Genomic DNA, 57,218 nt, shown 5'->3' on the forward strand with positions numbered 1-57,218 from the left:
ACGCGTAATTTGTCTGAGGAAATAACTGAACGGTTTGAGTTTATTCTCGAATCTATTCTGCTGATCGAAAATCGATTCCTTAAAATCAAATTTCCGGATGATCTTATCAACTCTCAAGATGGAATTACAATCCTAGATTCAATCGCTATGCGATTACAAGCAATCGGAGACAATGTAAAGTCTGTAGTAAAATTAGACCGTCAATTTCTGAACAAATTCCCTGAAATCGAATGGGAAAAGATTATGAAAATGAGAGACGTTATTTCTCATCATTATGAAGGTCTCGACCACGAAATTGTTTTTAATATTTGTAAAAACAAAATACCGGAATTAAAGACTTCAATAGAATCCATCCTAAAACAACTCAACGGCGGTTAACAGCGGCTACTCACTGTGCTTCGGGACTTGCACCTCGCTTGGGCTGCGCCACATAGGCTTCTGGCACTCCCCTTTGCCTGCGCAAGTATCGTGGCCAGTCCCTAACGTCCCGTTCAGGGACTCAGGGCCAGCATACGTCGAGTAGCCTAGTTCGCTATATGAAATTGCAAAATGAATATGAACAAAACAATAATCTTTTTTTTTTGTTATCCTAAGCTTTTACTGCACACAAAATAGCTCTTTAAAAACTGATACATTAATTAGTCAGGCTGACGCAGATGCTGAATTCTCGCTCATTGTTTATGCGAAACAATTGGAATATTTCCCCACACACACATATTTTGATATGGCTGCTACTATTGATGGAGACTCCGGATGGTGTAATCGATCCATTCAGTATGACAAAAGCGATTTTAGATACTGCATGAGTAGAATTTCCGCAACATATTTCCCTCAAAAAAATCCTTTTGAAATATTTTTTGCAATAAAAGGTTTCGTAACTGATAATTGCAAACTCAGAAAAATTATACTATTTAAAGACTCTATGATTAAAGGCGAATTGAATACATGCAGTGTTCACAAATGGTAATCTTAAAAAATATTTTAAGTCACAAACTCCCAATACATATCATCATTCTTATTCGAATATAAAGTCAATATCAAACAATAGAACTATTTCAAGAAAATAAAATGACTAAACATAAATTTCTTTTATATATAATTTCCCTTTCTTTAATATTGAACTGCGATCGACAAATTGCAAATTTAACAGGAAAATGTGATAACGAGAAGAAAAAGTCAAACAAATGTTTACTCGCGACGACACTTGCCTGCGAAAACAGTTCCGATGCTGCTCGCTATAAAAAACAGGGCATTGGTATTTGCACAAATTCCGATGGATATCTTTTTATGATTACTGCATTTTGTGATACTCCTGTAGAATGCAAACCTACACCCAAAAGTAACAATTCAAAAAGAAAATAACTTTTAAGCCACAAAACAATCATAACTTGCGAATTCGTATAACAGCGCGGAACCACTTCGCTTCGGAACCTACACCCTCGCTTGGCCTGCGGCACATAGGCAAAGTTTGCTTATTCTCTCTCTACCTACAACATTCCTGATCTCATTCGTTCAGACAATAGGCCCCTGTTTGCACCGATGCATACAATCTCTTTAAGAACTCACTAAACTCTCTGTTTGGTGGCTCTCTCTTGGCATCAAGCTTTATGGTATCGGACTAGGCAAATCTTACCAAAATGGCTCTTGCGAAAGCATATATACAAACTAGTCATAAAAAGATTCCGCTTGCCAATGCATACGAGGTCTTCATAAATTGACCTTTAAATCAAGTCGCCGAAAAGTCCGTATAGAGTTTGGCGGTAGCTCCTGGGAGAGCCGAGATATGACAAAAACCGAAAGAATATATTGTGCTGGTCCGATGTTCAATCCATCCGAAATCAACGAATTAGCAACAATATCGAAGTATTTGGAATCCATAGGATATGCAACCTTCCTGCCTCCTCGGGATGGTTTGGAGATCGCCGAATTATTCAAGGAAATCCCAAAAGCTAGGGATATCGTACCGGAAGAAGAACAAGGCTGGGCCAAATACTATTTGAAATCAGCTATATTTGCTATCGATGTTTATAATATTCTGGAGCGATGCGACGGCGTAGTTTTGAATTTAAATGGCCGAGTGCCTGACGAGGGTGGAATCGTAGAGGCAACCCTTGCTTTTACGGCAGGAAAGCCGGTAGTATTCTATAAGACGGATTACCGGACCAAACTATTCGGCGAAGACAATTTGATGGTCACCGGCCTTGCGAGAAGTAATTCTTTAGAGAGTCCCGCGATTGTTGAGACTGCTATTCCCAATGAGGTAATTGAAGGTTTATACATTAGTGGTTTGCAAGCCTCCTTGAATAAAAATGAACTACGAAGGACCGGAATCACGCATATATTATCTTTGGGATCTTTTCTAGATGATCCGCATAAGGGAGAATTCAACCATAAATCCTTTCGAATCTTGGACAATAAATCGGAGTCATTATCCAGCATACTCCCCGAATGCTTAGAATTCATCCAAGAAGGGAGAAATAATGGAAAAGTTCTTGTCCATTGCCTTTCTGGTGTTTCCAGAAGTGCCGCAATCGTAACAGCATATCTTACAAAATCGAACGGAATGTCTGTTGATGAATCCATGCAATTTTTAAAAACGAAACGTAACGTTGTCAATATCAACGAAGGTTTCCAGGAACAATTACGTGCTTTAACATAATGTATATGCCACGGGTTATTTCTTGTTGTGGTCAAAGGCCTTGAGTGTTCTAATACATATTGCAAAAAAGCTTTATCCGTTAAATCTTGATTCAGAATTTGATCTTGGCAATTACCTTTCTAACTTGAAACAAATCAATGGTCAGTGGAGCCCATGAGACGACTTCTTGCATTTTTCATTCTGTCACTAGTGACGATTCTTTCCAAGATTCTTTACCGAGGCCACTTTCAATGGCTGGATCCGATCCCTGCTTATCCTTGGAAAAATATCCGGCTCATGGTGTTTTTGAATCATACGTCACTTTATGAGTTAATTTTTTCCAAGGTCCTTCCTTTCAGATATCTCTGGCATTTGGCAGGACATTTCAATATCCCTGGTGCTGACATCACCCTTAAACGTCCGTTTGTTGGGACCTTCTGGAAACTCATGATTCCAAATCTCGCTTCGATTTCTCGAAAAAAGGATGATACATGGAATCATTATCTTCGAAGTCTCCGGCCAACGGATGTGGTGATGATTGCACCCGAAGGAAGAATGAAGCGACCAAATGGACTTGATAAATATGGAAAACCGATGACAGTAAGGGCGGGTATAGCAGACATCATTGAAGTAATCGATGATGGAGTAATGCTCCTTTGCCTTTCTGGTGGACTGCATCATGTTCAGGCTCCAGGACAACTCTTCCCAAGGTTATTCAAAAAAATCCAGATGAACTTTTCATATATAGATATCAGATCCTATAAAGCACAGTTCCCGGAACAACTGCGAGACCGAAAATTTGCCATCGTGAAGGACTTGCAACGACGTTTGGAGACAGACTGCCCATCATAATGCTGACTAATCGATAATTGTGGAGAAAAAAGAATATGAGTAATAAAAAATTATCAGTAAAACAGTCGGAAAATCTAATCAAAGAATTAAAAGTTCGTTTCGAGAAAAACTTAGTCCGTCATAAAGATATAGAATGGACAAAAATACAAAAAAAACTAGAGTCAAATTTAGAAAAACTTTGGTCTCTAAATGAAATGGAAAGAACTGGCGGCGAACCCGACGTCGTTGGATATGATATAAAAACTGGTGAATACATTTTTTTTGACTGTTCTATGGAAACTCCGAAAGATCGACGAAGTCTCTGTTATGATCATAAAGCGTTGGACGCACGAAAAGAAAACAAACCAAAAAATTCCGCTATAGGCATGGCTTCAGAAATGAATATTGACCTGCTAACAGAAGAGCAATATAGAGAATTACAACGTTTAGGTAATTTTGATACCAAAACCTCCAGTTGGATATTAACACCCGCTAGTATCAGAGATTTAGGCGGGGCATTATTTGCAGATTTCCGCTACAATACAGTCTTTATATATCATAATGGTGCAGAGTCTTACTATGCAGTTCGAGGATTTCGAGGATCCCTCCGAGTATAATTAACGCATAAAAAGAGTATACCGGCCTTACTTCTACAAAAAACAAACCTGAGAAATCTTGTTTATTAAAAAGGCAATTTGTATCGCTAAATTAAATGGAATACTGTTCAACCAGACATAGGGTTGTTTTTATTTAACAGAATTCAGGACTTGTATGTCAAATCTATTCACAAACAGATTGGTCGCAGAAAAAGAATACAAAAATCGATGGGAAACTTTTTCCTTCTCTGACAACAGTTACGAAATAAAATATCAGGAACATAATAACAAGGGTTTAGCGGTCAAACCCAATGATCTTTGTTGGTTTATTAGAAACGTTGCTAACAAAATTTCGCTAACTTCTGGAACATGGGGAACCCAACAATCATTTGCAAATCGACTCATCACAACTACTCAATCAGAACACATTTTTTCTTCTTCTTTCTGGAAAAAATATTCAACCAACCGATGCCTAATTCCCGTTACATCATATTTTGAATGGCAAATGCAACGAAACGGAGAAAAACATAAATTCAAAATCGAATTTATAGATAAGGATTCTTTTTTTGGTGGAATTTGGGGTACAAACTCGAATGGTTCCACATGGGTAACCATCGTCACACAGGTTGCTAATGAAAAAACTGCAGAAATCCATAACTCTGGAGATAATAAACATAGACAACCAATTGTGATTCGAAGAGAAAACCAAGATGCCTGGCTTGATCCAAAAATTAATTCGGAACCACAAGTTAAAAAACTACTTACCCAATTTCAACCAGATGAAATTATTACTGAAGACCTTGATTATGAACAAACATTGTTTGACTAATCCTTCTACTATCTAATTATAAATGACCTGCTATTGAACACCTGGCATTGAGATATATCCTGGTAAACTTTCAATGCGGCGGAGCCATTTCCGAATATTAGAATATATCGATAGATCTATTTTACCTTGATTTCCAAGTGCAATGTACGGATACATCGCAATATCGGCTATAGTAATCGAATCTGTAGCTAGCCAATTATGACCCGCAAGTCTTTTTTCCAATATTGAAAGAAGGTTTTCTGTGACCGAAGTCGTTTCTTCTAAATTGATAGGTCTTCCGAGTAAATAATGTGCACGTAATGCACCGGGTCCGCGTGAAACTTCATTTGCCGCTGTAGAAAGCCATGCCACGATTTCACCAGCCTCTTTTGGCTCATTTGGAAACCAATGTGCCTCTCCATAAGCACGAGCTAGGTAAACCAAAATTCCTTGGCTATCTCTAAGGATTACATCTCCATCTTTAAGAACAGGCACCTGTCCAAACGGATTTTTCAATAAGAATGTTTCAGATTTATGTTCACGTTCGGGTCCGTTCACAAGACGACTTTCGTAATTTAGATTCAAAAGAGATAACATCAATCTAACTTTGTAGCAATTTCCCGACAAAGCAAATTCAAATAATTCGACCATAATCAATCTAATAACAAAAAAGCGATACTAGTGGCAATTATTTTTCAAAGAATAATAATTCGAATGAACCAGTGCTTCTTGAAAAAAAAGCAACTACAGCAATCTAAAAAATGAAGCTAACAAAGCTAATATATTGAAGGTGATTACTTCTTAATCTCATCACCAAGAATTTTTCGAAATTGTTTTAATAGAAGCAAAAACATCTTTCTGTTTTTCTCAGACATCGAATTTAATATGGGCTCAAAGTGGCCCAAAATTCTTTTTGGTAAAATTTTCTCTAACGATTTTCCCTCGGGAGAGAGGCTGATGATTGTAGATCTTTTGTCTAGTTTTGAAACTGTCACTTGGATTAAACCTGAAGTTTCCATTCGACTAATCATTTTAGAAGCAGAAGGTGCGTCTTGTAATGTCAATTCAATGATTTGTTTTTGAGTCAATTCGCCCTTATGCCATAACATCGCCATCACCTGCCACTGCTCTGGTGTTAGTTGAAATTCCCGAAGACAACGAATCAACTCTCTTCGAAACAAGAGAGCAACACGATTCAAATTAAATCCAATTTGATCATCTAATAAAAACATATAATTTATCTCATTTTACTTTGCGCCCATTTAGTTGTCCAGACAAATAAATATTGACTGAATTTCCCACCAACACATTACTTGTCCAGACAACTATTTTGGAGAAATTTATGAAACAAATTGATTTGGTTTTTCGCCTGCTACTGGGAGCTGTTTTTGTCCTTTTCGGGAGCAGTAAATTTCATGCTTTTATGCCCACTCCTCCCATGACTCCAAAAGCAGCAAACTTCATCGCTGCCATTATTAGCACAGGTTATTTATGGCAGACTGTTGGTATATTAGAGGTTTTAGGAGGCGTTCTCATTTTCTTTCGAAAGACGACACTGACTGGATTATTGATTTTAGCTCCAATCATAGTAAATATTATTTTATATTTGGGATTTTTGCAATCTAGTATTGGTCCGGCGCCATTTCTGATGATTTTCTTTCTGCTCTTAAGCTGCAGTATTTTAGCTTGGAAACGAAAGGGACAATGGAAGAATCTATTTCCTAAGTAATAGAGATTAGAAATCCAAGTTGGATTGGCATGGATTCTGTTTTTTAATTGGATAAAAATATGCGGTTTGTGTTCAACAGACAAACCGCGAAGTTGCCTATCAGTTGATTTTGTTTATTCTGAGGTTTACAGAGCAGGATAAACCTGGAAATCTATCCTTGGGAAGTGAGTATGAATTGGATTTTACTATTTATTGCCGGTCTGTTTGAAGTTATGTTTGCAACCTGTTTGGGAAAGGCAAAAGAAACTACTGGAAGTGAAGCCTATTTATGGTATTTTGGTTTTTTTATCTCACTATTAATCAGCATGTTGTTACTCATTAAAGTGACTCAGTCTTTGCCAATTGGTACAAGTTATGCGATTTGGACAGGAATCGGTGCAGTAGGAACCGTTCTCATCGGAATTTTTTTATTTAAAGAACCTGTAGATTTCTTGCGATTATTTTTTCTTGCCACACTGATCCTATCCATTGTTGGTTTAAAGTTTGTGTCACACTAATAACAAGGTTATCTGAATATTATGCCCCGCAATACAACCAACATGAAACCACTACCTCCCTTCCTGATGAATATAAAAGAGAGTTTATTCGATTTACTTGGTTTAGTAATCACAAATATACAACTTGAACCAGAAAGTGCTGAATATGACGCATGTTACTTTCAAACCCAAAAGCAAAATATAAGATTCCGAAAAGCAAAAATCACACCAACAAAAGTGGGACAATTTGTAACCTTATGGAAACGTAGTAAAGCCGGTCCCATTGAACCATTCAATATCAAGGATGATATCGACATTTATATTATTGCCACCAATAACAAAAATCGTATGGGAAATTTTCTATTCACTAAACAGATATTAAATGAAAAAGGAATCCTTTCAGGAAAACAGGAAGGCAAACGAGGATTTCGTGTTTATCCTTCCTGGGACAAACCAAACAACAAACAAGGACTAACAACTCAAAACTGGCAGTTACCCTATTTTGTAGAATACAAAGAAAACAAATATGATTTGGAGGTTCCCAGTAAACTTTTGGATGTGAGTCTTAAATAATAAATACAGGATTTGTCATCCAAATCTCAACTGAATTCTACTTTACCATTTGTTCGGAATGAAAAGAAAGGTGGAATGAGTCAAATTTTTCGTAAAACCTTAACCACACACCACTTTGATTTGGACTGGAATCGTCATGTCACAAGTAGAACGTATGAACGGTTTGGTTACGATGCAAGATGTGAAGTCCTAAAAGATTTTGGCTATCCCATAGAACAAATGTTAAGCACAAATATTAGCTATGTTCCTGGATCTACCTATGTCCGATTTTTAAGCCAACAATTTGTGAGCTCCACTATGACGGTGGAATCGCAAGTATTTCGAATGGACAATGGTAGCCTCTTTTGGAAACAAACCATTTGGGGTAACGATGGAAAAAAGGCCTGCGAATTAGAAACAACATCACGATTGGTTCAGGATGAAAAAAATATAATTATCTCATCTATTCCAGAAATCAATATTATACCTTATGAATTTACCATCCACCCAAAACCTACACTGCAAAATACTGTAGAACATGATTACTACATTCCCTTCAGCGATATGAATTGTTTTTGGAATTTGCCTTCGGATGCAATATGGAAAGTGTTTGAAGAAGGTCGTTTTTTATTTTTTAAGGAAATTGTAGACCTAAATTTAATCAAAGAAACAGACTCCACTACCTTTTTTATGGGTGGTGAAATCATAATCCATAAACAACCAGATCCCGGCTCCCATGTAAAATTATTAAGTTGGATCGAAAGTTTTGAAAAAATTCGATTTTATTTTAGACAAGACATTGTCGATCTCAATGGGAATTTGCTAGTAAGCATGAAAGACGAACAATTGTTTGTTTCTCTTTCTACCTCGAGACCAAGAAGAGCACCGGCAGCTTTCTTTGACAAAATAGAAAGGTTTATTGAATGATGGGAGATTTTTGTTTGAGGAGAATTTCCTCATCAGCTGTCAACTCCCTATAAGTTCCCAGGGCAAGCGTGGGGTCTAATTCTAAATTTCCCATCTTCATTCGTTTTAGGTAAGTCACTTCCTTACCTAAACTTTGGAACATTCTACGGATTTGCCTGTATTTACCTTCTTTTAACCATACTGTTACAATGTTTGGTTGGTTAAGATCTGGGATAGCCAATCTTGCAGGAAGGGTTTTATAGCCATCATCCAATACAATTCCGGTTTCAAAAGCAAGTATGTCCTCGTTTGTCACTGGGGCAGAAATTTCAGCATAGTATTCTTTTTCGACAAAGTGTTTAGGGGATGTATAATAATGGGCAAGTGGACCATCGGTTGTAAACAATAACAACCCTTCTGTTTCTTTATCCAACCGACCCACGGGAAACAAATTCATATTCTCGTGCCTTTCACTTAAGTAGTCCATTACTGTTTTTTCACGACTGTCTTCTGTAGCCGTGATACAATCAGGAGCTTTGTTCATCATAAAATAATAGAATTCTTTTCGAACTAGAGTTTCTTCATAGTAAGTCACTTCATCAGTGAGAGAGACCTTAAAACTAGGATCCTTCACCACCACACCATTCACTTTAACTAGTCCCTGGTGGATTTCTTTTTTGACATCCGAACGCGAACCCAGTCCAAAATTTCCGAGCACTTTATCTAAACGATCTTTTGTCATATTGTGTTATCATCTTCACAATCCTAAACGGATATGGCAATCAGGAATTATACGGAATCGTAATGAATCAAATTAAAAAAAGGTTTCGAAAACTTACGCCAAAAACAATCTAACTAGTATGTTTGATACCTTTTTAAGGATTTTTAAAACTTCACGAATCGCCTTTGATTTGGCTTACAAAAGCTCCCCAAGTTTAACTGCACTCATCTCCATCCTGACCATTGCAAATGGTTTGTTTCCTACTGCACTTGTTTGGATTGGAAAATTAATCATTGATGCGATCCTCCAAGGCCAAACAACATCCGACAAGTGGATGGATTTATTACAAACAGATGCAGTTTCGTTAGTGTATGTCGAAGCTGCTTTAACTATCCTCTATTTTGGATCACAAAAGTTATACAACATTGCTTATACATTACTTAGGATTCGATTAGGTCAGGAGGTAAACGAAAGGATTTTATCCAAAGCCATTCGTTTGGAACTCACTCAATTTGAAGATTCTGAAACCTACGATAAAATGACACAAGCTAGGACAGAGGCTTCTTCCAAACCTCTCTCAATGGTCACAAGGTTTTTTACTATTGCTCAATCATCGATTACTATCATCAGTTTTTTTGGACTTCTAATCAAACTCTCTCCACTGGCATCTTTTATTTTAGTCATCGCAGCCATTCCTTCTTTCATTGCTGAAACAAAGTTTTCTAATCATAGCTTTCGATTGTTTCGATGGAAGGCAAAAGAAACCAGAGAACAAGTATATCTTGAAACGCTTATGGCAAGAGAAGATAACGCCAAGGAAATTCTACTCTTTAACTTAGGAAAAGAATTTTTAAATAGATACAAAAACAACTTCCAAAGGATTTATGTCGAAGACAAAAAGCTAACAATCTATAAAGGGATTTTCAGTTTTCTCCTTGGATTACTCAGTCAATTTGCTTTTTATGGCTCTTACATTTGGATTGTATGTTTGGCATTGTTACATAAAATTTCATTAGGGGAAATGACAATGTATCTTGTCATCTTTAGACAAGGACAAAACACTTTCTCCAACGCACTTTCTGCGTTCGGTGGTATTTACGAAGATCATTTGTACATTGAAAATCTTATGGAATTTTTGGATCTAGCGATTCTAAAACAATATGGCAATGCAAAAGGTAACCACCAAAGGTTAGGTATTGTTTTTGATTCTGTTTCTTTTCAATATCCAGGTGCAAAAGAACCTTCGCTTTCCAATGTTAGTTTTGAATTAAAGCCAGAAGAAAAACTCGCTATCGTTGGAGAAAACGGATCAGGAAAAACAACTCTTATCAAACTCTTAACACGTTTGTATTCACCCACATCTGGTAAAATTTATTTAGATGGAATCAATTTGGAAGATTGGGATGAAGAAACTTTACGCCGAAGGTTTGGAGTTATCTTCCAAAATTTTGTCCAATACCAATTCAAAGTAGGAGAAAATATTGGAATGGGGGATGTTCAAAAAATCCAATCGGAAGATGAGTGGATCCCTGCCGCTAAACTAGGAATGGCTCATGATTTTGTAACACGTTTAGAACAAGGTTATTCTACAAGGCTTGGAAAGTGGTTTCAAGATGGTAGGGAATTGTCTGGTGGCCAATGGCAAAAGGTTGCGCTTGCACGTGCCTTTATGCGCACGAGTGCTGATATCCTTATCTTAGATGAGCCGACCTCTGCCATTGATGCAGAAGCAGAAATGAAAGTATTTGAACATTTTAGAGAACATACACAAGGGAAAACTGTGATTCTAATTTCACATAGGTTCTCCACAGTAAGAATGGCAGATCAAATATTAGTTCTTGAACAAGGCAAAAAAACAGAATGGGGAAGCCATGAAGAACTCCTCTTAAATAAAGGGAAATACGAAAAACTATTTCGATTACAACAAGCAGGATATCAATAGCGTAAGATAGAGATCCGATACTATAAATGTAGAGTTGAAACGAATCATATAGGATAAGACATGGAAGACAACTATTCTAATTTAGGAATGCGAAAGCTGAAAGATCTTATCGACTCGTTTGGAGAAAGATCCAAAGAAATTGGTTCGGTTGCCGCTTCCATCCAACAAGTGGCCAAACAGACGAACTTACTAGCATTAAATGCTTCGATTGAAGCAGCACGAGCCGGAGAACACGGACGCGGGTTTGAGGTTGTAGCAAATGAAGTGACAAAATTATCATTCCAAACATCCGAAGCTACAAAAAAAATATCTGAAATTTTATCTCGCATCAATTTAGAAAATTCTTCTGCGAACACGGAAGTCATGGAAATGGAAAAACAATCCATTTTAGACTATGCAGAACTTTGGGCAAGTAACATCGCCAAAGAACTCGAATCCAAATTTTATATCATGGCAACTTCCTTATATGGTTTGAAATTTTTAATCCAAAGTTTGGTCCATGCAAATATAGGAATGAAACGAGAACATTTACTTCTCATCCTACAAGAATACTTAATTCAAAATGAACAACAACTCGCTTATGCTGTCTGCTGTGAATCAAATGCTATCGATCTTATGGATTCAGAGTATAAATCCAAAGAAGGGCATGATTCCAACGGACGATTTGTTCCTTACTGTCACAGGCATTCTGGAAGAATTTCCATCGAACCATTATTAGGCTATGACACGGTAGGAGAAAATGAATGGTATACTCTTCCTCGCGATTTAGGTGAAGATATTATGATGGAACCTTATGATTATCCAATCGAAGGAAAAACAGTCAAAATGACGAGCCTCATGACCAACTTATTTTTACATTCAAAATTTGCCGGTATCCTTGGTGCAGACTTTTCATTAGAACAATTACAAGCGGAACTTTCACCTAAAAAAATATTTGGGATTGGTAAAACTTCTCTACTAACATACAATGGGAATTTTGCTTCTCACCCTGACATTGAATCATTAGGTGCTAGTGCCGAGATACTCACAGAGGAAGCCAAGAGAGCCATCCAAAGAGGAGAAAGTTTTACCTTTATCGATAAATCAAATACGGCAAGAATTCTAAAACCTGTGCGAATCGGACAAAGCGTAAGACCTTGGAGTATCCTTGTCGAATTCAATTTGCTTTCTGCCCTTAAAAAATAATCCGACTATTTACAATCGCTGATTAGATACTTGCTTACCCTTCCTTAAAAAAAACTCTGGTTCTATGGACATTGATTCATTGTTACAGGATTTAAAAGCTCTTTTGGATTCCCCCAAGGAACTTGTAACAATCTCCGAAGAAAAACGTCTTGAACTCATGATCCTTTGTGGGAAAATCTCTCGCCCCGACCGCAATGAGGTTCGTAAAAGGAACCGCACTGTCCGTGTTGAAAAAAAACAAACACTCAAAATACAAGAAAAACAGAAAACTGCTCTAACTGGTATCAGGCGAGCCAGAGAAACTGCTGTTTTTAAAGCGCCGTTACAAATTTCAAATTCAGCTGGATGGTCCTGGGACAAAGCGGAAGAACTTTCCAACCCTAAACCATGTTATATCTGTAAGACTCCGTTCACTAAGTTACATTTTTTTTATGACTCCATGTGCCCTAATTGTGCAGAACTCAATTACTCGAAAAGGTTCCAATCAACAGACCTACGCGGAACCGTAGCGGTTATCACTGGCTCTCGTCTAAAAATTGGATACCAGGCAACCTTACTTTTGTTACGTGCTGGTGCTCGAGTAATCGCTACCACAAGGTTTCCCAATGATTCCGCAATTCGTTTTGCTAAAGAAACTGATTTTCACTTATGGAAAGACCGTTTGCAGATCTTTGGATTGGATCTAAGACATACCCCCAGTGTGGAAATTTTCTGTAAGTTTTTAGAAAACCATTTAGAGAGATTAGACATTCTCATCAACAATGCGGCGCAAACAGTCAGGCGCCCTCCGGGTTTTTATAGCCACTTACTAGATACAGAAAAACTCACAATTCAAGAATTACCGCCAGAGGCACAAAAGTTACTTACTTTTTACCAACACTGCAAACAAGAGTTAGATTCTTATCGTTCAGATTCAGAGATGAAAGACACAGCAACAGCACTTGCAGTCAGTTGGAATCATAAAACACCTGGAGTTGGGATTCGGTCTTCGGCTGCTCTCTCTCAAATCCCCTATTCTCACGATAATTCCCATGAATTGGAAGCCGTATTTCCCGAAGGCCAACTAGATGCAGATTTGCAACAAGTTGACCTTCGTAAAACAAATAGTTGGCGACTAAGACTGGGAGAGATTAATACATCTGAAATGTTGGAAGTACAATTGGTAAATGCTGTAGCACCGTTTGTACTCTGTAACCGTCTTGTTAGTCTGATGCGAAAAGACAATACAGGAAAAAAACATATTATCAATGTTTCTGCCATGGAAGGAAAATTTCATAGGTTCAAAAAAGAAGACCGCCACCCCCATACAAATATGGCAAAAGCAGCACTCAATATGATGACCCATACTTCAGCAGAAGACTTTGCAAAAGATGGAATCTTTATGAATGCCGTAGATACCGGTTGGGTGACAGATGAAGATCCAGTGGAACTTGCCAAAAGAAAACAAGACCTACATGATTTCCAACCTCCACTCGATATTGTCGATGGCGCTGCCCGAGTCGTTGACCCCCTGTTTGACGGTGTCAATACAGGGAAACACTGGATTGGAAAATTTTTAAAAGACTACTTCCCTATTGATTGGTAAGCCGGAATCTGCGATGAGAGAATTTGTTCTTTGGGAGAAAACTTCTTCAAGAATTGAACAAAGGAGATCAGATTCCCTTTTTTGAATTTAAACTTAAGCACCGTTGTGGCTGGAGTTTTCAATCGAACCAGCATCTCTTTCCAATCTTGTGAATTTAGTTCCACAACCAAATGAGCATCCGTAAGTAAACCAGGAATGACTTCCGCCACGCCTTTTCGCAAATGGATGGTATAAGATTCTTTCGTATCAGAAAAAACAAATCCCACTTTTTCATCGGAATCGATACTTAAAGTCGGATCCAAATTGGTAACAAAGCTACTAAAGATAACTTTGACTGGATAACGTCGAAGTAATGCGGGACTTGGTCTTACTTTAATTTTAGCAACAAACTGCTTCCTTAATTCTAAAGCTTCCGTAAGATAATAGTGTTTGGCATTGGCATTTGATTCTGATTGGCCCAGTTTTTCTAAGGCCTCAATACGCAAGGAAACTACTTCAGTGAGTTTGGGATCATTCCGAAGGAGGTATCCAGACAAACTCAATACAGCTTGGTATTCTTTGGACTGTAACTTACTTTTTGTATATTTCAGTAGATTCTCTTTTCCTCCTGCCAGATCCACAATCAAATCAGCATAAGCCTTCCGATCCAGTGGTTGTAACTCCGCCGAGTCACCACTAAACCAACCCAAATTACCAGTAAATGCCGAACGAACCGACCAAGACACCTTTCCATACACTTCTTGCAAATAAGGAGATTTTTTCAAATGATCTGGAAGTTTTACAAACTCCACCAAATCATCCGGATGAAATCCAGCATTGATCCCACGAAGGGACTGGTCATGTACGAATTGTACGGCATCTCTATAATCAGTCACAACTTCCGATATGTATGTTTTGCCTGAGACTGGTTTTCCATGACTGGGGATGAGATACTCTGGTTTTAAGTTTCGAATGATATCCAAGGACTCGTACCAATGTTTCAAACTACGAAACCATATACCTCGAATTGTATATAAATTAGGAAATGCTTTATAAAAATTATCTCCAACAAATAAAACATTTTTTTCTGGATGATAAATATAAATTTGATCATCCGTTTCTCCAGGGGCATGGATTAATTTCAATTTTATACCTGCGACCTTAATTTCCAGGGTATCTCTAAATGTTTTTGTAGGCGGAACAAAATCTAATTTAGTATCTGCATTATAACCCTGGTAAGGTCCAATCCCGACATTAACTAAATCACTTTTCTCTAAATAATTTCCAAACATACGAGCACTTCTGGTTCCAATGATCGGAGTGGTTTCACTTGCCAATTTTTGTACTGTTGGAAGTAAACTCTCATGCGCATAAACCTCAGGAGACTGACCATCAGCAAATGTTTGCGAACCAAAAATATGATCCGGGTGACTATGGGTATAAATGATTGCTTTGATGGGTAAAGACGAAATCTTTCTAAAATCTTCTAACACTTGTTTAGATGCTTGTAATTCATCTAATGTATCAATGATAATCAGACCATCTTTTCCGACAAGTAACATCGAATTTGCGATTCCATATCCCACTGCAGAATAAACCCCAGGAACCACTTCGTAAATTTTTTTCTCAAATTCTGCATTAAAATTCTCTAGATGTACATCATGAGAATTCTTAGATACTTCTTTTGGTTTTGTTATCTGACAATGGAAGATTTGGAATAAAAAAATACTTAAGGTTAGGAAGTTAAGAGTCAATTTCATAGATGATTCTAAGAAACTAATAAAATGAGATAGATTGAAACTTAGTTTTGGAATGACTAGAAGGGAACTTTCCAATTCAACCTATTGCATTGTACGATTTGCGTAATTCAATAGATTCCTCTAAAGAAACAAATCCTTACGAACATCTAACAATGAAAAGTTGATAAATCTCACAAGTTAAGAGTTATGATTAAAAAAACATGCCATCTTAAAGCAGGAACTAGGCACAAATCACAATATATTGGAAATATATCTGCAATAACAGATTTCAATCTATTCTTTGCGTCTCTTCAGAGAACAGTGTCCAAAACACCTAGAGAGAGACCCAATGAAACAAGTTCTATGGAGCCTAGTCCTATTTCTATTCGCTATTCATTCCCTATTGGCGCAAACTACGATAAAAGAAACGGTAACCCCATCCAAAACCGGCGAACCAAAGGAAATGCCAACTGCCCAGGGAGAAGAGAAATCCGACAAAGAAAGGTGGAGGTTCCTATTCTATGCGGGTGCGGGCAAGGCAGAAATCCAAACCAATCCCAATATTCCTTTTGCCTATAGAGATCCGAATACTGGGCTCACCACCAATCCAGGAATTGCCAAACGAACGGGACTTACCAATGCTGGGACCACCAATTTTCCATCCGAAGGCTCAGGAACGAATCAAGGAACTGTATTTACCTTAGCGAACGACAAATGGTTGTTTGCTTATGGGTATACTTCAATCGATTTAAAAATGTCACCGTCAAATCAGGGAACCGTTCCTTTACGTTCCTTTGATTCATCTTCGGAACATGTTGTTCGCAACCTCAGAGTGGATTACACACAAAAAATCACAGATGTTTTCTCTACCGTATTCTCTGTTCGCCAATTCCTTCGAACAGGAAACTATCAGTGGGACAATGTATTAGAAACAACAAACGTAACAAACCATTATCTTGCCTTTCCCAAAATCCAAGTGAATGATAATATGCGAATTAATATCTTTGCTCTAGGTTTCAAATTCAATTATTTTAAAAACTGGGAAATTGAACCTTACTTTCAGTACCGTGATGCAAGATTTTATGCCAATGTGTTTTCTACAGTAGGGATCGCGCAAAGAGCTGACAATCTACTTTTACCATCAGACCCCAGTTCCATTGGAAATGCATGGTTGTATCAAGGTTTAGGGAGTGCGTATGCATTACCACTTTACAATTCCATACAAAAGGAATTTGGAAACGTAGGCCTTAGATTACAATACAATCCTTACAAATTTTTATTTCTCAGAACAGACGTTAGACGAAATCCAGTGCTTGCTGCATGGGAAGTTCGAGGATCGGTCACCATATTTTTTAATAAATATTTTGGTATTACAGCTGGTGGAGTGTATGCAGAAGCGGAAATCAACCCTTTGAGTTTACGTGGCTGGGAAATAGGTCCTACATTTACTTACCTTTTTTAAGTAAATCTAGAACCAAAAACAAACTTAATTTTTTACGGTAAAGGAATTTCGATTCTTTTGCCGTCTTCAGCAATAATCAAATCTCCATGGAATTCTTTTCTTACAGGATCTTTGTAAATCGATTTTGTTTGAATAAAACCTTTCACAAACGGAATCATATGAGTCAAAACTAAAGTTTTGACTTTTGCGTCTTCGGCTAACTTTGCTAATTCGGAAACATCAATATGATACAACTGAATATCTTTCATTATTTTAGTAAATTTTGGGTTACCAATAGATTCATAAGATTTTTCAATTTTTGCGATCATGGATTTATTCATCACTTCAGAGATTAAAAAATCTACACCGGAAGATTGTTTTTTAAGAACCTCCGAATCTGCCGTATCACCAGAGATCACGATTGATTTACCTTTATACTCAATTCGATAACCCACAGCCGGTTCGACAGGTACATGGTTCACAAAAAATGCATGAACCACAACCCCATCCTTTTCATAAACAATTTTGGAAGAACCATCAGATTTGGGATAAAATTCATTGGGCTTGGCACCACTCCACTCGGAAGGCATGGTCTGTTCTCCATGATGTTTAGTTCGGTAGTAGTATTCCAATTGATAACTCTTTAGAAATCCATTGACAAGGTCACTGATCCCTTTGGGTCCATATACTGGCAAAAACCTTTTTCTTCCGAGTAACCAACTGCGATCAATCACTTCTCCTAAATCGGCAAAATGATCTGAATGAAAATGGGTAATAAAAACTGCATTGATTTCTGTCACTGGTAGATGGAGTTTCTCCATCGCCATCGCAACACCATCCCCACAATCAAATACTAAGAACTGACCGTTCACAAAGACTGCAGTGGAATTCTGAATGCTTTCTGAAGGAAGCGGAGAACCAGTACCTGTAAGGACAATGGTGATTTTATCTTTGTCAAAAAGTTCTTTTGCCGCTTTGGCTTTTACATTTGTATTTTCGGTAACTCGATTCAAAACGAAGCGATCCCAAGAACAAGAAAGTGTCAGGAACAAAGTCAACAGAAGACTGGTCCTAATGAATTGAATCTGGTTTAATTTCATTTTTTTTCCTTAGTAAATTTTCTAATTTCATCGAAGTGCGTTCGTAATATGGTTCGAAAACCAATATGTCCTGTGGCTAGATGGTCTTCTTGTGGTTGTTTGGCAGCGGCACGGTAACGTTTGCAATAGTTTGGTGAACAAAGATAGGATCCACCTTTAATGGTATGGTATTTTGATTTGTCATTGGTTTCGACAAACTTCCAAGGATCTGCTGTATATTCCCAAACGTTTCCAATCATATCATAAAGACCGAACTTATTTTTCGCATAACAGCCAACAGGAGAAATACCCCAAAAACCGTCTTTTCCTTCATCTACAAAAGGGAATTCACCTTGCCATGTATTGGCTTCTATCGTGACCAAATCGTTGGGAGCTCCTCCTTCGACTCTACCACTCGCAGCCCACTCCCATTCAGTTTCGGTAGGTAACGAATGCCCTTTCCACTTGGCATACATTAAGGCATCTTCATAAGTCACTGCTACCACTGGATAAGAACCTTTACCTTCAATGTTGGACTGAGAACCTTCGGGATGACGCCAATTGGCGTAAGGAATATACCTCCACCATTCTAAGGGAGATTTATTTGTAGAATCGCCTGCAGGTTGTTGAAATACGATAGCCCCTGGTTCAAAGAATTCATTCTTTGTTTCCTTAGGGGAGCTGGGAGACCACTGCCTTTCCGCTTCTGTTTTATAGCCTGTCTCAAAAACAAACTTTGAAAATTCATCATTTGTAATTTCCGTTTCATCCATCCAAAAACCAGAGACAGATGTTTGATACACAGGAGATTCCTCTGGATAAATAGTATCACCTTTAAGGAATTTACCAGATGATATCCAAACCATTCCCGATAAACCGGTATTAGGATTTGATTTCGGATAAGTACAAAAAGTTTTTTTAGGTTCTAAATAACCGAGGACCAAAGAACATTGAATGAGCCCAAAACAAAGAGTTGAAATTGTCAGCTTTGGTACCAAAGAGAACAAACTAATTCACCCAATACGTATACTCGTCATCGGGTTCCTGTTTTTGATCTAAAGTTTTATCAATCGAAACCGGAAATTCGATAAACGAAGGCCAAAGAGGCTTTGGCATTTGACTATTATAATTTACTAATATTTTTTCCAACTTCGCAAGTGTATCAGGAAAAAGAGAAACCACGTTTTTCTTTTCCAAAGGATCTGTATCTAAATGAAATAACCATTTCTTTTTAGGTCGTTCTGTTTGGATCAATTTCCAACCCTCCGACTGAACAGTCTGGTAATAACCATCACTCCAAATGAGAGGTCTAGATTTTTGAATCTCCTTCCCTTTTAGAAAAGGCAAAAGATTAACCCCATCAATGGGTCTATCTTCGGGTAAACTGGCACCAGCTGCACTAGCAACTGTAGGGAGTATATCAATGTTAGTAATTGCATTTTGGTATTTGGTGCCAGGTTTGATATGACCGGGCCACTTTGCCAAATAAGGAACACGAATTCCCCCTTGAAAGAAAGTCAGTTTCCATCCTCTATATGGTGAGTTCACATCGGGAAGGCCAATGTAATTGGGAGCGCCGTTATCACTGGTAAAAATCACGATTGTATTTTCATCGAGCCCTTCTTTTTTTAAAGATGCCAAAACTTTTCCAACACTGCGATCGAGAGAACGAATCATACTCAAATATACACGTTTCCTGTGGTCTTTGATATGAGGTAAAGCATCGTAATCTTCCTTACTTGCTTGTAATGGAGTATGCACCGCCCAATGAGCCAAAAACAAAAAGAATGGCCTATGTTTATTGGTTTCAATTACCTTCACTGCTTCCTCTGTGAAATAATCAGTCAGATAACGACTTGGCTCAAACCACTTACCACCGTTATAACTCACGCCAAATCTCATATTGGGCCATAAAAATCGATCTATTGGATCAAAATCTTGTTTCGAATTATATACATTCGGATCATCAACAGGGAGATACAACCCACTCTCCATAAACAAGGTTTCATCAAATCCTTGTTTGTTGGGCCTCATTGCCTCCGTACTTCCTAAATGCCATTTCCCAATATGAACCGAATGGTATCCTCTGGACTTTAGGACTTCAGCAATCGTAATCTCCGATGTAGGCATTCCTAATTCATTAAAACTTTTAGTTTTTTCTGCCTTATCTTTATCGATGATCACTGGATACAATCGATTGGGATCAGAATACAAGTCAGCTCCCACTCGAGCGAGAGCCCCTGGAGTGGGAGTAAACTCTACTCCAAACCGAGAAGGATACCTACCAGTCATTAAAGCAGCACGAGAGACTGTACAAACTGCACTACCAGAATATCCAGAATCAAAACGTACCCCTTCTTTTGCTATGGAATCAATATTTGGAGTAGGAACACCTAAATCCGCATAACCACCACTATATGTGGTTACATCGTTAAAACCCAAATCATCTGCCATAATTACAATGATATTTGGAGGTCGATTTTTTAATTTCTCTTTAGGAAAGTCTAGTCCCACTTGCCAAGGTACTGGATGGTTCGGTTCTCTCGGATAACGAATGTCAGTAATCCAACCCAAAGAATAACGAAGCAGAATCAAACGGTTATAATAAAGGCATCCCAAAAGAAGGATAAGAACCAAAACAGAAGATAATAGAATTTTTAAAAGTTTCATCGCAGAACCAAAGTCTTTTGAATGAAAGGCTCTTTTTTTCGGCAGATACGCCAAGAGTTAAGTGTTCAGATAAGAGTTTAAAAGTGGAAAAAACATCGAATCCATCCAATCTAGTGACAAATCGAACAATGAATTCAACATCATCTAATTTAAGAGAGAAACTAAGAAATGAAGCTTCGTTTATTTTATTATCTGTCGATTACTTTTGCATACAAAGTAGCTGGAGAAAAACCAAACCCATTTGGCACAACTCCACCATCTAACTTAACTAATATGGAAATGATTGCATAATGATGAACCGTATGAGAAACAAGAAACATCAACTCCCGAGTCAGGTTACTTGTTACTATGGGAACAGGTTTCTTGGGATTATAATTTTGAGAAATGGTCAGTGGCTCTAAATAAAAAGTTTCTTCATTAAACTTGGATGCATAGCCCATCATAGATTCAATAGCGAACAACCGATTGACTTCGAGTTCTGGATTTCGCTTCCGGTTGTCATAATCAATATGACCTACCTTTATACCTTCCCAAAACAATTCGTAATGTTCCAAAATATGCCGAAAGTGCTCACCAATGGAAGCATCCATATTTTGTTGTCTTTGTGTATAACTTTCGTTCGAAATAGATTTCAGAAGATGAATCCCCTGCTCCAAAATTTGATGGTTCTCGGCAGATAAAGGGTTCATACAATGGAGTTTAGACTCCCGTTTTCGTGCCATTTCCAAAGAAAATTCAAGAATTTTGACCAAAAAATCCTTTGTTTTTCGCTTTAAACAACAAATCTCCTCTCAAAAAAATTCATACACTGTTTTCAATTTAAACACGTTGACTGACCAGTCAGTATCTTCGTTTATGGATAAAAGGGGTCGACATGTTTTTTGCTGTTCTTATCTTACTATCTGCAATTTTCGCGATGACTCTCGGTGTTCCCGATGCGGCCTTCCCACAGGGAGACGAAATCATGCACATTCGTTCTATTCGTGAAAGTTTGGATATTGGAAGTTATACCCTTCCTGTTTTATCGGGCCTACCGAATCCATACAAACCTCCACTTCTTTTTTGGATGGGAATGTTTTTTGATAAAATTTTTGGAGTGAGTTATTTTTCAGAACGATTGGTTTCCTTTTTATTTGGTCTAGGAACTTTGACTTTATTTTATAAACTCTACCAATCCATCAGTCAGTCGGTCAAAGAAACAAGGCTCGCAACCCTCACCTTTGCTTTTTCATTTTTATCCTTAAAATTTTTTGGGCTTCTTATGATGGAAGGGGCTATGGTGTTTTTTACACTGCTTTACGTTTTTTTATTCTATCGATCAAAAAAAACCAAAAGTGCCTCCTATGTTGCCTGGGGAAGTTTCTTTGTTGGTTTTGGATACTTACTCAAAGGTCCCATACTTCATATTTATATAATATTATTTTTACTTAGTTACCTCTATATCAGAATGGTTCGAGTCAGGCGAGGTCATTTTCAAGTTTCCTTCCGCCCTCTTCGAGAAGAAAGACAAACGCTTCTATTGTTTACTCTTTCCTTCTTAATTCCTATTCTTTGGATCTCCTATTTGTATGTTTTTACTAGTTCCGGAAAAGAATTGTTACGGTTCTTTTTTATCACCGAGAATATGGGAAAATTTTATGCTGCCAATCAATCTGGATTAAGAATTTGGGGAGGTTGGCTCCTCTACACCATCCCATTTACAATTCCTCTCCTCCACATTGGCTGGCTTATCATAAAAAAACCTTCGAATGGCAAAAACCGTTTATTTACGATGGTGTTACTTGTTTTTTTATTACTTGTTACTATCTTTCACCTAATGCCCAACAGAAAGGATCCGTATTATGTAACTCCATTCATTGTATTTCTATTTTTGTTGCCTGCTATGACAAAAGTAAATTGGAAAACACTAATACTTTCCAATTATAATCAATACTCCATTCCCATAGTTTACTTTTTATTCGTCGCTCTTGCGGTGGCTCTAAGACTACCATTATTATTTGCGATTTCTTTAGCGGGAATTGTATTATCACTTAGTGCCATCCTAGCATTCCAAAATGAAAAGATGAAGTTCTATGGAGTATTTTTCCCTCAACTATTACTTGTTCCCATTACGATGATGTTTTTTATCAGGCCGATGGCCGATCCAGATATCACCAAACATCTGATAAATTCGGAAGGACAGGAAATCTGTGTCATTGCTGAGAATCCTTGGACAGCGATGGACGTCCAAAACAAACTTATGAAGGCCAAGGTGAGGTTTGCACTCCCACTTACCTATCGGGATACTTGCCCCAATGCAGATATCATAGTGACATTCGCAGAGACCTCGTTATCTGAAGATTGGGTCAAAGACTCCTCTTGGTTCCAATGGAAACAACACTTAAACTTAGATTCAAATCAAATCTTACGATCTCTATTAAAAATGGATAAACGTTCCTTCCAATCAGAAGTAAACGTTTGGAGACGAGGAGAGAACAAATGAAAAAATACGGAATCCTTCTTTTTCTTTTAGTACTTGTTTCTTTTTGGGATTTTTCCAAAGACAATTCTTCGAAGTTCGGATTAAAAGCTAAATCAGACCAATCCTCAGAATGTAAACTACTTTGTGGAAAAGCAAGTCTCTGTTTAAAGGAGGATCAAAAGAAATTACAAGATCCCAAAATGTACCAGTTTGCATGTGAAATCCTTTGCACCAAACAATACCAATTGTTTGCCGGGTGTTCCAAGGCAATTGCACTTTCCTGTGAAAGTGGTGAGTTATGTATAAAAAATCAAACAAAGGGGCTTTTTTAAAAATAAAAAGTTAAATGACCAGTCATGCAAAATAAAACAAGTATTATACTCCCAACTTATAATGAAGCCGGTAATATCAAAAACTGTGCGGAAACAATCTCGAAGATCTTAGAAAAAGAATCCTTGGACTTTGAAATCGTCATCGTTGATGACAATTCCCCTGATGGTACCTTTGAAGTTGCCAAAGTTCTTGCAGAATATGACAAAAGAATCAAACCCTTTATCCGAACAACAGAAAGGGGTTTAAGTTCTGCAGTGACTTATGGTTATGGAAAAGCGGTGGGTGACAATTTGGTAGTAGTGGATGCTGATTTCCAACACGACTACACAAAAATTCCAGAGGTCATTCGCCTTCTGAAAGATAACGATATTGTTGTTGCGACACGAAGAAGTCCAGATGGTGGTTATGGAAATTTCCCCATCTTACGAAAGTTAGCAAGCCAGTTTGCCACAAAAATTTCTGAGTGGTTATTTCCTGTTCCTATATCCGACCCAATGAGTGGTTTTTTTGGAATCCGAAAGTCTGTATACCTTGAAACAAAAGGAAAACTCCATCCAAGAGGTTATAAAATTCTTTTTGAAATTTTAGGTTCGGTTCGAACAGAAAAGATTGCGGAAGTTGGTTATACCTTTGGACTTCGGACTTGGGGACAATCCAAACTGGACTCAGGTGTGATCTTTTATTTTATCTGGGACCTAATTTCGATTAAATGGAATCAGTGGAGGTCGTCTCACTCTTTCCAATTTAGATCCAAAAGGAGAAATTCCCATATCCATCCATAAATGAAACTTTAGGGTCAGAAAAAAAATTCGTTGGAAAATTTATAAAAATTCTCTAATCTTTTTTAAGCACTGCCCTAATGTATTTTTTCCTTTTACCGTTCATTGTTTTGTGAGGAACATTATGGTCACAAAGTCAGTAGAGGAAAATTGTTATCGAATTGAAGCGAATCGGCTGGATGTATACTCTGCCGCAGGTCTAGAGAAAGACATGACAAACATCTTCAGAAAAGGAGTCTCCTCTCTCTATTTAGATTTTTCCAATGTGGAGGAAGTATCCTCCGCTGTTCTTGGACTTCTTTTATACAAAAAAATGGCCTATCAAAAACAGGGAGTTACACTCCTACTCATCAATGTAAACCCACAGATCCAAAAGATCTTAAAAATTCTAAACCTAAACGGACATTTACTTCTTTAGTTTCGTTAAAAAAGCAGCCCCCGAGTGGGATCCCAATTGAAGGGCTCCTCCCAGTTCTTTGGTCCGACCAAACTGATACAATGGCTTACTTCCCTTGGGAATAACCTCTTGGGTTTCTGTTTCCCCAAAGTTTAAATACACGATCACAACTTTATCACCAAGAACCCTTTCAAAACACAATACATCTGGGTGAGTTGAAGATTTGGTTCGTACACTTCCCTCTTTCAAAACAACCGATCCTTTTCTTAAATGAAACAAAGCTTTGTAATGGTTCCAAAGGGAATCTTTGTTTGTTTTTTGGTGCAGAACGGTATCTTCTGGTTGGAATGTACCAACAGGCAACCAAGGATTTCCTTTAGAAAATCCAGCGTTTTGACTCATCTCCCATAACATGGGCAGGCGGCAATTGTCTCTGTTGATATAAATTCCAAGAAGATTGGATAAAAATAATGGAACCAAACGATTCATTTTTGCAATGGGGTCCTTTCCAAAAAAACTAGAAATCTTACCCTCCTTTCTTGCTATTTCTTCCCCATAATAGACAACAGGAATGCCCCTTGCTAAAAACTGAAATGCCGAAAGAACTTTTGCTTTACGAACATCACCACCTAACCTGTCAATATAACGCCTTTGGTCATGGTTTCCCAAAACATAAGTCGGAGTATAAGGAGCTGGAAATACTCTTTCATTTTTTTCCAAAAGCTCTTTAAAAAAATTAGCTTCGTAATCAAAGTGGATGAGTTCAAATTGAAAAACGAGATTCAGCCCGTCTGCTTTTTCCCCTAAAAAGGATTTTAAAACTTTGTCAGATCCACTCACCTCGCCAATGAGAAATGGTTTTTGTTTGTATTTGGAGATATGTTTACGGACTTCCTTGGCAAACTGGAAGGACTCTGGTAAATTCAAGTTATACAGTTTTTTTTGAAAGAACGCCTCATCATGGTTATCTGGTGTGGGGAAGTATCGTAAACTCGATGGGTTATCTCGAAAACTCTCATCTTTATAAATCGAATTAAAGATATCGAGTCGAAATCCATCCACTCCCTTACGAAGCCAAAAATCAAGAACATCAAACATTGCTTTTTTGACTTTGGGATTCCTATAGTTCAGATCTGGTTGGAAGGATAAAAAATTACTGTAGTAAGATTCATCGGTTGTTTTGTCATAATTCCAACCAGAAGTCCCCACCATGGAGATCCAATTGTTCGGTGTTCTTTTAGTTCCCTTTCTCCAAATATAGAAATCTCTTTTGGCATTTTCTTTCGAGGATTTGGATTCCAAAAACCAAGGATGTTGGTCTGAAGTATGGTTCATCACCATATCTAGAACTATGCGTATCTTTCGTTTGTGGATTTCTTTTATGAGTTTGTCACAGTCTTCCATCGTTCCAAACCTAGGATCAATGGCAGTATAGTCAGAAATATCGTAGCCAAAGTCTTCGCCTGGGCTTCTGTAGAAGGGAGAGAACCAAATGGTTTCCACACCCAAATCTTGGATTTGGTCCAAACGCCCAAGAATCCCTTTTAAATCGCCAATCCCATCCCCGTTAGAATCCTGAAAGGACCAAGGGTAAATTTGATAAATTGAAGTTTGTTTCCACCATTCCATTTTGTTTTCCATGACTTTTCTAAAACTTTCTCGTTATTTCAGTTGCCTCTCACCGAAAAGCCGAATTTCTGTTCTTTATACAAGCAGGTAGCAATGGATAAAGAAAAAATCAAACTTTCCGGTTTCAACAATCTGACAAAAGTTTTGAGTTTTAACCTCTACGATTTTTGCATCACTTTGGATGACGAACAAAAAGGTAGATACGTAAGTTATATCCACGACAAATACAACGCTAGCAAAATTACAGAAATTTCTAAAGAGATTGTCAAACGAATTGATGCCAATATCCTTTCTGTCTCCGCACAAGACTACGATCCTGTAGGTGCATCTGCTATGGTTCTTATGAGTGATGTCAAAGGTGGCGGCAATCCTATCCCTTCGGCTCAGGTAAGTATGCACCTAGACAAATCGCATATCACAGTCCACACCTATCCTGATGCCGCCGATCCCGATGGAATTTGTTCCTTTCGTGTAGACATTGATATTTCCACTTGTGGAGAGATCATCCCCTTGGACTCCATCAATTATTTATTTGAAGCTTTTGAATGTGATGTTGTTTATATCGATTACGTAGTTCGCGGATACACTCGTTTGGCAGATGGAAGAAAAATTTACAACGACCACCATTTCAATTCGATTTTGGATTTCGTAAAACCAGAACTAAAAAGAAACTATACATTTTTGTCTGACATCAACATGCCACAAGACAATACTTGGCAAACAAAAATGATGATCAAAGAACTTGGACCAGAAAATTATCTACTGAACCCAGAAGATATCTCCCATCCAGGCGTTCCAGACAAAATGAAACTTTTACGTGAGGAAATGAAAGAAGTTTACCACATGATCCATTAAGATCAATCCATGGATTTGGATTCAATTTCCTTTCGGATTTCGATCCATTCTTTTCCTCCCAATTTCGGTATTAAGTACATAAAATCGCGATTGGGTGGGATTAAAAAAAATTGAGTCCCATGTTCGTCTCTTTTTTTTAGAGAAGGATGGACAGGCAAATAAGCACCTAACTTTCGATAGAAGCTAATTTCTTCTTCTGTATTAGGACGAAGGGCTTGGATTTGCAAACTCTTCTGGTAATATGCCAAATAAGATTGGATCGCCTCTTCAGTTTCACTTGGATCGGTAACTAAAAAATAAAAGGAAGAGGGAATTTCTGGAAACCTTTCTTGGAACTGGCGAAAAGCCTCTAAAGCCAAAGGACATTTTTTTCCACAACCCACAAGTCCAGGATAGATCCAAATCCAAGTTCCTTTTGGTTCCAACGGGAACCTTTCCTTACAAAAAGAACATTCCACAAATCTAGACTTCTCGCCAAAGTAACCGATCCCCAAACTAAGAATGAATAGTAACGAAAACCCGAGGAAAAAAAGTCCAAAGTTTCTGAATATGATTCTACGATTTGTCATGTTCAATGGCAGCAGCCAAGGTTTCGAAAGATCCCTTCAAACCATTGAAAATTACATTTCCTTTTTCAATGAGGGCAATCATCTTGGAACTCGTTCCTAAGTTGGTTTGGGTTTTCACATTCAAATCCAAAACCGAAGCTGAAATTTCTTCCATACTTGTCGATTGTTCCTTACTAGAAAGTTGCATCTCTTGGGCAATTTGATCTAAGGTTTGAAGAGCTTCTTCTTGTTGTTCAAAAGCAGAAAGAGTTCCTGTAATTTTTACTGTGAGTTCCCTCATCCCTTCTTCTGATGAAAGAATGGATTTAACAAAACTTTGCACTGTTTGGTTGATTTGATTGGATTGTTTGAAACTGATTTGGATTGCTGATTTGATCTTTCCTGATATAGAAGATATGTTTTTAGTCGCTTCAGCTGTAGAGTCTGCAAGTTTCGAGATCTCAGAGGCTACTACGGCAAATCCGCGACCTGCATCTCCTGCCCGGGCTGCTTCGATAGATGCATTTAACGATAGTAAGTTGACCTTTTCTGCGATATCAGAAATTAGTTCCAAAATTTCTTCCATTTTTTCGGAATCATCTACTGCCACTTCCATGGACTGGTACAATCCAGAAAATTCTGTCTCGGTTTTTTTGACACTATCTGCAGACTCTTGAATTTTCGAGCGCATTACTTCCAGGGAAGTAACAAAACCTTCGTTTAAACTAAATAAATTTCGATTCAATTCCTCTACGGTTCTCACTTCTTTGATTTGCCTGTTGGATCCTTCCAAAATCAGCTGGCTAGAAGCCGCAGTCTCCTCGGTTGCTGCCGAAATTGCTTCAATAGAAGAAGATTGGGTTTGAAAAGAACTTTCAAATTCATGCACTTTTTGAGAGATTAAACTGGAATTTTCCACAAAAGTATTCGTTCCAGAAGATACTTCATTCATTGCAGCTGTAACACCCGCAATCACTGTTTCTAAATTGGATTGTACTTCGATTTGTTTCTTGAGTTCTAAAAAGGAACGTATGGAAAAATAAATTAGAATTCCAGTTTCAAAAACAACGAACAAAGCATGAGTAAAAACAATCTCTAGGCCAGTTCCATAACTGTAAACCATCACTTTGGTCCCAAAAATGACCGTACCAAATTCTTGAATGTAATTTCCAACTAAGTGGTGTATGGCGATCGTTAATGCTGCTACGAGTAAAACTCTCCAATCTTCATAGACAAATAGAATGGCAAGAGCACTGAATACATGAAAGTGCATTTCGATCCGACCAAATTGTGCCTGAATCAAAAGGGCACTGAACATCATGAGGGCAGCTCCATTCCAAGCTCTTAGGAAAAAAGTACCTCGTCCCAAACGATAAAATACAAACGAAACAAAGGAAAGCAAAACTGCCGATAAGGTGACCACTGTAGTCGCTCCGTATCCTAAAGAGAGAAAAAAAACAAGGGGGGTATGGGCCAAAATTGCCCAAAGAAAAAATGTATCAACTTTCTTTTGGCGTTCCAATAGAACTGTTGCCAATCTAATATCCATAGGTTTATAGACGAAATAAAGGGATAGAAGTCTAATCAATAAATAATTCGAATATGTTTTTTAAATTATTTTAATCACTTCCGAACTTTGTAGATTTAATTTGCATTCGAGAGACCTTATATAAGTACTTATACAAAGGAAGGATTCGTTCACCAAGACCTGGGCAAAAATTCTCGGCGCAAAAGAAGCTGAAAAAAGACTCAAAAGGCCTCCCCGAGAACCAAACTTTCTCTCTTGATTTGTCAAAAATAGTTTTTGATACTTGTTTACAGAAGGTATATTTTGGAACAATTCCCGGAACCCACAGATTCAGAAACACCACTTACTGGCGAAACGACGGATCCTTCATTTTTCATATCATTACCTAAAAATATTGCAAGTTACTCCATGACATCACAAGCAATTTTGGAAGAACTTCGTGTGCGTCATAGAAGATTGGAAATGCATGGCAGTGCCGAAATTACCCCATCTCTCCTTTTAACAGTAGATTCCATTCCTGAATTACTTGCAAAACAAGTCCAACTCACCGAAGTCCATAAATCGGGAGTTGCCATTGCGGAGGCCTTTAAAGAACTTGCGGGACTTACCGAACACAACAAAGAACCTGTCGTTTATTTTTATCCCTTTTTGTTACAGGTTGACCAAAAACTAATAATGCGAATCAGCATGATCGCACCACAAAACAGGGAAAAGACGGATATTGTTCCCTTTCGTAGAGCTTGTTTTAAATATAGTGTCGATTTGATTGACCAACTATTAAAAAACAGGGCCAATCGGGAATTACTTCTAGAAGAAGAAAATCCAGGATCAGGCCTCGTTCGCTCCGACCAAAAAGGAAATACTTATTTTTTCCCAACCAAACTCAGTTATGAAAGCGAATTAGAAGTGATGGTTCGTAAAACGATGGAGTCTTTTGGCTACATTCCCATGAAAGATTTTGTATTGGATGTAATATCGAGAGGAAAAGAAACAGCAAAACTTGTAGAAATCATTCCTGGTTATCATCTCATTTTACCTAATGGTTCGTATAATCCAGAATATGCGCGGCACCTTGCCGTACAACTCGATGGCCTTAGGACCTTTGCCTTTCCTTATCTTAAACGTTATGCGTCTGAAAATAAATACACTGGGTTTTTAGAAAAGCTGAGTGAACTAGAAACTACTCTTCCAAAACGATCAGAAGATCTTCTAAAAACAGGCGTTAGTTTTATACCAGGAATCACAAACCTCCTACAAGAATTTCCCTTTGATAAGATCACTAATGATGAGGGGAAAAGAGTAGGAAACTCTGTCAGAGAGAGTCTTCTCATTTTAGATAAACTAAGCAAACGTCTGAAAGAACAAAAAAAAGAAGATGCAGAGGAAGCCGTCACTTCGCTTATCAAACTCCTTGGCACAAAAATCGAAGACAATACGGCAAACACACTCACGCTCACAAAACTTGACTTAAATGCCGAAGTGAAGACACTCGGACTCAGAAATGAATTAGAAACCTCAAAAGTTATCTCAAGAATCGTAAATTCCCTTTCGGAAATTTATGGTTGTTTGGAAATGAAAGAGGACAACTTCCATATTCTATTTTGTTTAGATCAGAAAAAACTTTCTAAAGTAGAAGCCAATACCTTAACACTAGCAAAAACAGATTCTAACTATAGAAACGAACTTCCCATCCTAGACCAAATCCGAGTGATTCTAAAAAACAGATCGGATCAAAATATAGACCAAGAAGATATTCCAGAAAAAGAACTAGAAGAAGAAACAATTACAAACCAAACCTTATCGCATGAACCAAGGCTTTCTTTTTCGGCTCTCCAAGAAAAATTCCATGTCCCCATAGGTGTTTTTACTTTCTTAGCATTAGCATCGATTACAACTGTAGTATCCCTTTTACTCGGATCGTTGGAATACATCGCCAGTGGCTTTTTCTTAAGTTTTTTAGTCGGCCTTACCCTGGGATATCTTTATCGCTCTGATGGAAAACAGAAACCAACTCCGGAAAAACAAACACAATCCACTCCGAAAGAAAATAGGTCACTAAACATTGCCAAGGTGGCAGAGGGATTTATTTATCCAAAAAAATTCAACAGCATTGCCGAAAAGGTTTATGATTTCAAAAGATTACGAAACCATATCGAAGATTGTGTCGAGGATATCAAAGTCCAACTTTCTCCGATCGATCAAAAAAAAGAATCTAATAAAATTGTAGCAGAGATTGAACATGCCATCTTACAAATCTCTGTAGTGATGAAAATTCCTGAAGCCATTCAATTAAAAAATAGGCCAAAAGAACTCATCCTATCCAAAGCCGATTTTCGTACGATTTTATTTCGAACCCAACTGGCGGAATATTACAGAAAGGAAGCCAGTATCTATAAATCTGATCGTGACCAAATGGATTACATCCAGTTTATCATTCGAGAATTAGAATTTGGCTATAATAAATATTTGAAATGATAAAGTTGGTTGTATGAAGTCTTTTGTAAATACCACACTTGCGATTTTTTTTCTAACTTCCTTATTTTTACAATGCAGTAAGGATGTTGTCAATGCAGAGGAATGGTTCGAGAACCATAAAGAAGATCGAGTTCTAAACCTTTCCAACAAAGAAGTGGGAGTTCTTCCTACTTCCATCGGGAACTTAACCAAGGTAGAGGAACTCACCCTCCAATACGATTCCCTAAAGGAACTTCCTAAAGAAATCGGTAACCTCAAACAATTAAAAATTTTAAATCTCTTCGGAAACCCTATCAAAACCTTACCGGAAGAAATTGGGAATTTAGAAAACTTAGAAATTCTACTTCTAGGTAGAACGGAACTGAATGAAATTCCACCGGTGATCAGTCGTTTGCAAAAATTAAAAACATTGGCTCTTGACGAAACGAAAGTCCAACTAACAGAGGCTGATGTTGAGGTGATTGCAAGCCTTCCGAATTTAGAGATCCTTGACCTCACACTCATGCGGGAATACAAAACTCTCCCGAAAAACCTCTCCAAATTAAACTCCCTCAAACATCTCGTTTTACAAAAGACCCTACTCGAAAAATCTGATGTGGCAAGGCTTCGAGACGAACTCCCCAAGGTTCGCGTCAAACTCTAAGAACTAAGGAATATTTTTTTTCCGTTTTCTCTTTGGCCTAGACCCCAAAAATTGGTCTTAATATGGCCAAACCAGAAACGGAAAATCCTTATTCTAAAACGGTTCTCCTCCCAGAGACCTCCTTCCCCATGAAAGCCGACTTGGCAAATCGTGAGCCTGGTCAAATTAAGATTTGGAAAGAGAAAAAAGTCTTCCAAACCATGAAGGAGATTCGTAAATCCAAACCTTCGTTTGTATTACACGATGGGCCTCCTTATGCCAATGGTAATTTCCATGTAGGCCACTCTCTCAATAAAATTTTAAAAGATATCATTGTTAAATCCAAATCACTTGCGGGCTTTCACGCCGACATGATTCCTGGATGGGATTGTCATGGCCTTCCTATCGAAGTACAGGTGTTAAAGAACCTTGGCAAAGAAGCAAGAAACACAAGTCCGAGTGATCTTAGAAAAAAATGCAGAGAGTATGCTACAGAATTTGTAGGCAAACAAGGTGATGACTTAAGTCGCTTTTTATGTTTTTGGGAAGAAGATCGCAAGTATCTCACTATGGCTCCAGAATTTGAAGCAAGGATTGTGGAAGTTTTTGGATCTCTATTCGAAAAAGGATATATCTACAAAGGAAAAAAACCTGTGTATTGGTGTATTGATCTAGCGACGGCTCACGCGGAAGCAGAGATCGAATACCAAAACCATGTCTCGCCTTCCATCTATGTAAAATTTGCAGTCAAAGGCGAAAAAGATACCTATTGCCTCATTTGGACGACCACTCCTTGGACACTTCCTGCAAACCTTGCCATTTGTTTTAATCAAGATTTGGACTACTCACTTTTCCAATCCGATACCCATGGAAGGCTTATCCTTGCTGATGGATTAAAAGAAGCTGTAGAACAAAAAACAGGAATCACACTCACAAAGATTCATTCTTTAACGAGTGAAGATCTGGGAAAGATGACCTTCTTACATCCGTTTATCGAAAGAGATTCTATTCCACTATTTGGAAACCATGTCACACTGGATGCGGGAACAGGTTGTGTCCACACAGCCCCAGGACACGGAACAGACGACTATCGTGTGGGAACTGCTGCCGGCCTTCCTCCACTATCCCCAGTTGATGATTACGGCCGTTATACGGACGAATTTGAAATGATGAAGGGAATCAAAATCTGGGATGCCAATCCTAAAATCGTGGATCTCCTCCGGGAAAAAAATGCTCTCGTCCACTACTCCGAATTCACTCACTCCTATCCTCATAGTTGGAGGAGTAAAAAACCTCTCATCTTCAGAGCCACTCCACAATGGTTTTTTTCCATCGACCATGCAGGACTTCGTGAAGATTCACTGAAGGCCATTGACAAAGTCCAATGGATTCCTGATTGGGGGATCACTCGGATCCGTTCGATGGTGGAATCTAGACCTGACTGGTGTTTGTCGAGACAAAGGAATTGGGGAGTTCCGATTCCCTCATTTACTTGTAAGTCCTGTGGGTTCACCCATTTAGATGACAAAACCATCCAACATTTCATCCAAATTGTCAAAAAAGAAGGAATCGAAGTTTGGTATGAAAGAGAAGCCAAAGACTTACTTCCTGAAGGAAGCAAATGTTCTAAATGCGGGTCGGAAGATCTAAAACAAGACAAAGATATTTTGGATGTTTGGTTTGACTCCGGAGTTTCCAGCTTTGCTGTGTTTGGTGACTCTCTCGACCGCGAACCTGCCGATTTGTATCTGGAAGGTTCTGACCAACATAGAGGTTGGTTCCAATCTTCTCTTTGGCCATCAATGGCGATCCGAAAAAAACCACCCTATAAATCGGTTCTTACTCACGGTTATGTGTTAGATGAAAAAGGACATGCCATGTCCAAATCCCTGGGCAACGTGATCAATCCCACAACGGACATCATCAACCAATACGGGGCTGATATCCTAAGACTTTGGGTTTCGACACAAGACTTCCGAGATGATGTCAAAATAGGAAAAGACTCCATCAAAACGGTGGCTGAAGCCTATCGCAAAATTCGAAACACATTCCGGTATCTTTTAGGAAATACCAAAGCAGAAACCCTTACTTGGAATCTAAAAAAAGATGATTTAGAAGAAATCGATAGATACTATCTGCATAAGTTAGCAAAACTCAATGAGGATGTCAAAAAACTCTTTGAGAACTACCACTTCCACCAAGTGTATCATCGTGTTTTGGTATTTTGTACAGTGGATCTTTCTCAGGATTATTTTGAAATCATTCGGGACAGAATGTATTGTGATTCCAAACAATCCAAAACAAGAAAGTCTTCTGAATATACACTGGCGTTAATTTTAGAAACTCTAACGAAAATCTTAGCACCTATCTTATCTTTCACAACGGAAGAAGTATGGAATGAATTTGGTGCCAAAGACTCTGTTTTCTATTCTGATTTTTCTGACCTAACCTCTTGGCTAGATGCCGATTTAGAAACCAAATTCGCACCTGTGTTTCAAACCAAAGAACTGGTACAAAAAGCCTTAGAAGAAGCAAGGAAACTAGGAAAACTCGGAAAGTCTTTGGAAGCAGAAGTTCTAATCTCCGGTGAAACTTTGAAAGACACAAAGTTTTCTAAAGATGATTTAAGTCTCTTCTTTGTGGTATCAGAAGTATCACAAGGTAAAAATGAAATCGGTGAAGTTTTCTCGGAATGGAAAGGAGAAAAGGATTCCATCCAAATCCGTAAACCTCGCCACCATGAATGCCCACGCTGCTGGCGCCATGTTTCGGAAACAGAAGGAAAACTTTGTGGGCGCTGCGAAGGAGTAGTCTCTAAACTTTCACCGAAATAAAGAAAAACCAAAATTTAATCGGTTTGGTTCTCCGTGTAAAGTAAAGAAAGGTCTAGCGCTGTTTGTTTGGAACGAACATGCATAGGCATTTTTTTTATTGAATCAGATAGTTCTTCCTTCACGGAAGAACTACTATACCACACCGTCTACACACCAGTGAACATGCGATTGGTGGACGAAATTTTATAAAATTATTTTCGAAACTTGCGAAGGAACCTCCCTAAAATGATTTCCGATTCCGGAAGTCTCGTTAGGCTTGCCACGGCAAAGTAAATGACTACTGCAGGAAGGATGGATACAACGAGACAAATCCGACTTACATTCGCAAAACCAAGATCCCAACCTTCAGAAAGGTAAGAGACTAAAATGGGTTTTCCTACCCACTCCGACAAAACAAGCCAAAAGAGGAGCCCAAAGAGAGCTGGCACCATTTTCAAAATCCGCAACCAAACAGTAAGGAAGGGAATTTTCACTTGGTGCGATTTTAAATAAAACAGCAGAAGTGAAGAAGTCACAGAAGCACTGAGGGCCGAGGCCAAAGCAATGGCCGAGTGTTTTAAAAAATACATTAAGCCAATACTCACAACTACACTTAAGAAAAAAGAAATCAGTTGGATTCGCAGAGGGGTTTTTGTATCCGAAAATGCATAATAAGAAGAAACCAGAACTTTATTGATGCTATAAAACGGAATGGCAAAAGAATAAAACACCAAAGGATAAAGAGCTGTAAGCGTAGCCAGATGGTCCCAACGCCCTCCGTAATAAATGGAATCCAGAACCGTTTCCCCAAGAACCGCCAAACCAATGCTTGCTGGTAAAGTCAAAAAGAAAGCAAAGGACAAAACATCCGCAATTTCTTTTGGCACATTTTCTTCGCGTCCTTCCCGAAGGTCTTTCAAAAGAGAAGGAAGGATAGTCGTCGCAAGTGCCACTCCGATGATTCCTGTCGGAAGTTGGACAAGCCTTTGGGAATAATCCAAACTTACTACAGCCCCGAGCCCTGGGTTTTGGTTTTGGATGTAGTTAGCAAGAAAGATGTCCACAAGAAGTCCAATTTGATAAAAACTTCCCCCGAGAGCCGCCGGTAACATGAGTTTAAAGATTTTGCGAATGGCCGGATGACGAAAGTTCAAACGGAATATGGGACCATACCCATTTTTATAAACATACCACGCTTGTACAAGAAGTTGCAAAACTCCTCCCGTAACAATACCATAAGCCAATACAAATACTTTGTCTCGGATCTCATGGTAAAATGGAAAAACAAAAATAAATACGATCAAATAACTGAAGTTAAGGATGATAGGAGAAAGAGAAGGAACAAAATAATTGTGATGGGAGTTGGAGATCGACATAAAAATCGAAGACAAACTTGCTGTCATAATCAGAAAAAATAAAACTAGCGAAAGTTCAACGACTAGTGCTCCGTATTCAGGAGATCCTCCCACAAGAGCCGGTAAAAACCCGGAAGCAAAAAACCAAAAGAGAGCCACAAAGAGAGACAAACAAAGAAATAAAAAGCTAAGGACGGTTCCTGACATCACCCGCGCTTCCTCTACTCCCATCTTTTCGTATTCGGAAAAAATAGGCATAAAGGATTGGCTTAAGGTTCCTTCTGCCAGTAGGTTACGAAACATATTGGGAAGGCGGTAAGCGACACTGAAGGCGGAGGCAACCATCCCTGTTCCAAAACTAACAGCCATAAAATGATCACGAATGAGGCCTAAAATTCTAGATAAAAAGGTATAAAAAGAAAGGGCAAGTGAACGCCTGGTGCTTGACTCACTTCCCTTGGCTTGTTTTGTCATAAGACCAGACTTTAGATGGGATTCAATTTTTCAAGAAAACGTACAGAACCATTTGGACTCATTTCAAACTGAGTGGAACAACCCGGGCATTCATGTTTGCCAAATTTGTGAAGCCGTAGCCTTGTCCCACAAACTTCACATTGGATGATTCTTTCGATCGCTTCTAATTGTTTGGTTTTGGACTGGATGTAACTGGGAATGGTGACACGTTTTTCTTCTGATTCGGGAGAGGTTTTATAAACGGCAAATCTTCTTTCCAATTCATGGTTCAGAGTCTCTTTGATTTCCAAACGAAGGCTATTCAGTTTTTCTTCCAAAACCGTTTCCATCGGAGAAGAGCTGGTTTTTACCGTTGGCGTCTGTTCTATTTCATCCCCATCGGAAATGGATTCCAGTTGCGAAATGGGTTCTTTCGAACTATAGGAAGAATCCCTGTCCTTAGATTTTCCCGTAAAATAAAAACGGATTCTGTTTTCGTTTGCGGCAGTTGCGGATGCAGTGGACTCTACAGGCGAAGGTTTTGTATCTGAAGCCACTGAATGTTTTGGATCCATTTGCAAAAGAAAGGATTCTGCTTGGCTATGGCTTCGAAAGATGGGAAGACGATCAAAAAGTCCAACAAGACTCAAAACATCTTCCACTTCTTGTTTCACTCCATAAATGGCATACACCGCACCCATCTTTGTGATCTGTTTATGGATTTTAACAAGGATACTGATTCCATTCGATGTGATAAAATCCAAGGCACCAAACTGAAATAAAAACTTCCGATACCCTTTGCCTACTTGGGATTCAAAGTAACGGTAGAAATCCTCAGCACTGGTTCCATCCAAACCACCTTTTAGTTGAATTGAAAAAACTTTATCTTTGGGTTCCATATTCTATCCTAAAAAGATCGCATCACGGATCGGTGTTTGGTGAGAATCAGAAGATATAGTAGAGACAAGCGGGCCTTCTGATAGAATTTCCACTTCACTCGTCGTCCCGGCGGTCACAACGGTTTCCCCGTTTGGTTCTGCTGTTAGGTCAACAATCGGCTCTACTTGACTCTCTTTTGTTTCCAAAGTCTCTACCGTTTTTTTCTCAAAGAGGGGCAATCCCGTAGATTCTTTTGGAGTAATACTAGAGTCCCTAGCAACTAACATGGTGTAGGCAACAAAAGCCCCAGTCAAAATCAAACTCACAACAAAAGCAAATAATATATAATTAAAAACCATCCATTCCACAAGTTTCCATTGGTTTTCAAAAAGTAACCCTAAGTTCCCTCTTTCATAAACCAAAATCACAAGACCCGTAACATCCAGTGTTCCTGGTTTGTAAAGTGGTGAAGTCAGTCTTACTGTGTTGGACTTTGCTAATGGCAAATAAGAAACGACCCATTCAAAACCAGAACGAACTTTGGGATCCCGTTTGGAATTAAGGATGGGATTTTCTCCATTTTCCGCCTCTGACCATTCCCATTTTTTCATCCGAATTCCTTTTTTAAAGAAAGTCGAATGGAGGAGTGTCTCATCCGGTTTTCGATTTTTCAATTCATCCGGTGTGTAAATGGTATCTGTAGAAACAAGAAGGGTGGCATCTACAGAATACAAACTGATCTTTTTGATGTAAAACTCTTCGGGATCATTTTTGGATTGTTCCACATAACGATGAAACATCTTTTCTAATTCCACATAACCTTCGTTCTGTAGTCTTTGTTCCGAACTTTTAGCCAGTGCCAGTGTCAAATCCCGAGCTCTATGGTCAGAAACAAACTGCTCTTGGGTTAACGCATTTTGTAAAGATTCATAAAAAGTCCAAACCACAGCACTTAGGGCCAAGGTCTCACAGAGGAAAAAGAAAAGAATAAAGGATAGAAAAAAACGTGAATATTTCATAGATCCCCCTTATACCTTTCGGCCGATTGGATGGATTTACAGAGGAAAATACAAAGGAAATTATGGAAGTAAGTCTAGAAATGTATTGGCGAAACTCATTACAAACTCAAGCCGTTTCTTCGGGAAATCCTCAGGCTTTCCTAACCGAAGAAGAGAAGTCATGTCCTCCGACCTCGCACCACAAGGATTGATGAGAGAGAATGTTTTCAGATCATTCACTGCGTTCAACGCAAATCCAAAACTAGTAAAGTAGGACTTGGCGTAAATTCCTTCCGAGATAAGTTTTTGTTTCGGCTCCTCCACGGTATATAAGCCCGGGGCTTTTGGATTTTCTTCCACCGGTACTCCCCAAGTCTCCTGGACGGCTTTCACCAAACTTTGGTTTAAGTTACGTAAAAAATCCCCAAGACTTAGATCCCTTTTTTTCAAATCAATATGCAGGTATCCCACAATTTGGCCGGGTTCATGGGCGGTAAAGTCCCCTCCTCTTTGCAGAGTGACAAGCTCCACTCCCAAAGAAGAGAGAAGACTTGGAGAAACCAAAAGATTTTCCGCTTTCGCACCTATGCCCCCTGTTAAACATGGACTGTGTTCTAAAAAGAGCATGGATTCCCTTCGATTTTTCCTGGAATTTTCCTGGAATTTCACGTATCTTAAGTACGGAACAATCGAAGGAAACAGGTAAGAAGGAAGTCCTTTTCGATGGAGAAACTTTGTCATGCGATCCTTTGGATCCTCGAAAAATCACCCAATGGTAGAGCCCGCCTGGATTTGGCGAAGCTTCTCTACTATTCGGATGGTGTTCATTTCCAAAAACATGCGGAGATGATCACAAGAGGAGACTATATCCACTTAGAAGACTCCCCTTACCCCGTCAAACTGAACGAAGCCCTTTTATTTCTAAAAGAGAAAGGCCATATCGATGCCATTCCCAAAATAGAGGGAAATGGAATCCAAGGGTTTACATTACGATTCTTAAAACCAATGGACGGGCTCATTCTGTCTAGGGAAGACAAACGGGTGATGATGAAAGTTGTGGAAGCTTTCCGAGGCCGAGTTGTGGATGAAAATCGCCACTACCCCAACCTTTACGAAAACTACGTAGTCACCCCCCTCTTCGATGCCATTCCTTTTTCTGTGGAAAGGATCAATACGAAAATCCATGTTCTCGTCCAAAAAAGCCTTTTGAATCTATCAGGCAAAATGTTTAGAGTTTTATTTGAGAGGTCAGAATGATCATCACTGTTTGCAAAGGCAAAATCCATAGAGCCGTCGTCACCGAGGCGGAACTCCACTACGAAGGTAGTCTCACCGTTGACCAAGACCTAATGGACCTGGCCGGAATGAAACCCTATGAACAAGTGAGTGTGGTGAACGTCAATAACGGAGCTCGGTTCGAAACCTATCTAATTGTGGGAGAACGGGGTTCGGGAACCATCTGTTTGAATGGGGCCGCGGCAAGACTCGGGATGAAAGGGGACAAAGTCATCATCATCACCTACGGTCAAGTGGCAGAAAAAGAGCTTCCCACAGATTACAAACCCAAGGTAGTCTTCGTAGACGAGAACAATCGCCCGAAAAAAGCCTAATTTCCCTAATTTTTCTAGGCCATTTCTTCGATACTAACTGTATAAACCAAATTGGTAGTCGGAACATGAACAAAACAATATTCGCCATTTCATTCACCCTACTCACTTGTGCCCTATTCGCACAAGAATCAGGGAATACCCAAGGGACTCCGGGGACTGTTGCCTCTTCTAAGGACAACCGAGACTTGTATCCACTCTCAATGTACGATGCAAGGATACGCCTAAAAGGTGTAAGCTTTGTTAGACGACATGCTGATACAGGAAAAGGCGAATTTTTGGATGTCCAAGTAGAGTTGGAGTCTAGAGTTCCAGAAAATAACGAGTATGCTATTTACGTTCTTGCGGGATTCGAAGGCGACCGAAGTAATCCAGACGAAAGAAGACTCATTCCCTATCCTGCTTGGAGAAAGGCTGATCCAGAAAAAGACGAAAGAACTTTATACTTTTCTAATGTAATGCCAACTCCAGTCACTGCCAAAGAAATCTGGGGCGAAGAAACTTATGCAAAGAAAAAAGCAGAAGTAGAAAAACGCCACTATGCCGGTTTTGAAGCAGAAATGCCAGAGCCTACATTCACTGAGGTAGTTGATTACCTATGTAAAAACAATGCGAAGGCACTCCCCTTTACGCTGTTTGGTGAAACTGGTCCTACAAAAGACAAACAAGTTGTTTATAACTACGTAGCACAAACTGAGGATGAGAGAAAACGCCAAGTACATGAAACTCTTCCCAAACATACCTACACGATTTACAATAACAAGTATCGTGCGGCAATCACAAGCCACCACTACACACAATACCGACCAAACTTTTTAACTTTTAATAAAGTGGCCATCCTTGTGTTTGATACAAAGAAACCAACCAACAGCCTTCTTTTTAGAAAGTTCATCGATATTTCTGATTTAAAAATTACGTATTAATGAGATTATTTCCAGGACCGAAGTTTTGGTCTTGGAAATCCGACATCTGACCTTTAGAAGTCCAACTGGATTCTAGTGGTCAGCGCCTTCTGGACGGATGGGGGGGAATTGTTCCGAAGCCCTCACCCTCCACTCGTCCTCCGGATGGTTCAAATGCAACCAACCGTTCGCAAAGTCCCAACGACCATCCAAATCCAAAAAATCCCAGAAAATCGCCTGGTTCATGTATTTGTAGGTGTCGAGTAGATCGAGTAAGTCCCGTTGTTTTCGGGGAGAATTTTCCATTCTATTCCAGTTTCGGTAAGATGCCCCCCTGGTCGATGTTTTTTATGGACAAAACGAATCGATTCTGCCGAAAATGATACCAGACCATGGCAATCACAAAGGAAAAAAAAGCTGACTTCAACGACAAACTGGTAGATTTCAAAAACTACCTAGAAGAGCTGAAAAAAGAAGCCAATATCTACAAAGTCCAAGCTAAAAAAAGCAAGGATATGGAACCTTATTTTAATCTATCTCTTGCCATCAACTCCATCAAAACAATTAACACCTGTATTGTGATCAATGAACTTTCTACAGCCATCTTAGAAATCAATAATAACAATTACTTAGAAACAGCAAGAAAGGAAATTTATAACACTATTTCCTACATCGAAAAAACGGTAGGAAACAACGTGGATGGTTCCCTTTCGGAAAACAAAGAACTTCTAGCAAAAATCGAAAGATTCACACCCACACAGAGACTGAACCTAATCAAAGGTCTACTGCAAGCGATGAAAAAAACCATAACGGCTTTTGGAACCAACTCTAAGTGGAAATGGTCTTGGCCAGACATCAATTTTCGAATTGCCGCTTGTACCAAAAATCTTTTTGATTTTATCGCTTACGAAAGAGAGCAGGATTTGGAAAATCCTTATTACTACATTCGCAAAGAACACTTCAATCTTGTCATAGAACTTGCTAACCAAGCAGCACAGGATTATAGGACAAAATTTGAAATGTCTACACAAGATTCCACAGATTTGAAACATTCTGTAGAAATGTTGGAGATGAACCGTAAGATATTCCAAATTACAGGCGAAAATGAGGATTTGGAAAAAACCAAAACTCTCATTGAGTCCTTCCAACAAAAGATCGCCGACCTCGAATCCGACGATAAAAAGAAAAAAAAGAAACAATAATCGACGTTTTTCCCTAGAATCCCCAGTCTAGTTTATAGAAAGGGCAATACTTTTCAAAAGGAGATTTCGAAATATGGCACTAACGGAAATCACTGACGCCAATTTCAAAGCAGAGACTGCTAAAGGCGTTGTTTTAGTGGATTGTTGGGCGGAATGGTGCGGACCTTGTCGAATGGTAGCTCCGGTTCTCGATGAACTATCACAAGAAATGGCTGATATCAAAATTACAAAGCTAAACGTTGATTTCAATCAGAAGACGGCGCAGGAATTGGGAATCCAATCTATCCCTACCCTTCTTCTCTATAAAGACGGAGTTTTAGTGGATAAAGCAATTGGAGCTTTACCAAAACCGCAAATTAAAAAATTTATAGAAAATCACAAGTAGGAAATAAATTATCCCCTAATGGTCAGTTCAGAACCGAATGGTTTTACCGCACTCCCTAGAGGGGGATATTTAGTCGATACCTCGGAAGGGTACATCCAAATTGGATCCCCTCCCGAAACAATTAAAGACACCATGGGGTTGGAAAAGAAAACCCCGCTGGTGTTTGTCCTTCCCAATAAATTCTTCCACGTCGAAAAAGGGATCTCCATTGCGGAGTTAGAATTCCCCATTTACTTTAACTTCTTCTTTCGTGGTGGTAAAAAAACATTTATTGTCTGTTCACCGGAACAAAAAGAGCAACTAACAATTGTTCTCGGGGAATCTCTTATGGGTCCCCAGGAACTCAACTTAGCTTCTGAGTTTATTGACGGAACGGAAAGTTTTGGTTTCCCCGACATCAAAGCCGAAATGGCACATTTCCGTAGTTACAAAACTATGGAAGAAGTAGTGGAGTTTGTTCTCTTTGATGAAAACCACAAAGCAAAATTTGGAAAGATCACGATCGAACAACTTCCTTCCAATGAATTTCTCATTGTGGACGGTGATAAAAAAATCAAAACTCCGGGAGAGGTCGACTTCCATGTGAAGTATGATATTGGAAAAAGGTTAGAAGAACCCTTCCAACCTCCTATCATCGGGATCACATGCCTTGGCCCTTCGCATGGATTTGACCCTACAGACAACACTTCTGGTTTTATCATTTGGCTAAACGGACAAGGGATTATGGTGGATCCCCCGGTCAACTCTACCGAGTGGTTACGGGAATCCAATGTAAATCCCAAGTTCATCAACTCTATCATTCTCACTCACTGCCACGCTGACCATGATGCGGGAACCTTCCAAAAGATTTTAGAAGAGTCCAAAATCACGATTTATGCTACAGCAACAGTGATGGAATCCTTTCTTAAAAAATATTGCAGCCTAACAAAGATTCCGCGTCGCGAAATTACAGACCTTTTTGACTTTATCCCAGTTGTGATTGGAAGGCCGACCATCATCAATGGGGGTGAATTTTATTTTCACTACGCCCCCCACTCCATTCCTTCTGTGGGATTTGAATTCTTCTTCCAAGACCAATCCTTCTATTATACCTCCGACCACTTAAATGATCCGGAAGCCTTCGAAGAGATGTACAAAAAAGGTGTGTTTCCAGAAACCAGATACCAGTTCTTAAAAGACTTCCCTTGGGATCGTAAAATCATCTATCATGAAGCGGGAGTCCCCCCTCTTCACACGAAGATCAGTTATCTTGCTTCCCTACCGGAAGAAGTACAAAAAAGAATTACCGTTTATCATATTGCAGCCAAAGATATGCCGGAAGGGAACCACCTAACTCTCGCTAAATTTGGAATCGAAAATACTTTGTATCCAGAGATCACTCCTCCGAAACACCAAGAGGCATTCCAACTTTTAGAAATCCTTTCGCAAATTGATATTTTCTCAGGATTCCCGATCGAGAAGGCTAAGGAATTTTTGCAAGTAGTGAAGGAAGAAAAATTCCGCCGTGGGGAACAAATCATCAAAAAAGGAACTCATGGGGATCGCTTTTTTATCATCGCCTCAGGGAATGTTCGTTTTGAAGGACTTTCGGGGGACCATTCTGCGGTCAAAAGATACGGAACTTATGAATACTTTGGCGAGGCATCACTGATTTTGGATACAGCCCGCCAGGCAGATGTGTATGCAGAAACCGATGTTCTTGCTCTCACCATAGAAAAAACTCGGTTTTTTCAGTTCATTCGCGGATCCAAACTCCACGAAAACCTAATCAAACTCAATAGCATCCGAGAGACCAATACCTGGAAAACACTCACTGAGTCCCAAACCTTCCGGGGTCTCACGAGTTACCAAGTCACCCAACTAGAACTCATCCTCAAACTCGAAACCGTAAAAAAGGAAGCCTCTCTCATTGAAGAAGGCCAAACCTTTCACAATGCCTTTATTGTGCGTTCAGGAACCGTTGTCGTCATGCAAAACCACAAAACCATCCGAGAACTGGGTGCCGGAGACTTTGTCGGGGAGATCTATTCCCTTACCAAAAACCTTCCTTCTAATTTCAGTTTCATCGCTTGGCCGGGTACAGAATTGTATGTTCTCTCCGAAGAAGATGCCATTCAGTACATTAAGAAAAATCCCGGTGTCTACATGAAGCTGAACACTGTTTATAATTGACCTCATTTCGCCATTTCTGTAACATTTCCATATCAAGGAGTCACAAATCACATGGAGCGTATCCTCCCCTTTACTGAAGAACACCATCAATTCCGCGAGATGGCTCGGAAATTTTTTGAAACAGAAGTTAAACCACACCACGAAGAATGGGAAAAAAACCATATCGTACCCAAAGAAGTTTGGAGAAAGGCCGGAGAGAACGGTCTCCTCTGCCCAGATGTTCCCGCCGAATATGGTGGTTCTGGTGCTGACTTTCTTTACAATATCATCATCATTGAAGAATCTTCCCGCGTAGGAAATAGTGGATTCTTTATCTCCCTCCACAATGACGTGATTGCACCCTACATCTCCACTTATGCAAACGACGAACAAAAGAAACGTTGGTTGCCTAAATGTGCGTCCGGTGAATCCATCCTTGCCGTAGCGATGACAGAACCAGGTGCTGGTTCGGATCTAAAGTCGCTACGCACAAGTGCCGTCGACATGGGTGATCACTTCGTAGTAAATGGACAGAAAACATTTATCTCGAACGGACAACTCGCTGACCTAATCATCACTGCCGTCAAACACGATAACGGAACCATTTCCCTTGTGATGATTGAAGAAGGAATGAAGGGATTTGAAAGAGGCCGTAACTTAGATAAAATTGGTCTCAAAGCACAAGATACTTCAGAATTGTATTTCAACGATGTGATTGTTCCAAAGACAAACCTTATCGGCAAACAAGGACAAGGTTTTCGTTACCTCATGCAAAAACTAGCACAGGAACGTTTGGTACTTTCTGTAGCAGCTGTGGAAGCAACAAGACTCGTTCAAAAAATCACTCTTCAATACATCAAAGAACGTAAGGCATTTGGCCAAAAGATCGGTTCCTTCCAAAACACCAAATTCAAAATGGCGGAGATGGCAACGGAACTAGAAATGGCTCAAGTATTCTGTGATAAGGTTGTTATGGAACACATGAAAGGTGAAAACACAACCGCAGAAGCTTCTATGTGTAAATGGTATACAACAGAGATGCAAAAACGCCATACAGATGAGTGTTTACAATTCTTTGGTGGTTACGGTTACATGATGGAGTATCCAATCGCAAGAGCTTACCTCGATGCAAGGATCCAAACCATTTATGCAGGAACCACAGAGATTATGAAAGAAATCATTGGTAGAAGTTTAGGACTATAATTTCTAAACCTATCTAATTTTTTAAACCTCTAGTTTTTAAAAAAGAAAACCCGGCGCACTTGGCCGGGTTTTTCTATTGGAATCGAAGGCAAAATCTACGAAATAACTTGAGTTAGCTGATTTACAAAATTAGACAATTTTGACTAAACTTCGGAACCATCCACTGCCCCTACTTCTGCTTCCGCTGTTTCTTTTCGTAAGTCTGTCGTCAGTCGCATCGAACAAAAATGAGGGCCACACATAGAGCAGAAATGCGCTTTTTTCATTCCATCTTGGGGCAATGATTCATCATGATAGGAACGAGCCAGTTCCGGATCAAGAGATAAGGCAAATTGGTCTTCCCAACGAAATTCAAACCGAGCTTTGCTCAGTAAATCATCCCTTTCTTTGGCACCGGGATGACCTTTGGCAAGATCGGCCGCATGAGCTGCAATTTTATAGGCAATCACCCCGTCTTTTACATCCTGTTTGTTCGGAAGTCCCAAATGTTCTTTCGGAGTCACATAACAAAGCATAGCCGTTCCATACCAGGCAATCATAGCTGCCCCAATCGCAGAAGTGATATGGTCGTATCCTGGAGCAATGTCGGTTACCAGGGGCCCGAGAGTATAGAATGGGGCTTCCATACAAATCTCTTCTTGCAACCGAACATTCTCTTGGATGAGGTGCATGGGAACATGTCCTGGTCCTTCCACCATCACTTGGACATCATCGGCCCAGGCACGTTTGGTAAGTTCCCCCAAAGTCTTTAACTCAGCAAACTGAGCTTCGTCATTGGCGTCATTGATACAACCGGGTCGTAACCCGTCTCCAAGCGAATACGAAACCCCGTATTTTTGCATAACTTTTGAGATCGCATCAAAATGTTCATAAAGAAAATTTTCTTTTTTATGATGGTTACACCATTTCGCAAGGATGGACCCTCCGCGAGATACAATCCCTGTGATTCGTTTGTTTGTGAGATGGATGTAGTCACGAAGAACCCCCGCATGGATGGTAAAATAATCCACACCTTGCTCTGCTTGTTCTTCCAAGGTTTCTAAAAATACAGAAATATTTAAGTCTTCTACTTTTCCTTTTACCTTTTCTAAGGTTTGGTAGAGGGGAACGGTTCCAATCGGAACAGGAGAATTTCTAATGATCCATTCTCTTGTTTCATGAATATTTTTTCCCGTAGACAAATCCATCACTGTGTCGGCTCCCCAGTGCAGTGACCACCTGAGTTTTTCTACTTCATCATCAATGGAGGATAGGATAGCAGAGTTACCGATATTGGCGTTGATTTTCACCAAAAACTTTTTCCCAATGATCATGGGCTCCAGTTCCGTATGACGTTTGTTTGACGGAATGATCGCGCGACCAATTTTTACTTCATTCAAAACAAACTCAGGTGCCATTCCTTCCCTTTTGGCGACATACATCATCTCTTCAGTGAGGATGTCCCTTTTGGCATAATAGAGCTGTGAAAAATTTGTATCTCCCCTCGATTCTCTGGTTTGGATCCAAGACTCTCTAAGTTTAGGAATTCCTTTTTTATAATCGTATTCTTCTTCATGAATGCAAAACATACCTTCGGTTCGGTAGGATTGGAACTTGGTGTTGTCAGAAAGTGTAATGGTAGTTTCTGGAATGGAGATGGGAGCTTGGGAATTGGTTTCCATAGTGAATTTTCCTTGGCCGGAACAGAAACTAGGAAGCGGTCAGAAAAACTAAGGATACAAATTCAAAACTTCAAAGGATAGAAACTATCCTAAAAAATCTTTGGACTTTTCTCGTTTCCCTTCGCAAGCATTACCAGGATCAGGTTCAAAAAGGGTAATTCTCAGCCAAGTCCCCACTCTCAAAAACTTGAAAGTTTGGGAACCGAGCACCCCTAACGGTTACCTATCAGTTTCCTTGGCTCTATTTTTTTGACAACCCATTATTCAGATTTAGGGAGTTACAAAAAAATCAGGATTTGTTCTTTCTGGGTAAATACTTTACTTTCATCTGGTTGTATTTCACCTTCGAAAGAATTTCCTTTTCCCAATCTGCCGGAAATTCTTCTCCAATAAAAACCCGAAACAAACGATAAATAAACGGAACTTGTTTCCAATAGACAATATTTTTTGTTTTGGTGTACAACGACTTGAATTTCTTGTTTGATAAAAAACTTTTTTTAATATTCGGATATTTCTCCATCAAAGTTTCAAACATAAATAATGTATGATCTCCGACATAATAGTTTTCTATAATTTTATCCATCACCATACAAGCAGACTCGACGTCTTTAGAAAGAAAAATCCAATAAAAACTCGAGTTATAATAATATTCACAATAAATAATATCTTCTGCATTTTTTAATTCCAACAAAACACGGTCATGTCCACTATACATTGTTTGGTCTATCAAAAGGAACCGGGAGATAAAGTTATCGCCAGACTTAAGCATGGAATATAAAATCTCAAAATGTTGTTTGGCTTCTTTCTGCGCTTTTTCCTCGGAAACTTTTTCCGCCATACTGCAAACTAATTGGAAAATTTTTACAAATTCAACAATAGGATGTTCTTCAACAGATAGGATAGAATTCACCGACTCCGTAAATTCAATTTGTGGTAGATATATTTTGGGTCTTAACTCATCAAATTTATGTTCTTTTAATTGATTCTGTAATATAACAAAATTTTCAGCAATTTGATTGTCCAATTCAACAAGCAATGGAACGATAACTTGGAAGAAAAATGGTTCCATCTCCTCGGTTCTTTTCACAGAATCAGTCGTATCAAAATAAATCCAACCAACAGCAGGAATTTGAAAATAAATTTCCGAATCTGTAAACCCTTGCTCTAAATATTCGATGAGTTCAACTCTACTTTCGTATTTAATTTGAAACGGCGTTTCAAAACCTTCGATGATTGACCGAATTATTGAGATTGGTTGTGTATTTAGCAAAGTTTGATCTAGTTCAAAAAAATCTTTTACTTCAAAACGACAATTATCTACCAGATAATTCTGAAGATTCAGAAACGACCTTGCAGCAATAGAATTGAATGCAAAGGCATACTTTTCTTCGACTCGTTCGCCGGCATAGGAAACAATTGCCAACTCAATTCGAATGGGACCTATTTCTGAATGAGTCTCTGATGAGGGGATATTATTTTCCTCTGCTTCCGATCGAACCAAATAAAACACCGGCATTGCCAAATCATTATCCAGTAAATTTTGGATAACCGTCACCATCCCTTTGCCATAAACCTTCAATTCATTTTCTTTGATTGTATCTACATTCAATCGAAAGGCAAAGTAACTTTGGTTCATATCAGGAACACAAAGTTTGCGTAGTGTTGTTAGGAGTTTGGCCGCCTGGTCAGTTAACATCAGTTCCCGTTTATGGGAATGTTCTAAAGAATGGATGAAGATAGGAGTGTAAATTTTTAACTGATCTAATCTGGAGACACCAGAAAGTCGAACCATTGCCATAAAAACTCCTATGGAATTTCATGATTAAAGAAATTAATAATGAAATTCGTAAATTAGGATATACTGAAGACCCAATTTAGTAAAAAAGTTATTATTGGGAGATATTTATTACAAGGCTAAATTAGAGACATTCTATTTTTTCTGGATCAATGGAAACTATTTTACTTCGCGGCCTTGTCTCACCATCCGGTTGACATAAACTTGCAGATCTTGTTTTCCTTTGGGACCAATTTCTGTAAACTGAACCCCATAGACCCCAGTTTCTTTGGATTTTTTTCCTATCTGTTTGATCACACCGCGGGCAAGAAAGTCTTCCAGATCACCAGGAAGGGCGACAAGAATTTCAACCGTTTCGTGCATATCCCATTCATCAAAGTGATTGGGGGCAATGATCCCGATCCCTCCCAAACTTATGTCACTAGCTTTTAAGACATCCAAAAGGGCCACACCCATAAGGTGGATCGCAACGGGTTCATTTTCTAGTGGTTGTACTCGGACATATTTCCGCTTTTCTTGGATGGGTGCCATGCTCCTCATATTCTAAGGAAATTCTAACTTGTAAACTAGGAAATAGATCCCATTCCATTTGTTAAGAAAGCATAGACCAATCTCCGATATTTGGTATAATAGGGGCGACATGAAATTACGTATAGGAATCCTTTCCCTCGCATTTAGTTTGGTATTCATCCCGAATGGATCGGCCCAGGCAAAGGTGACTTGTACAGGAGATGCCTGCGGCATTCTTCCCACCAGCATTCAATCACAGCTAAATAGCGTGGACCAAGCCCTCCAATTCCAATACACAGATAAAGTGCTAGCCACAATGTCGGAAGCGGCCGTGGTATCAAACATCAACTCATCCCTTATGGGACCTGGAATTGTAAATAGATTCCAGGTAGGTCTCGGTTTAACACTTGCTGGCCAACAAAAAGAAGATATCAATGTGGCATACCAAAGTTTGAGTTTTCAAAAACTACCAAACGTTGGAGCTTCTCTTGCACCTAACTTTATTGTAGCGATCAATCTCGGATGGTTAATGGGTGGTGGACCTTCCGATACTGAACCAGAATTAAAAACCTTTCTTCACAGGTTCAACTTGTATCTTCATGGATTCAAATTTAACTTTGCGCAAGGCGACGTTCAAAAGGCTTTAGAGGCACAAAATAAAAACGTAGAATTAGGTGGGGACATTACCTCTGGTGGTTTTACTTTACGATTCCATATCATAGAAAACTATTCAGATGGGGTTGGACTTTTTGAATTTTCTGGTATCTCCATGGGACTTGGACTTCACTACCAGAGACAAGCCATAGACCTGACTTACAATGATAACAAAACGCAAACACTCACTCTCGGACCTGCTATTGGAACTTGGGGTGGTTCCACTAAGTTCAACTATACAAGCACTGTTACTAGTGTTCCCTTAGACATTCGAACCGGCTTTCGGATGTTTTACTTCTTTACGATCTTTGCTGGAGCTGGAACTTCTATGAACTTTGGAAGTTCCAATCTAAATTTATCCAGATCCGGCCCGATCAATTTAGCCTTAGATTCCAATGCTGTTTCGGCCTCTCTCTCCCCGGAAATTGCAGCTCAGATCCCCTCGTCTGCCCTTGGCCAAATGAAAACAGGAACCCTAACAATGGATTTAAGCGGAAAAGCGCAAGCACCTAACACAACAAACTTCCTTATCGCTGGAATTGAAATCAATGCTCTCATCACAAAACTCACTCTAGAAGCTATCGTGGCACAAAACGTACAATCCGTGATGGTTGGAGCAAAATTTACCTTCTAACGAACACTTGGCACCATTTTTGCAAATTCGTTAGGGAACGGCTTTTTTAGAACCGGTGTGGGGTTTTCCGGGCACCAATTGTTTATGTTCTAAGCAGAATGCCGATTTTAAGGGAGAGTTCTTATGGCGCAAACTATGCAAGAAATCAAAAAACCCATCCTACATGTTTCTTGTGTCCCAAGAAAAGATACGACCCTACTCAAAATTTCCCTTTCACAAGATGATTTGGGAATCCTCTACCGGGTCACTTCAGTGCTTTACAATCACGGTTGGGATATTCTAGAAGCTGTGGCGGAAACCGCAAGTGACGGACATGTCCAAGATCTATTTGTCATTCGCAGTTGGGACGGGGGAGAAATGACCGAAGAACTTTTGTGCCAAATTCGAACCGACCTCTACTCACTGTTTTACGAAGGAAAGACAGTAGCAATGTATTTAAGGGAGAATGCAAAAGAAGAAGTTTTGGTACGTAAAATTGGAGATTCAGAAGCGAGTCTCAAACTTTACAATCCTATCTCTTCTGACTTTACCGTCATGGATCTTCGGATGAAAGACACACCGGGAATTCTATTTCAGATTACCGAGTCTCTCTTTCACTTAGGAATTGATATCATTAGTTTTACTGCCAATAGTTTCGACGGCAAAATCCGAGATAGTTTTCTACTCCGAACTTCCCTCACAGGAGAGAAGTTGGATGAGAAAGTAATGTTTCCGATGCTTCGTGCAAAATTAGAATCTTTTCTTTAAGTTGCTTTCTCTTTCTGCGTAGAAAGTAATATTCCAAATCCAACGAGCAGGACAAAGGAAACAAAGAAGGCCAAACTAGGTCCTTTTTGAAAATATAACAAAGAGAATACGACTGGCGAAACAGCTCTTCCGAGGGAACCAAAACTTCGGAAGAGACCTAGAGACCTACCCAAATCCCCTTTCCCACTTTCAAGCGAGGCAAAAGAAGAAAGTCCTGGATTCACGAGCGCACTTCCAAAAGCCAAAAAGAATAAAGATATAAAAAGTCCTGTAAAATCTCTCCCAAAGGCTACAAGTAACCCCATACCAATGACAACAAGGATGGCTCCATACAGAGAGATTCGTTTTTCCGAAACTTTCCCTGAAAGTCTACGGACCACACCGCCTTGCACCAGTATGATGATGATACCGATGTACAAAAAAGTGTATCCAATTTCTTTTGGAGAAAATTGGAAAGTATCAGACAGGAAAAAATTCACAACAAATTCAAATCCCGAAAAACTAAGAACAAATAGTAAGTTCAAAAGCGAAATCCTGACCAAATTGCGGGATTCAATTTTCTTTAAAGATAAAAATGGGTGGATTTCTTTTTCAGGAACCACATCCGGTTTGTTCTGCGGTAAAAATACAAAAACAAGAACTACGGTGAGTAGAGAAACCAAAATGGCAAAAAGTGCCGATGCAGGAAAAACAACTGCACTTCCTTCCTTATAAAGAAAATCTAAGAAGGTCCACTGAGAGCTGATTCCCCCAAGGAGTGGACCCATCACAAAGCCGAGACCAATTCCAGCACCGAGAAACCCCATCCCTGCCGCGCGGGATTTTTCGTCCGTTTGGTCGGCCATGGCAGCAGATGCCACAGACAAGTTGCCTCCCATCATTCCTGTAATCACGCGACTGAGGACAAACATCCAGAACTGTGAAGAAAATAACCAAAGGATGTATCCCAAGGTATTGCCAAGTGTGGTAAAAAGCAAGATGGCACGCCTGCCCGAATGGTCAGAGAGCCTTCCCCAAACTGGCGCCGCAATAAATTGTAAAAAACTATAAATACTACCGAGGATTCCACCAAACAATACAAAGGTATACTTTGTATCTCCGCCAAAGGACAAAAGATTTGCTTGAGAATAGAACATTCTGAATAGAACATCATCACCCTTTAGTAAGAAGTATTCTAAAGTTTTGGGAAACAATGGAAATAAAAGGGAAAAACCCATCATGTCCGTAAAAACAATCAGGAATAGTATGAATTTGATTCGTTTGGGGGACGTACTCATCTAGACTAATCTCTAGACACAAATAAAAAAAGCCACAGAAATCTCTGTGGCTATTTCTTATTTTAGCTACGAACTCGAAACTTATTTCGATTTTGCTTTTTCAATCAATACTTTCAACTCATCTAACGTTTGTTTCAACTTCTCCTTCACTTGTGGAGGAATTGCCGTATCAATTTGTTGATAAATGGATTGGTAATTCGCTTGAAGTTTAGCAAGCACTTCATCATAACTTGCGTTAGTTTTTCCAATCGCACCTTGTGCATCTTCTATCGTTTTACTGAGAAGGTCGCGAATTTTTTGAGATTCAGCCGATTTGTCCAACTCTCCCTTTGATTTTAGATCATTATAAACTTTTTCTAAATCAACAACTGCGGTTTTTAACTTTTCTTCACCGGAACGAAACAGAGCGATTCCAGCATTCACAACATCCATAACCAATTTTTCCATACAACTTTCCTATAAAGGGAACAGGCCCTATTTTTGGATTCCAAGTCTAAGTAGGAAAAGGTGGGATTACAATTAAAAAATTCTAATGGTTCGATTTTCTATGAGACATAGTTAAGGACAAGCCTGGCCCTAACTGTTCTCAATCAGCTTTTTGATTTGGTCTCTGATTTTGGCAGCGGTTTCGTAGTCTTCGGTTTTTAATGCGTTTTCCAAAGTTTCTTCTAAAATTTGAAGATTAGACTTTGGTAATGCTTGGATTTTTTTCTCAGAAGAAATACTCTCTCCTTGAATTTCATCCTCTTTCATTATAATCCCAGTTTCATCTAACACAGACTTAGCGATAAATATCGGAGCATTGGCGCGTAAAGCAAGGGCAATGGAATCAGAAGGTCTTGCATCAAGAGTGATGATCTCTTCCTCTTTTTGGAGTTGGATCTTTGCGTAAAAGGTACGTCTATAATTTCTTCGATAGTGATTTTGAGAACTGTGGCACCAAGGGAAGTTAACATGTACAACATGAGATCATGTGTCATGGGCCTTGGAGGTTTGGTTCCATCGATTACGGTTGTGATCGAATGGGTTTCTAGAGGTCCAATAAAGATAGGAACCACACGTTTGTCATCTGAATCCTTGGGACGTAGGAAGACCGCAAAGCCTACGTTGGTCAGGCTGATATCAGAGATTTTTACTTCATAAAACTCCATAGAATATCGATTCCTTTCCTGTTTTGTGGGCCCAGAAGGGCTCGAACCTTCGACCCGCAGATTATGAGTCTGCTGCTCTAACCAACTGAGCTATAGGCCCCACTGACTTCCAATCTTTCGGGGAAATAAGTGGAGACAAGCATAAAACTCAAGAGACTACCATTAAAGCGAAAGAAACCTGTTGGATTCAAAGAATTCGTTGAGGTCTTTACGATCACTCTTCCATTGAATCCAGATCCATAGAGCAGGTTTTGAATCCAGGCAAATCCAAACTTGGTTTCTAAGGGCATTTTGGTTTCGGATTTGGTCTGCTTGGAAAACTTGAAAGTTTAGATTTCCTAGAGTTTTTGGGAATGTTTTAGGTTCGATTCCCCTCGTAAATACCGAATCTTTCCAAAGTGTTTTGTCAATCAGTGGTTCATTCCAAGGAAGAGTTCGCACGATCATAAAAAAGCCATCTCGTTTTGCAGGATAAACAGTGAGTTTTTTATTTGTTGTGGATTCTAGTTTTACTACCACGGGTTCTGGAAATACAAAAGAAAAACTTTCCCAAACAAAGTTTTGGTTTGGTTCTACAAGTGTCTGTGAAAGGATCGGAGAGGTAGAGATTCCTAAAAAAAACAGAATCGATACAAACCCTTTCATACTCATGGAACTATTAGACAAACAATCCATCTGGCAAGTCCGAAATTCTTATTTGGGAGTCTATGTCCACTTTCCCTATTGTTTCAAAAAATGTGACTATTGTGATTTTTATTCTGAAGGAATTGGTCCATCACCAGCTAACGATGAGAAGTCGTTATTCCAATCGTATCAAAAAGAAATCTTGGAAAGGACAAAGCATTTTCCAGAGATAAAAAACCGCACCATCGATACAGTTTTTTTTGGTGGCGGTACTCCTTCCAAGGCCTCTTCCGAAAGTTGGAAAGAACTTCTGGGTTTCCTTCGTTCCGAGTTTGCATTTGCAGAAGATACGGAAATTTCTATTGAAGTCAATCCAGAAGATTTAAGTGAAAAACTTTTGGAGGAATACCATTCCCTGGGAATCAACCGGGTGAACGTGGGAGTCCAAACCTTCGAACCAAAGGGGTTGGAATTTCTGGGTCGCCATTATGATCGTGAGCGTTACGACTCTCTTGTCAATGTTCTCACTCATTCCCCCATTAAACGCGTAGGAATTGATTTGATGTATGGAATTCCAGAAGTCTCGCAAGATTCATTTTATAGAGATTTAAACCTATTTTTACAGGCCGGTCTCCCCCATTTGAGTTTATATTCCTTAACTTTAGAAAAGGGAACCCAGTATTCTCGGGATGTAACGGATCATAAAAAGAAAGAACCAGAAGAAAACATCCAATCGGATATACTTACCAACTTACCTGTGTTACTGAAGAAACATGGTTACCTTTGGTATGAAGTTTCCAATTATGCTAAACCAGGATTTGAATCTAAACACAACTTGAAATATTGGACCTATGAACCTTATCTGGGCATTGGACCTGGGGCACATGGAATGATCGAAGGGCATAGGTATGGCAATCCCAGAAATTCTAGTCTGTATCAGAAAAAACAAACAAACACAAAGTATGAACCGGCAGATCCATCTACAGAACTTAGCCTTACATTGTTTCGATTGTTTTCCCCTTTTCGGTATTTGGATTTCATAGATGCCTATTTGGATGCAGGGGCAAAAGATAAATACTTAAGAACCATTGAAGGTTGGGAAAAAAAAGGCCTTTGTTCGATAGAATCGGGAGTGTTTCAGTGGAAACCTGCGGCATTACTCTTGTTAGATGATCTAATCTTAGAAATTTCACTCTAAATTTTCCATAATACTTTCTTAAAATAATGGTAAAAAAAGATTGCCCACAGACCCCTCTCGAAAAATACTGTTCGTATCCCGGGCCTGTAGCTCAGTTGGTTAGAGCACTCGCTTGATAAGCGAGGGGTCACAAGTTCAAATCTTGTCAGGCCCATAAAGATACGGGGCGTTAGCTCAGCTGGGAGAGCATCTGATTTGCATTCAGAAGGTCATCGGTTCGATCCCGATACGCTCCAAAAACCCGTGTCTTTCCTCGCATTCCTCCTAAAAATTTCTTGCTATCTCTCTAAATTCCTATAAACCGATAGGAATCATGTCCGTAAAAGATATTTTAAAAGACAAAGCGTCCTCTGTTCTTTCCATCGAAGAAGATAAAAATGTTTTGGAAGCCACTCAGATGATGGTTGGTGCCAAAGTCGGATCTCTTATTGTTACCTTTCAAGGGAAACTTGTGGGAATTTTTACGGAACGAGATTTGATGCGCGTGGTTGCCAAAGACCATACGAACTTGGACA

General features: G+C 39.1%; 54 protein-coding genes, 3 tRNA genes and 1 pseudogene (1 of these 58 running past the window's edge). 34 read left to right on the forward strand and 24 right to left on the reverse strand.

The annotated features are described in order from the left end of the window. The 5 genes from LEP1GSC195_RS04065 to LEP1GSC195_RS04095 form a co-directional block, all read left to right on the forward strand. Nucleotides 1-378: HepT-like ribonuclease domain-containing protein (locus LEP1GSC195_RS04065; RefSeq protein ID WP_232227682.1), on the forward strand; the 378-nt coding region annotated here is incomplete at its 5' end. A 1,405-nt stretch (nt 379-1,783) separates the two neighbouring features. Continuing rightward, nucleotides 1,784-2,659 (forward strand): dual specificity protein phosphatase family protein, encoded by an 876-nt coding sequence (locus LEP1GSC195_RS19355; protein ID WP_015680259.1) that lies wholly within the window; start codon nt 1,784-1,786, stop codon nt 2,657-2,659. A 153-nt stretch (nt 2,660-2,812) separates the two neighbouring features. Further along, nucleotides 2,813-3,490, forward strand: coding sequence for a hypothetical protein (locus tag LEP1GSC195_RS04085; protein ID WP_015680250.1), 678 nt, complete (start codon nt 2,813-2,815; stop codon nt 3,488-3,490). Nucleotides 3,491-3,525: 35 nt separating this feature from the next. Then, nucleotides 3,526-4,086, forward strand: coding sequence for a DUF4256 domain-containing protein (locus LEP1GSC195_RS04090; RefSeq protein WP_015680465.1), 561 nt, complete (start codon nt 3,526-3,528; stop codon nt 4,084-4,086). A 154-nt stretch (nt 4,087-4,240) separates the two neighbouring features. After that, the gene (locus tag LEP1GSC195_RS04095; protein WP_015680422.1) at nt 4,241-4,894 is read left to right on the forward strand and encodes an SOS response-associated peptidase family protein; all 654 of its coding nucleotides are present in this window, start codon (nt 4,241-4,243) and stop codon (nt 4,892-4,894) included. Nucleotides 4,895-4,924: 30 nt separating this feature from the next. On the opposite strand, the gene LEP1GSC195_RS04100 is transcribed toward LEP1GSC195_RS04095, so the two are convergent. Together LEP1GSC195_RS04100 and LEP1GSC195_RS04105 are read right to left on the reverse strand one after the other, a co-directional pair. After that, complete coding sequence (locus LEP1GSC195_RS04100; RefSeq protein WP_040506347.1) at nt 4,925-5,524, reverse strand: glutathione S-transferase family protein; 600 nt, start codon at nt 5,522-5,524, stop codon at nt 4,925-4,927. A 143-nt stretch (nt 5,525-5,667) separates the two neighbouring features. Then, entirely contained in the window at nt 5,668-6,105 is a 438-nt protein-coding gene (locus LEP1GSC195_RS04105) for a MarR family winged helix-turn-helix transcriptional regulator (RefSeq protein ID WP_015680335.1), read from the reverse strand. Nucleotides 6,106-6,215: 110 nt separating this feature from the next. On the opposite strand from LEP1GSC195_RS04105, the gene LEP1GSC195_RS04110 reads away from it, so the two are divergent. The 4 genes from LEP1GSC195_RS04110 (at nt 6,216) to LEP1GSC195_RS04125 (ending at nt 8,557) form a co-directional block, all read left to right on the forward strand. After that, nucleotides 6,216-6,602, forward strand: a complete 387-nt coding sequence (locus LEP1GSC195_RS04110; RefSeq protein WP_015680271.1) for a hypothetical protein — start codon at nt 6,216-6,218, stop codon at nt 6,600-6,602. Between the two features lie 170 nt (nt 6,603-6,772). Then, entirely contained in the window at nt 6,773-7,099 is a 327-nt protein-coding gene (locus tag LEP1GSC195_RS04115; protein ID WP_015680322.1) for a DMT family transporter, read from the forward strand. Nucleotides 7,100-7,120: 21 nt separating this feature from the next. Then, on the forward strand, nt 7,121-7,651 hold the full coding sequence (locus LEP1GSC195_RS04120; RefSeq protein ID WP_015680238.1) for a MepB family protein: 531 nt from the start codon (nt 7,121-7,123) through the stop codon (nt 7,649-7,651). 75 nt (nt 7,652-7,726) lie between these two features. Beyond that, a complete protein-coding gene (locus LEP1GSC195_RS04125) occupies nt 7,727-8,557 on the forward strand; it encodes an acyl-CoA thioesterase (RefSeq protein WP_040506404.1) in 831 nt (276 codons plus the stop codon). Here the strand turns inward: LEP1GSC195_RS04125 and LEP1GSC195_RS04130 are convergent. Further along, complete coding sequence (locus LEP1GSC195_RS04130) at nt 8,547-9,278, reverse strand: pseudouridine synthase (protein ID WP_015680457.1); 732 nt, start codon at nt 9,276-9,278, stop codon at nt 8,547-8,549. The genes LEP1GSC195_RS04125 and LEP1GSC195_RS04130 overlap by 11 nt on opposite strands. Before the next feature lie 118 nt (nt 9,279-9,396). Between LEP1GSC195_RS04130 and LEP1GSC195_RS04135 the strand changes: the two genes are divergently transcribed. The 3 genes from LEP1GSC195_RS04135 to LEP1GSC195_RS04145 all read left to right on the forward strand — a co-directional run bounded on the left by LEP1GSC195_RS04135 (nt 9,397) and on the right by LEP1GSC195_RS04145 (nt 13,969). Further along, complete coding sequence (locus LEP1GSC195_RS04135; protein WP_015680242.1) at nt 9,397-11,199, forward strand: ABC transporter ATP-binding protein; 1,803 nt, start codon at nt 9,397-9,399, stop codon at nt 11,197-11,199. A gap of 60 nt (nt 11,200-11,259) precedes the next feature. Continuing rightward, nucleotides 11,260-12,384 carry a methyl-accepting chemotaxis protein gene (locus tag LEP1GSC195_RS04140; protein ID WP_015680426.1) on the forward strand — a complete coding sequence of 375 codons (1,125 nt, stop codon included), beginning with the start codon at nt 11,260-11,262 and terminating at the stop codon, nt 12,382-12,384. 64 nt (nt 12,385-12,448) lie between these two features. Then, entirely contained in the window at nt 12,449-13,969 is a 1,521-nt protein-coding gene (locus LEP1GSC195_RS04145) for an SDR family oxidoreductase (protein ID WP_015680320.1), read from the forward strand. Here the strand turns inward: LEP1GSC195_RS04145 and LEP1GSC195_RS04150 are convergent. Beyond that, complete coding sequence (locus LEP1GSC195_RS04150) at nt 13,948-15,708, reverse strand: alkyl sulfatase dimerization domain-containing protein (RefSeq protein WP_040506350.1); 1,761 nt, start codon at nt 15,706-15,708, stop codon at nt 13,948-13,950. The genes LEP1GSC195_RS04145 and LEP1GSC195_RS04150 overlap by 22 nt on opposite strands. Nucleotides 15,709-16,036: 328 nt before the next feature. Here LEP1GSC195_RS04150 and LEP1GSC195_RS04155 point away from each other — a divergent pair, with 328 nt between their 5' ends. Further along, a complete protein-coding gene (locus tag LEP1GSC195_RS04155) occupies nt 16,037-17,149 on the forward strand; it encodes a hypothetical protein (protein WP_015680249.1) in 1,113 nt (370 codons plus the stop codon). A 32-nt stretch (nt 17,150-17,181) separates the two neighbouring features. Here LEP1GSC195_RS04155 and LEP1GSC195_RS04160 read toward each other — a convergent pair whose 3' ends face one another. The 4 genes from LEP1GSC195_RS04160 to LEP1GSC195_RS04175 all read right to left on the reverse strand — a co-directional run bounded on the left by LEP1GSC195_RS04160 (nt 17,182) and on the right by LEP1GSC195_RS04175 (nt 21,566). After that, entirely contained in the window at nt 17,182-18,141 is a 960-nt protein-coding gene (locus tag LEP1GSC195_RS04160) for an MBL fold metallo-hydrolase (RefSeq protein WP_232227684.1), read from the reverse strand. 83 nt (nt 18,142-18,224) lie between these two features. Further along, a complete protein-coding gene (locus LEP1GSC195_RS04165; RefSeq protein ID WP_015680486.1) occupies nt 18,225-19,214 on the reverse strand; it encodes an SUMF1/EgtB/PvdO family nonheme iron enzyme in 990 nt (329 codons plus the stop codon). Between the two features lies 1 nt (nt 19,215). Further along, nucleotides 19,216-20,877 (reverse strand): sulfatase-like hydrolase/transferase, encoded by a 1,662-nt coding sequence (locus tag LEP1GSC195_RS04170; RefSeq protein WP_040506352.1) that lies wholly within the window; start codon nt 20,875-20,877, stop codon nt 19,216-19,218. A 188-nt stretch (nt 20,878-21,065) separates the two neighbouring features. Continuing rightward, complete coding sequence (locus tag LEP1GSC195_RS04175) at nt 21,066-21,566, reverse strand: DinB family protein (RefSeq protein WP_040506406.1); 501 nt, start codon at nt 21,564-21,566, stop codon at nt 21,066-21,068. A gap of 185 nt (nt 21,567-21,751) precedes the next feature. Between LEP1GSC195_RS04175 and LEP1GSC195_RS04180 the strand changes: the two genes are divergently transcribed. From LEP1GSC195_RS04180 to LEP1GSC195_RS04195, 4 genes are all read left to right on the forward strand, one after another. Beyond that, complete coding sequence (locus LEP1GSC195_RS04180; RefSeq protein WP_015680279.1) at nt 21,752-23,359, forward strand: ArnT family glycosyltransferase; 1,608 nt, start codon at nt 21,752-21,754, stop codon at nt 23,357-23,359. Continuing rightward, on the forward strand, nt 23,356-23,670 hold the full coding sequence (locus tag LEP1GSC195_RS04185) for a hypothetical protein (protein ID WP_015680475.1): 315 nt from the start codon (nt 23,356-23,358) through the stop codon (nt 23,668-23,670). Before LEP1GSC195_RS04180 ends, LEP1GSC195_RS04185 begins: the two co-directional genes overlap by 4 nt. 24 nt (nt 23,671-23,694) lie before the next feature. After that, nucleotides 23,695-24,453, forward strand: coding sequence for a polyprenol monophosphomannose synthase (locus LEP1GSC195_RS04190; protein ID WP_015680321.1), 759 nt, complete (start codon nt 23,695-23,697; stop codon nt 24,451-24,453). A 121-nt stretch (nt 24,454-24,574) separates the two neighbouring features. Further along, the gene (locus LEP1GSC195_RS04195; RefSeq protein WP_015680492.1) at nt 24,575-24,868 is read left to right on the forward strand and encodes an STAS domain-containing protein; all 294 of its coding nucleotides are present in this window, start codon (nt 24,575-24,577) and stop codon (nt 24,866-24,868) included. Here LEP1GSC195_RS04195 and LEP1GSC195_RS04200 read toward each other — a convergent pair. Continuing rightward, nucleotides 24,857-26,476, reverse strand: a complete 1,620-nt coding sequence (locus LEP1GSC195_RS04200; protein ID WP_040506408.1) for an alpha-glucosidase — start codon at nt 26,474-26,476, stop codon at nt 24,857-24,859. The two genes, LEP1GSC195_RS04195 and LEP1GSC195_RS04200, sit on opposite strands and share 12 nt — an antisense overlap. A 93-nt stretch (nt 26,477-26,569) precedes the next feature. Between LEP1GSC195_RS04200 and speD the strand changes: the two genes are divergently transcribed. Next, nucleotides 26,570-27,331 (forward strand): adenosylmethionine decarboxylase, encoded by a 762-nt coding sequence (gene speD, locus LEP1GSC195_RS04205; RefSeq protein ID WP_015680414.1) that lies wholly within the window; start codon nt 26,570-26,572, stop codon nt 27,329-27,331. 2 nt (nt 27,332-27,333) lie between these two features. On the opposite strand, the gene LEP1GSC195_RS04210 is transcribed toward speD, so the two are convergent. Continuing rightward, the gene (locus LEP1GSC195_RS04210; RefSeq protein WP_015680339.1) at nt 27,334-27,900 is read right to left on the reverse strand and encodes a thioredoxin domain-containing protein; all 567 of its coding nucleotides are present in this window, start codon (nt 27,898-27,900) and stop codon (nt 27,334-27,336) included. After that, the gene (locus LEP1GSC195_RS04215; RefSeq protein WP_015680253.1) at nt 27,887-29,416 is read right to left on the reverse strand and encodes a methyl-accepting chemotaxis protein; all 1,530 of its coding nucleotides are present in this window, start codon (nt 29,414-29,416) and stop codon (nt 27,887-27,889) included. The genes LEP1GSC195_RS04210 and LEP1GSC195_RS04215 overlap by 14 nt, the downstream gene beginning before the upstream one ends. Before the next feature lie 294 nt (nt 29,417-29,710). Here LEP1GSC195_RS04215 and LEP1GSC195_RS04220 point away from each other — a divergent pair, with 294 nt between their 5' ends. The 3 genes from LEP1GSC195_RS04220 (at nt 29,711) to ileS (ending at nt 35,338) form a co-directional block, all read left to right on the forward strand. Beyond that, complete coding sequence (locus tag LEP1GSC195_RS04220) at nt 29,711-31,882, forward strand: hypothetical protein (RefSeq protein ID WP_015680447.1); 2,172 nt, start codon at nt 29,711-29,713, stop codon at nt 31,880-31,882. Nucleotides 31,883-31,895: 13 nt separating this feature from the next. Further along, nucleotides 31,896-32,525 carry a leucine-rich repeat domain-containing protein gene (locus tag LEP1GSC195_RS04225; RefSeq protein WP_015680365.1) on the forward strand — a complete coding sequence of 210 codons (630 nt, stop codon included), beginning with the start codon at nt 31,896-31,898 and terminating at the stop codon, nt 32,523-32,525. A 62-nt stretch (nt 32,526-32,587) separates the two neighbouring features. Beyond that, nucleotides 32,588-35,338 (forward strand): isoleucine--tRNA ligase, encoded by a 2,751-nt coding sequence (gene ileS / locus LEP1GSC195_RS04230; RefSeq protein ID WP_015680441.1) that lies wholly within the window; start codon nt 32,588-32,590, stop codon nt 35,336-35,338. Nucleotides 35,339-35,529: 191 nt separating this feature from the next. Here ileS and murJ read toward each other — a convergent pair whose 3' ends face one another. Genes murJ through lipB form a run of 4 tightly spaced genes read right to left on the reverse strand, consistent with a single transcriptional unit; the run spans nt 35,530 to nt 39,743 of the window. After that, nucleotides 35,530-37,146 (reverse strand): murein biosynthesis integral membrane protein MurJ, encoded by a 1,617-nt coding sequence (murJ, locus tag LEP1GSC195_RS04235; protein ID WP_015680352.1) that lies wholly within the window; start codon nt 37,144-37,146, stop codon nt 35,530-35,532. A gap of 11 nt (nt 37,147-37,157) precedes the next feature. Continuing rightward, on the reverse strand, nt 37,158-38,024 hold the full coding sequence (locus tag LEP1GSC195_RS04240) for an STAS domain-containing protein (protein WP_015680415.1): 867 nt from the start codon (nt 38,022-38,024) through the stop codon (nt 37,158-37,160). A gap of 3 nt (nt 38,025-38,027) precedes the next feature. Next, nucleotides 38,028-39,023 carry an LIC_12071 family protein gene (locus LEP1GSC195_RS04245; protein ID WP_015680472.1) on the reverse strand — a complete coding sequence of 332 codons (996 nt, stop codon included), beginning with the start codon at nt 39,021-39,023 and terminating at the stop codon, nt 38,028-38,030. Nucleotides 39,024-39,083: 60 nt separating this feature from the next. Continuing rightward, nucleotides 39,084-39,743, reverse strand: coding sequence for a lipoyl(octanoyl) transferase LipB (gene lipB / locus LEP1GSC195_RS04250; protein ID WP_040506410.1), 660 nt, complete (start codon nt 39,741-39,743; stop codon nt 39,084-39,086). On the opposite strand from lipB, the gene LEP1GSC195_RS04255 reads away from it, so the two are divergent. The 3 genes from LEP1GSC195_RS04255 (at nt 39,726) to LEP1GSC195_RS04265 (ending at nt 41,532) form a co-directional block, all read left to right on the forward strand. Next, complete coding sequence (locus LEP1GSC195_RS04255) at nt 39,726-40,259, forward strand: type II toxin-antitoxin system antitoxin SocA domain-containing protein (RefSeq protein WP_015680388.1); 534 nt, start codon at nt 39,726-39,728, stop codon at nt 40,257-40,259. The two genes, lipB and LEP1GSC195_RS04255, sit on opposite strands and share 18 nt — an antisense overlap. Continuing rightward, the gene (panD, locus tag LEP1GSC195_RS04260; protein WP_002975457.1) at nt 40,256-40,612 is read left to right on the forward strand and encodes an aspartate 1-decarboxylase; all 357 of its coding nucleotides are present in this window, start codon (nt 40,256-40,258) and stop codon (nt 40,610-40,612) included. Before LEP1GSC195_RS04255 ends, panD begins: the two co-directional genes overlap by 4 nt. 65 nt (nt 40,613-40,677) lie before the next feature. Next, nucleotides 40,678-41,532 (forward strand): hypothetical protein, encoded by an 855-nt coding sequence (locus LEP1GSC195_RS04265; protein ID WP_015680300.1) that lies wholly within the window; start codon nt 40,678-40,680, stop codon nt 41,530-41,532. A 72-nt stretch (nt 41,533-41,604) separates the two neighbouring features. Here LEP1GSC195_RS04265 and LEP1GSC195_RS04270 read toward each other — a convergent pair whose 3' ends face one another. Continuing rightward, nucleotides 41,605-41,817, reverse strand: a complete 213-nt coding sequence (locus LEP1GSC195_RS04270) for a hypothetical protein (protein WP_015680228.1) — start codon at nt 41,815-41,817, stop codon at nt 41,605-41,607. Nucleotides 41,818-41,903: 86 nt separating this feature from the next. Here LEP1GSC195_RS04270 and LEP1GSC195_RS04275 point away from each other — a divergent pair, with 86 nt between their 5' ends. From LEP1GSC195_RS04275 to LEP1GSC195_RS04290, 4 genes are all read left to right on the forward strand, one after another. Beyond that, nucleotides 41,904-42,713, forward strand: a complete 810-nt coding sequence (locus LEP1GSC195_RS04275; protein ID WP_002976345.1) for a hypothetical protein — start codon at nt 41,904-41,906, stop codon at nt 42,711-42,713. Between the two features lie 73 nt (nt 42,714-42,786). After that, on the forward strand, nt 42,787-43,098 hold the full coding sequence (gene trxA / locus LEP1GSC195_RS04280) for a thioredoxin (RefSeq protein ID WP_002976332.1): 312 nt from the start codon (nt 42,787-42,789) through the stop codon (nt 43,096-43,098). Between the two features lie 18 nt (nt 43,099-43,116). Beyond that, nucleotides 43,117-45,270, forward strand: a complete 2,154-nt coding sequence (locus tag LEP1GSC195_RS04285; protein WP_015680361.1) for a cAMP/cGMP-dependent 3',5'-cyclic-AMP/GMP phosphodiesterase — start codon at nt 43,117-43,119, stop codon at nt 45,268-45,270. A 51-nt stretch (nt 45,271-45,321) separates the two neighbouring features. Further along, nucleotides 45,322-46,452, forward strand: coding sequence for an acyl-CoA dehydrogenase family protein (locus tag LEP1GSC195_RS04290; RefSeq protein ID WP_002976432.1), 1,131 nt, complete (start codon nt 45,322-45,324; stop codon nt 46,450-46,452). Nucleotides 46,453-46,595: 143 nt separating this feature from the next. On the opposite strand, the gene thiC is transcribed toward LEP1GSC195_RS04290, so the two are convergent. The 3 genes from thiC to LEP1GSC195_RS04305 all read right to left on the reverse strand — a co-directional run bounded on the left by thiC (nt 46,596) and on the right by LEP1GSC195_RS04305 (nt 50,439). Continuing rightward, a complete protein-coding gene (gene thiC, locus LEP1GSC195_RS04295) occupies nt 46,596-48,113 on the reverse strand; it encodes a phosphomethylpyrimidine synthase ThiC (protein ID WP_015680449.1) in 1,518 nt (505 codons plus the stop codon). A gap of 289 nt (nt 48,114-48,402) precedes the next feature. Next, a complete protein-coding gene (locus LEP1GSC195_RS04300) occupies nt 48,403-49,911 on the reverse strand; it encodes a hypothetical protein (RefSeq protein WP_015680359.1) in 1,509 nt (502 codons plus the stop codon). A 156-nt stretch (nt 49,912-50,067) separates the two neighbouring features. Next, entirely contained in the window at nt 50,068-50,439 is a 372-nt protein-coding gene (locus LEP1GSC195_RS04305) for a PilZ domain-containing protein (protein WP_015680310.1), read from the reverse strand. Nucleotides 50,440-50,548: 109 nt separating this feature from the next. On the opposite strand from LEP1GSC195_RS04305, the gene LEP1GSC195_RS04310 reads away from it, so the two are divergent. Further along, nucleotides 50,549-51,706, forward strand: a complete 1,158-nt coding sequence (locus tag LEP1GSC195_RS04310; RefSeq protein WP_015680467.1) for an Lsa36 family surface (lipo)protein — start codon at nt 50,549-50,551, stop codon at nt 51,704-51,706. Nucleotides 51,707-51,829: 123 nt separating this feature from the next. Then, nucleotides 51,830-52,453, forward strand: a complete 624-nt coding sequence (locus tag LEP1GSC195_RS04315; RefSeq protein WP_002976321.1) for a hypothetical protein — start codon at nt 51,830-51,832, stop codon at nt 52,451-52,453. Here the strand turns inward: LEP1GSC195_RS04315 and LEP1GSC195_RS04320 are convergent. The 5 genes and pseudogenes from LEP1GSC195_RS04320 to LEP1GSC195_RS04340 all read right to left on the reverse strand — a co-directional run bounded on the left by LEP1GSC195_RS04320 (nt 52,450) and on the right by LEP1GSC195_RS04340 (nt 55,526). Beyond that, nucleotides 52,450-53,730 carry an MFS transporter gene (locus LEP1GSC195_RS04320; RefSeq protein WP_015680226.1) on the reverse strand — a complete coding sequence of 427 codons (1,281 nt, stop codon included), beginning with the start codon at nt 53,728-53,730 and terminating at the stop codon, nt 52,450-52,452. The two genes, LEP1GSC195_RS04315 and LEP1GSC195_RS04320, sit on opposite strands and share 4 nt — an antisense overlap. A gap of 81 nt (nt 53,731-53,811) precedes the next feature. After that, nucleotides 53,812-54,177 (reverse strand): phasin-related domain-containing protein, encoded by a 366-nt coding sequence (locus LEP1GSC195_RS04325; RefSeq protein WP_015680377.1) that lies wholly within the window; start codon nt 54,175-54,177, stop codon nt 53,812-53,814. 129 nt (nt 54,178-54,306) lie between these two features. Beyond that, nucleotides 54,307-54,881: pseudogene (locus tag LEP1GSC195_RS04330) on the reverse strand (bifunctional nuclease domain-containing protein). A gap of 26 nt (nt 54,882-54,907) precedes the next feature. After that, nucleotides 54,908-54,981: transfer RNA gene (locus LEP1GSC195_RS04335), tRNA-Ile, on the reverse strand. A 62-nt stretch (nt 54,982-55,043) separates the two neighbouring features. Next, the gene (locus LEP1GSC195_RS04340; protein ID WP_015680284.1) at nt 55,044-55,526 is read right to left on the reverse strand and encodes a hypothetical protein; all 483 of its coding nucleotides are present in this window, start codon (nt 55,524-55,526) and stop codon (nt 55,044-55,046) included. 4 nt (nt 55,527-55,530) lie between these two features. On the opposite strand from LEP1GSC195_RS04340, the gene hemW reads away from it, so the two are divergent. The 4 genes from hemW to LEP1GSC195_RS04360 all read left to right on the forward strand — a co-directional run. Then, nucleotides 55,531-56,703, forward strand: coding sequence for a radical SAM family heme chaperone HemW (hemW, locus tag LEP1GSC195_RS04345; protein ID WP_015680343.1), 1,173 nt, complete (start codon nt 55,531-55,533; stop codon nt 56,701-56,703). 80 nt (nt 56,704-56,783) lie between these two features. Beyond that, nucleotides 56,784-56,857 (forward strand) — tRNA-Ile (locus tag LEP1GSC195_RS04350). 9 nt (nt 56,858-56,866) lie between these two features. Beyond that, a tRNA-Ala gene (locus LEP1GSC195_RS04355) sits at nt 56,867-56,939 on the forward strand. Between the two features lie 77 nt (nt 56,940-57,016). Continuing rightward, a protein-coding gene (locus LEP1GSC195_RS04360; protein WP_015680392.1) for a CBS domain-containing protein crosses the window boundary here: on the forward strand, nt 57,017-57,218 show its beginning. The gene runs 230 nt beyond the window's last position; 202 of the gene's 432 nt are visible here — the first part of the coding sequence; it begins with the start codon at nt 57,017-57,019; its stop codon lies off the right edge, out of view.

The sequence above is a fragment of the Leptospira wolbachii serovar Codice str. CDC genome, from assembly GCF_000332515.2.
GTDB classification, from domain to species: domain Bacteria; phylum Spirochaetota; class Leptospiria; order Leptospirales; family Leptospiraceae; genus Leptospira_A; species Leptospira_A wolbachii.

Excerpts from the sequence above, each read along its gene's own strand:
- LEP1GSC195_RS19355 (WP_015680259.1), top strand. The coding sequence starts at position 1,784 with ATGACAAAAACCGAAAGAATATATTGTGCTGGTCCGATGTTCAATCCA.
- LEP1GSC195_RS04085 (WP_015680250.1), top strand. The coding sequence starts at position 2,813 with ATGAGACGACTTCTTGCATTTTTCATTCTGTCACTAGTGACGATTCTT.
- LEP1GSC195_RS04090 (WP_015680465.1), top strand. The coding sequence starts at position 3,526 with ATGAGTAATAAAAAATTATCAGTAAAACAGTCGGAAAATCTAATCAAA.
- LEP1GSC195_RS04095 (WP_015680422.1), top strand. The coding sequence starts at position 4,241 with ATGTCAAATCTATTCACAAACAGATTGGTCGCAGAAAAAGAATACAAA.
- LEP1GSC195_RS04100 (WP_040506347.1), bottom strand. The coding sequence starts at position 5,524 with ATGGTCGAATTATTTGAATTTGCTTTGTCGGGAAATTGCTACAAAGTT.
- LEP1GSC195_RS04105 (WP_015680335.1), bottom strand. The coding sequence starts at position 6,105 with ATGTTTTTATTAGATGATCAAATTGGATTTAATTTGAATCGTGTTGCT.
- LEP1GSC195_RS04110 (WP_015680271.1), top strand. The coding sequence starts at position 6,216 with ATGAAACAAATTGATTTGGTTTTTCGCCTGCTACTGGGAGCTGTTTTT.
- LEP1GSC195_RS04115 (WP_015680322.1), top strand. The coding sequence starts at position 6,773 with ATGAATTGGATTTTACTATTTATTGCCGGTCTGTTTGAAGTTATGTTT.
- LEP1GSC195_RS04120 (WP_015680238.1), top strand. The coding sequence starts at position 7,121 with ATGCCCCGCAATACAACCAACATGAAACCACTACCTCCCTTCCTGATG.
- LEP1GSC195_RS04125 (WP_040506404.1), top strand. The coding sequence starts at position 7,727 with ATGAGTCAAATTTTTCGTAAAACCTTAACCACACACCACTTTGATTTG.
- LEP1GSC195_RS04130 (WP_015680457.1), bottom strand. The coding sequence starts at position 9,278 with ATGACAAAAGATCGTTTAGATAAAGTGCTCGGAAATTTTGGACTGGGT.
- LEP1GSC195_RS04135 (WP_015680242.1), top strand. The coding sequence starts at position 9,397 with ATGTTTGATACCTTTTTAAGGATTTTTAAAACTTCACGAATCGCCTTT.
- LEP1GSC195_RS04140 (WP_015680426.1), top strand. The coding sequence starts at position 11,260 with ATGGAAGACAACTATTCTAATTTAGGAATGCGAAAGCTGAAAGATCTT.
- LEP1GSC195_RS04145 (WP_015680320.1), top strand. The coding sequence starts at position 12,449 with ATGGACATTGATTCATTGTTACAGGATTTAAAAGCTCTTTTGGATTCC.
- LEP1GSC195_RS04150 (WP_040506350.1), bottom strand. The coding sequence starts at position 15,708 with ATGAAATTGACTCTTAACTTCCTAACCTTAAGTATTTTTTTATTCCAA.
- LEP1GSC195_RS04155 (WP_015680249.1), top strand. The coding sequence starts at position 16,037 with ATGAAACAAGTTCTATGGAGCCTAGTCCTATTTCTATTCGCTATTCAT.
- LEP1GSC195_RS04170 (WP_040506352.1), bottom strand. The coding sequence starts at position 20,877 with ATGAAACTTTTAAAAATTCTATTATCTTCTGTTTTGGTTCTTATCCTT.
- LEP1GSC195_RS04175 (WP_040506406.1), bottom strand. The coding sequence starts at position 21,566 with ATGAACCCTTTATCTGCCGAGAACCATCAAATTTTGGAGCAGGGGATT.
- LEP1GSC195_RS04180 (WP_015680279.1), top strand. The coding sequence starts at position 21,752 with ATGTTTTTTGCTGTTCTTATCTTACTATCTGCAATTTTCGCGATGACT.
- LEP1GSC195_RS04185 (WP_015680475.1), top strand. The coding sequence starts at position 23,356 with ATGAAAAAATACGGAATCCTTCTTTTTCTTTTAGTACTTGTTTCTTTT.
- LEP1GSC195_RS04190 (WP_015680321.1), top strand. The coding sequence starts at position 23,695 with ATGCAAAATAAAACAAGTATTATACTCCCAACTTATAATGAAGCCGGT.
- LEP1GSC195_RS04195 (WP_015680492.1), top strand. The coding sequence starts at position 24,575 with ATGGTCACAAAGTCAGTAGAGGAAAATTGTTATCGAATTGAAGCGAAT.
- LEP1GSC195_RS04200 (WP_040506408.1), bottom strand. The coding sequence starts at position 26,476 with ATGGAATGGTGGAAACAAACTTCAATTTATCAAATTTACCCTTGGTCC.
- speD (WP_015680414.1), top strand. The coding sequence starts at position 26,570 with ATGGATAAAGAAAAAATCAAACTTTCCGGTTTCAACAATCTGACAAAA.
- LEP1GSC195_RS04210 (WP_015680339.1), bottom strand. The coding sequence starts at position 27,900 with ATGACAAATCGTAGAATCATATTCAGAAACTTTGGACTTTTTTTCCTC.
- LEP1GSC195_RS04225 (WP_015680365.1), top strand. The coding sequence starts at position 31,896 with ATGAAGTCTTTTGTAAATACCACACTTGCGATTTTTTTTCTAACTTCC.
- ileS (WP_015680441.1), top strand. The coding sequence starts at position 32,588 with ATGGCCAAACCAGAAACGGAAAATCCTTATTCTAAAACGGTTCTCCTC.
- murJ (WP_015680352.1), bottom strand. The coding sequence starts at position 37,146 with ATGACAAAACAAGCCAAGGGAAGTGAGTCAAGCACCAGGCGTTCACTT.
- LEP1GSC195_RS04240 (WP_015680415.1), bottom strand. The coding sequence starts at position 38,024 with ATGGAACCCAAAGATAAAGTTTTTTCAATTCAACTAAAAGGTGGTTTG.
- LEP1GSC195_RS04245 (WP_015680472.1), bottom strand. The coding sequence starts at position 39,023 with ATGAAATATTCACGTTTTTTTCTATCCTTTATTCTTTTCTTTTTCCTC.
- LEP1GSC195_RS04255 (WP_015680388.1), top strand. The coding sequence starts at position 39,726 with ATGGAGAAACTTTGTCATGCGATCCTTTGGATCCTCGAAAAATCACCC.
- lipB (WP_040506410.1), bottom strand. The coding sequence starts at position 39,743 with ATGACAAAGTTTCTCCATCGAAAAGGACTTCCTTCTTACCTGTTTCCT.
- panD (WP_002975457.1), top strand. The coding sequence starts at position 40,256 with ATGATCATCACTGTTTGCAAAGGCAAAATCCATAGAGCCGTCGTCACC.
- LEP1GSC195_RS04265 (WP_015680300.1), top strand. The coding sequence starts at position 40,678 with ATGAACAAAACAATATTCGCCATTTCATTCACCCTACTCACTTGTGCC.
- LEP1GSC195_RS04270 (WP_015680228.1), bottom strand. The coding sequence starts at position 41,817 with ATGGAAAATTCTCCCCGAAAACAACGGGACTTACTCGATCTACTCGAC.
- LEP1GSC195_RS04275 (WP_002976345.1), top strand. The coding sequence starts at position 41,904 with ATGGCAATCACAAAGGAAAAAAAAGCTGACTTCAACGACAAACTGGTA.
- trxA (WP_002976332.1), top strand. The coding sequence starts at position 42,787 with ATGGCACTAACGGAAATCACTGACGCCAATTTCAAAGCAGAGACTGCT.
- LEP1GSC195_RS04285 (WP_015680361.1), top strand. The coding sequence starts at position 43,117 with ATGGTCAGTTCAGAACCGAATGGTTTTACCGCACTCCCTAGAGGGGGA.
- LEP1GSC195_RS04290 (WP_002976432.1), top strand. The coding sequence starts at position 45,322 with ATGGAGCGTATCCTCCCCTTTACTGAAGAACACCATCAATTCCGCGAG.
- thiC (WP_015680449.1), bottom strand. The coding sequence starts at position 48,113 with ATGGAAACCAATTCCCAAGCTCCCATCTCCATTCCAGAAACTACCATT.
- LEP1GSC195_RS04300 (WP_015680359.1), bottom strand. The coding sequence starts at position 49,911 with ATGGCAATGGTTCGACTTTCTGGTGTCTCCAGATTAGATCAGTTAAAA.
- LEP1GSC195_RS04305 (WP_015680310.1), bottom strand. The coding sequence starts at position 50,439 with ATGGCACCCATCCAAGAAAAGCGGAAATATGTCCGAGTACAACCACTA.
- LEP1GSC195_RS04310 (WP_015680467.1), top strand. The coding sequence starts at position 50,549 with ATGAAATTACGTATAGGAATCCTTTCCCTCGCATTTAGTTTGGTATTC.
- LEP1GSC195_RS04315 (WP_002976321.1), top strand. The coding sequence starts at position 51,830 with ATGGCGCAAACTATGCAAGAAATCAAAAAACCCATCCTACATGTTTCT.
- LEP1GSC195_RS04320 (WP_015680226.1), bottom strand. The coding sequence starts at position 53,730 with ATGAGTACGTCCCCCAAACGAATCAAATTCATACTATTCCTGATTGTT.
- LEP1GSC195_RS04325 (WP_015680377.1), bottom strand. The coding sequence starts at position 54,177 with ATGGAAAAATTGGTTATGGATGTTGTGAATGCTGGAATCGCTCTGTTT.
- LEP1GSC195_RS04340 (WP_015680284.1), bottom strand. The coding sequence starts at position 55,526 with ATGAAAGGGTTTGTATCGATTCTGTTTTTTTTAGGAATCTCTACCTCT.
- hemW (WP_015680343.1), top strand. The coding sequence starts at position 55,531 with ATGGAACTATTAGACAAACAATCCATCTGGCAAGTCCGAAATTCTTAT.